Origin of the sequence: Psychrobacter sp. 1Y11 (genome assembly GCF_052259045.1) — a bacterium.
Lineage (GTDB): Bacteria > Pseudomonadota > Gammaproteobacteria > Pseudomonadales > Moraxellaceae > Psychrobacter.
Map to the genome: position 1 here is coordinate 173015 of NZ_JBQQER010000006.1, position 43215 is coordinate 216229.

Genomic DNA, 43215 nt, shown 5'->3' on the forward strand with positions numbered 1-43215 from the left:
TTGCTTAATAGCTTTAACTCTAAATTTGGCGGGTTACGCTGTCGCTAACCCACCCTACACGATTAGCACTAGCTTATTGCAAATATAAGCAAAGGAAGCGTTCCCCTCCCTGCATGATTTCTAACTATCTCTAACCATCCATAACTGAAAACAGACACCGTTGCCGCTACACTTTATAATAAGATCTGGATAGTGTGACACTTCGGAATAGGGGGTAAGTTATGTTTGGCTTCGATATTGATATGGATTTGATGAAATATCACTTCTTTCAATTAGGCATTGCTTTTATTTTATCCTTACCCATCGCGCTCAATCGGGAGATGAAAGACAGCGGCGCAGGCCTGCGCACCTTTCCTTTAGTCACTGTGGCTTCCTGTGCCTTTATGCTCGTCGGCCGCGACATATACTCAGAAGGCGATGCCGAGGCACGTATCATGTATGGCATTATCACCGGTATGGGATTTATCGGTGGTGGCGCTATTTTTAAAAGTAGCGGTAGCGTCAAGGGGACAGCAACGGCAGCAGGACTGTGGAACACAGGCGCTATCGGTATTTCGGTGGCGTATAGTCGTTATGAGATTGCCATTATTTTATCGGTCGTAAGCTTTTTAATCTTGCAGTTCTCTGAGCCGTTTAAGTCCAATAAGCAAAAATAAAGCACGCGCTGAGCAATCGGCGCTGAAATTTACCGTCGTTGCCGTTACAATACTCGTCATAATGCGTGCCTCAAATCGTGAGCCATATGCTCATATCGCACCGCCCTTTTTTATCACTCTAAATTGAGAATACTATGAACCATCAACCCCCTGCAGAGTTATTAGAAAAAGCCAAACACTGGCGCGAAGATATACATTTTACGGATGACGTGCTAGGACAGCCTTTTGATTTTGCCACAACTTGGGGCATATTTTCGCCGCAAAAGCTCGATGATGGCAGCTTGATGCTTCTCGATTATGTGGATTTTCAGGCCGATGATGATTCGATAGATCTAGGCTGCGGCTATGGCGTGCTCGGTATGACAGCAGCGCGAGAATGTCCGAATGGTCAGCATACGCTGATTGATAAGGACTTTATGGCGGTAGAATATGCGCGCCGTAATTGCGAAAAAAATGGCTTGAGCAATGTCGATGTGCATTTGTCTAACGGCTTTAATCAAGTCGCCAAAGATAAAGATTTTAGCCTAGTGATGTCGAACTTGCCTGCCAAAGTTGGCAAAGAGCAGCATTATCTGTACTTCCTCGACGCTTATGCGCGCATGCGTCAGGGCGGACGTTTTTATGTAGTGACGATCAATGGCTTGCGCCAATTTATGAAGCGCTCGTTTACCGAGGTGTTCGGTAATAGCGATAAGGTCAAGCAAGGCAAGACTTATACTATTACTATGGCAGTTAAAGAATAGGGTCTGTTGAGAAAAACAAACAGCGCTCAGCAAAATCCCGCTAAAACGATTCAGTCTTAGCGGGATTTTTGTTTGCATCAATCACCTAGCCGGCTACATTTGTCGTTTTAGTAAATAGCCACCGAGCACTGCACTAGCAATAACCGGCAATAGCACCATTAAAAATGGCGAAAAGCCTGTGGCTAACGACACAAACCCAACTAAGTCTTGAATATAGCTAAACAGTAGCCCGAATAGTAAAGCCACGACGATACGCAGGCCTAAACTGTGCGTGCGTAGCGAGCCAAAAACAAAAGAGCACGCGACTATCACCAGCGATAATATCGACAGCGGTGATAGTAATTTTTGCCAAAACGCCAGCTCGTGAGTCAATGACCGCTTACCTTGCTGCTGCATAAACTGACGATGCTGATATAGCTGGGTCAATGACAAATCTTCGGGATCGCGGGTCAACAGGTACACCGATTCAGGCGCAAACGGTAGGCTTAAAGTATCCGTAGTAGCGAGCTGTTGACTGCTTTGAAAGCCTTGATTGATTGTTAGCCTCGTGATGTTATTGAGCTGCCAGTCATAGCGATACTGCTCGTCTTTATTATCGCTCGTACGCCCAATTAGCTGACGCCCCGTATACTGGCCACCCTCAGCACGGATAGCAGTTTGTAGGTTGCCATTCTCATCCAAATGCCAACGCTTGACCTCACCGATATTGCCTTGTACATCCGCATAATCAATATAGAGGATATCACTGCCATTTTTTTGTAGCGTTGTCTGATCGTCTGTGTCTTTTGCGCTGCTAAAGCTTGGCTGCATGGTCCAGTAGCCGCGCACTGAGGTAATCAGAGCGCTACTGTCGTCATCATTGATCTCATCAGCCAGTTGGTTACTAGTAGGTAATACAAACTGGTTAATAAACAGCGCTAAGATGACGAATAATAAAGCGGGCTGTAGCACCCAACCGACGATACGATAAACGCTGACGCCAGAGGCGCGCATGACTACCAGCTCGCTGTTATTAGCCAGTAGCCCGAGGCCAACCACAGCACCAAGTAGCGCTCCAGTAGGAACGAACTGCTCCAAGAAGTAAGGCGAGCGATAAAAGATATATTTGAGCGCCTCGCCCATCGTATAGCTATCACTGAGCGAATCAAGCTCAGACAAGTAAGAAAATAGTACCTGCAGGCCCCACAGTCCAAGTACCGCAGCGATAATCGCTAGCAAGGCGTTGAGCTTGACGTAACGGCTTAGCACTTTTAGCTGACTGGGCGGCTTTGCCAATGATAAACCTTTACTTTTAGCTGCAAACAGTGAGGAGCGCATTATAATGGTCCTGTATTTGAGTCATTTAAAGGGTCTAAATCGTTGTGCTTTTCTTCGCTCAACCGAAAGCGCAGTCGATGCTGAATGCGGTTACCCCAATTCATATAAAGCGCTAAAACCATAAACCCTACTATTAACCAAGCATAAGACCAGACGCTTACACTACCTTTAGCAACGGCGTTTTTCAGCGAGATGATACCGAGCGCACAACTAACAAATAATAAGATAGCCGGAAATAATCGTAGCCAGCGCCCTTGCCGTGGGCGCACTTGCGCTAGCGGTACGGCAAGCATAGGCGCGATAATCATCAGCCAAGGCAGTGCAAAGCGGTAGCCAAGCTCCCCTTGAGCCGCGAGCCTTGCCTCAGAGTTACGCATCGCCATACTCCCCGTTGCCGCTTGCCATAGCGGTACGATCGCTTGCGTTTCGATATTATCCTCGGTCACCACCTCTTCTTTGGACTCAGTCAAGGTAATGCGGTAGCGATCAAAGCCGATCTGATTATATTTTAGACTACCAGCACCGACTTCATAACGCCGCCCCTGAAATAGATCTAATTGGGTGACCCCGCCTGCACCGTTCTCTACTTGTTCAGCGCGCCGAGCCAAGGTAATAGTGTCTTTACTCGCAACTTGATTGGCACTCGCGATGAGCTCTTTTGGTAAATCTTCAACAGGCAAGCGCTCGACTAGCTCATTCTCGTCAGCTGTCTGATTCGGCATACTTTGAGCGACATTATTAGCGGGCTTGGTCGATCGTTTTTTCGGTTCCGTTTGGATCAGTACCACATCCTGCAGCTGAGTTTTATCATCGCTCAGACTTCCCACATACAGATGATAATTCCCGCTACTAATAAACTCCTTAGGGCGGATCAAATCAAAAGCACTAGTCAAAGCTTGCTGCTGCCAAATCGTCTCTGAAGAGCGTACTCCCCAAGGTTTACCGACTATAGACAGAGCAGCCTCTCCCACAAACAACGCTAAAATCAGCGGCGTTATCAGCCGAGCTAGCTTCCCGCGTGAGACGCCGCTAGCATTAATAACCGCCATTTCTTGATCCACATATAATCTGCCAAAAACGAGCATCAAGCCTATAAAGAACGCCAAAGGTAAAATAAGCTCTAAAAAATAAGGCAAGTTATAGCCAATAATGGTGAATAATAAGCTGATATCTAAGTTGCCTTCAGCGGCAATCCCGAAATAACGTATCAAACGACCACCGAGCATCATCACCACCAAAAACCCCAATACCAAAGCGGTCGTTGAGGCAACTTGACGGGTCATGTAGCGGCGTAATATCACAATAAGGACTCTTAGATAAGGGTTGTCGTTCGCTAGGGTATGTTTTTACATATCCCTATCGTGCAAACTCATAAGCGATTTTTGGTATTTGGATAAATGGGGCAAAGCGAGTATAAGCGTCAAACGTAACTGCTAATGCTAGCATGTTTTTATAAAAAATGACGGTGAAAAGTGTGTAAACCCCTTCTCGGTTTTATTGTTACTACACTTTAATAACCTTTCATAAAAGGTCTAATAGTTAATGCTTAACGAGTTAGCAACTCGTTTATTAAAGCACTATCACTGCACTAACTTATCTGTCTTGTTTTGTGTTTTATTTGCCATCGAGTGTTTGTCATTGGTATCACACCCTAAATAAGGCCGCAATTACTTGTTAGAATCTAAGCACTTGTTAGAATTTAAGCGCGTAAATTGGCTACTATTTACTATTACTTTATATTAAAGCAAAACAGTAGTAAGCAGCTATTTAAAAAACTCAAAATATAATTTCGAAATATAATTTCAAAAATTTCACTGATGGAGAATACGATGTCTACTCATAACTTAAGTCCTGCTACCTTGCTCGAGCTTGGCGGCGGTAAGTTTGGCACCCTTGACTGGTCTAACTGCGCTATCGTCTTTATCGATTTTCAGAATGAATATGTCAACGGTGCTATGCCTTTAGGTGAGCTGGGAGCCGCAGCGACCAACAAGGCGCGATTACTACTCGATAAAGCTCGCCAACAAAATATCCCGCTCTTTCATATCGCCCATCATGGCGAAGATAACGGCCCCATCTTTGATCCACTATCTACTAAGGTCGCTATCGTCGATGAGCTAAAACCGCTCGATAATGAAAAGCTTATTAGTAAAAAACATCCCAATGCTTTTTATGATACCAATTTAGGTGAGCTACTCAAAGCCACTAGCAAAAAACAGCTCGTTTTTGTGGGCTTTATGAGTCACATGTGCGTCAGCTCTAGCGTCAGAGCTGCTTTTGACTTAGGCTTTGAGAACTTCGTCTTTCATGATGCCTGTGCCACTCGCGACTTACCTGACGTCAATGGAGAAACGATCAAGGCAGCAGTGGTGCATAATAATGCTATGGCGGCTTTGCAAGACAGCTTCGCCACTTTACTATCGACCGATGCTATCAATTAGTAATAATGCTATTGATTAGTGCTCTTAAATCGTTAACTGGCAAAGCCAAAGTTAAAGTAGATAGCTATAGACAGCGAACAACATTCCCTAACGCTTAAGGAACAGTTAGCGTCTCCTCTATATGCTAAACTATAATACAAGCTCAAGTAGGTCTTTGGGTTTCCTGATCGACTTGCCCTATTCACTCATAATTCCAATCCCATAACTCTAATAAGGACACGACTCTATGAATATTAAGTTAACCGCACAACTCCCAAAAACTCATACTCAAAAAATACTAAAAAAAGAAGCCAAAGATAAAGACTCGAGCTGCTTAGTCGTCTTAGTCGATAATAACAAAAACATCCTAGCAAGCGACTCATTAACAGCTTATCAAGAGCGTATCGAGCAGTTGATGGCAGTCTCGCATTTCAGTGGTAAGGCCTGTGAAACGGTTGCTGATTATGCCTTAGCTGGTGATAAAAAAACCACCAAAGCCAATCCACTACAGCTACTATTAGTAGGTGTTGGCAGCCTCGACAAACTCAGTCATAGCGTCCTACAAAAAATCGCTAAGACCATTTATCAATCAACGCAAAAACGCGTTTCTTCCTTGACCATTGCACTCGGCGATACCTTACAAGAAAATGAATTTAGCCAATTTACCCTTAATCTGTTAGCGGCGACTTATCGTTTTGATAAATACAAATCAGAGCAAACAACTCCAGTATTAACCGATATCTATTTGCTTGCCGATGATAGCTTGCAGCCTGCTCTCGACTTCGCGCATTCGGTGTTTGTCGGTCAAAGCTTAACTCGCGATGTCGCAAACGAGCCTGGTAATATCTGCTTCCCGGCCTACATGGCAGAGCAAGCGCAGGAGCTTGGCAAAAAATACTCTGATATCCTAAAAGTCACTGTATTAGGTGAAGAAGAGATGGCAGCGCTCGGTATGGAGTGCTTCTTAGCCGTCTCTAGAGGCTCAGCTCGCGAGGGCAAGCTAGTCATTATGGAGTATCAAGGTAAGTCGAAATTTACCGCCAACCATAAAGCCACTTATAGCGATAACGCTAGCACCACTGCAAAGGCTGGTCTAAAAGCGATTGCAGATAAGCTACCTTTAAAAGCCAATACTAAAAAAAGCGCTAACAATGATGCGCCTATTGTCTTAGTCGGTAAAGGCGTCACCTTTGACTCAGGCGGTATCTCTATCAAGCCAGGCGCGGCGATGGATGAGATGAAATTCGATATGGGCGGCTCAGCTTCGGTCCTTGGTACTATCCAAGCGCTGTGCGAAGCGCGTCTACCTATCAACGTCGTCGGCGCTCTCGCTTGTGCAGAAAACATGCCATCAGGAGAAGCTACGCGTCCTGGTGATATCGTAAAAGCAATGAATGGTAAATCGGTTGAGATTCTCAATACTGACGCTGAAGGCCGCTTAGTGTTAGCCGATACTTTATGCTATATCCAGCGCTATAACCCAAAAGCGGTTATCGATGTGGCGACTTTGACCGGAGCTTGTGTCGTCGCTCTTGGTCATGTACGCTCAGCGGTGTTTAGTAATGATGAAGACGTACTGTTCGAGCTTGAGAACGCTAGCGCTCAATCTGGCGATCTTATCTGGCATATGCCGCTAGATGATGAGTATCAGTCATTGCTTGACTCGCCTATTGCCGACATGCAAAATATCGGTGGTAAAGGTGCCGGCGCGGTTACTGCTGCTTGTTTCTTATCGCGCTTCGTGGAAGAAGGCCAAGCGTGGGCGCATTTAGATATTGCTGGTACAGCATGGAACTCTGGTAAAGAAAAAGCCGCTACCGGCCGTCCAGTACCTCTGTTTATGCAGTATCTCAAAAACAGCGTCGATATGGCATAAACAGTGCTGTATCATCGGACATTTAATAAGGCTTAAGTACAAAAAATGTCAAAACTAACCGTTAGTTTTTATGTATTAAGCGAGAGTAAAGCCCAAGATTTCTTGGGCTTTATTTGTCAGCTGACCCAAACCGCTTTAAATAAGAGTACGCAGTCGCTTGTTATCCTTGCTGATAACGAGCTTTTGCTCAGCGAGCTTGATGAAGCGTTATGGGCCAATGATGCGGCTAGTTTTATTCCGCATCAACGACTAAGCGCTGCCGATAGTGAGACAACGGCTAGTACTGCTGTTAATTCTACAGCGCCTGTTCTATTAGCATCACAGCTGCCGCCAGACTTTAGCGGTATCGTTATCAATACGACTCCCCGCCCTCTAACTGATTATATCCCGTCAACGAGCAACGCTCTGCCTAGTCGACTGCTAGAGATTATCTTACCCGATGACGATAGCGTCGCCCAAGGTCGCCATAAGTATAAACATTACCAACAGCTCGATTATGAGTTGACGCATTTTAAAGTTTGATATATCGATTGTTTGTTAATGATTCATTTTAAATAACTCTCTATAACTCGTTACACTAACGCTAATTTTCCTCATATCCTCTTATATAATCTATCTAAACCTCCAAAGTTTATCTTACTTCTCTTTATAATCTTCTAGCAGAGCATTAGGCGAATATTACAAAAAATGCTAATATCACCCGATTATTTTAGCGTTCTGTGGTTTTTTTACTAATGTTTTTATTAGAGGTATAAAGATGCGCTCATTGATAGCGATGTATCAACGAATAGGCTTAGTGCCGCTGATTATTATCGGCTTAGTCATAGGAGTGTTGATTGGCTGGCTGGCGCCTAGCGCTGGTATAGCTTTAGGGATATTAGGAACTTTATTTGTCGGTGCTCTTAAAGCAGTAGCACCCATACTAGTGTTTGTACTGGTGTTAGCCGCTATTAGTAAACAGCGCAGTGGTGATGAGGTCTACGTAAAGCCCGTCCTTATCATGTATATTTTTGGCACTTTTTTGGCAGCATTGACCGCCGTAGGTGCAAGTTTCTTGTTCCCAATCGAGATGGTCTTAGTCAATGCCGATATCGAGCAAGTACCGCCTGCCAATTTAAAAGAAGTGCTAACCAACCTACTAATGAGCCTAGTCGCCAATCCTGTCAATGCCGTGGCCAATGCCAACTATATCGGTATCTTGGCATGGGCGATTATTATCGGTTTTGCGCTGCGTCAAGCTGGTGACACTACGCGCGCTATGGTCAGCGACTTTGCTGATGCGATCTCACAAGTGGTCAAATGGGTCATTGCCCTCGCGCCATTTGGTATCTTAGGTCTTGTCGCCAATACTGTCGCTGAAACAGGCTTTGAGGCCCTAAAAGGCTATGCCAATATCTTGATGGTATTGGTTGGCTGTATGCTGTTTATTGCTCTAGTCGCTAACCCTTTAATCGTGTTAGTCAAAACGGGTAAAAACCCTTATCCGCTTGTCTTTACTTGCTTGCGCGAGTCTGGTATTACTGCCTTTTTTACCCGTTCATCAGCGGCTAATATCCCGGTTAATATGAATCTTGCTCACAAACTTGGTCTGCACGAAGATACTTATTCGGTCACTATTCCGCTTGGTGCTACCATCAATATGGCCGGCGCGGCGATTACCATTAACGTGTTAACCTTAGCTGCTGCGCATACTCTGGGTATTGAGGTCAGCTTTGCATCCGCTTTACTGCTAAGCTTAGTGGCGACAGTCAGTGCTGGCGGGGCGTCGGGTGTGCCTGGGGGCTCATTACTACTCATTCCATTAGCGGCCAGTCTATTTAGTATCCCCAACGACATTGCTATGCAAGTGGTGGCCGTTGGCTTTATTATTGGCGTTATTCAAGACTCTGCGGAGACGGCTCTTAACTCTTCAACCGATATACTATTCACCGCTGCCGCCGATCCAAAATACGCCCGTTAGCGAATTGAGCCTTAACGACGTTTTAATCACAACTCAAAGATAAAAAAAGGGCACTCAGGTGCCCTTTTTATACTTTAAAACTTGTATGCAAGTCAGGTTTAGCCTTTCAATAGCTTACTTTAAGTGATCTACCTCGACCTCGATAACAGGCGTCTGCATCTCCAACTGACGCTTAAACTGGCGTAGTTGCTCCACTTCATCTAACAGCTCAAGTATCAAGCCAATAGCCGGTACGCTCGCTTCAAAATCACGGCTGAGGCGTGAGGCGCGGCGAACGGTCGTTAGCTGATAACCGGTAAACTGCTGGCTTTCCGGCACATCATACTCAATGATATTCTCTTCTATCAAAGCGATAACCCACTGCGGCTCTTGACCACAAGCAGATACTAGCTCATCAAAGCTCATAATTAAATCGGTTAATTCAGGCGAGTGTTTCATCATTATTATCCTCGTTTATACTATATCTCTAATCATCTGTCTAACTTTAGCTCACTTGTAACAATCCTTCTAATTAACGATTGATACTAGTATTAGCAAAAGCTTGTTTTAGCTGCTCATAAGCTTGCTTAGCTTCGTCAGTGGTGACCTCTGGATTGACGATATTTAAGGTTAAGTACAAGTCGCCAGCTTGCTTGGCTGGAATCCCTTTGCCCTTCAGACGCAAATTACTTCCTGATTTGCTGTTACTTGGAATAGTGACGCCTAAAGTACCTGCAGGAGTGGCGACATTGATTTTTTCGCCTAGCGCTGCTTCCCACGGGGTGATATTGACTGTTTGATACACGTTAGCGCCCTCTAAGCGAATATTACCTGCAGCAGTGATGGTTACTTTGAGAAATAAATCTCCATTTTTGCCACCTCCGATACCGGCAGCGCCTTGCCCTGCTAGGCGGATTTGCTTGCCATCCGTGATGCCTTTAGGAATTTTAATCTTCAGGGTTTTATTCTCATAACCCACACTACCATTAGGCTGACGAACAGGCACATTTAACTTAATACTATAGTCGTCGCCGCTATAGACCGAAGCGAGATCGACACTGATCTCCGCATGCTGATCTTGGCCTTTGCTATCTTGGCCAAAACCGCCACCGAATTGATCAAAGCCGCTTGGTCCGCCAGCCGATTGACCCGCTGAGCCGCGAGCACCGCGCCCAAAAGCCGAGAAAATATCATCGAAGCGAAAACCGCCACCACCAAAGGCTTCACCTTCACCGAACTGATCTTTAATGTCTTCCCAGCGAAAGCCGCCTTGCGCGCCACCAGCTGACTGACCTCCAAATCCGCCAAAGCCACCAGCGCCGCCTTGACCGGCAAAAGGATTGTCTAGCATAGCGTCGTACTCAGCGCGTTTGTCTTTATCTCTGATGGTCTCGTAAGCGTTATTGATTTCGGCAATTTTGTTATCCGCGTCTGGATCATCGCTAACATCGGGATGATATTGACGAACTAGTTTGCGATATTTCTTTTTGATATCAGCATCTGAAGCGTCTTTTTTTACCCCTAAAATGTCATAGTAGTTTTTTTCAGCCATTGTTTTTCCTTATATTTTTATTCAAAGAATTTTTATTGAAATCTATATAGTTAGAATCGTCTGTTCCTATAATAAGACTTTTTTCTGTGATTTCAATTTTAGTCTGTGGCTACCACCTCTTTGCTACTGTATTAGCAAAAAATATAGCATGGATTTATACTGCGGATTTAAGTTTAGCAATTACATTGTATAGAAAACTTTAAGATAACAACTTTTCTTATTAATCAATAATTTACAATGTAACTGCAATTTGACTTGGCTTATTTTTTACACATCTGTAAAGATATAGCAAGCTTTATCTTGTAGAATACCTGCAATGTTTACACTCATAGGGAGTGAAAATAATATAGGCAAGAAAACCTGTCTATTTTATAAATTACATATAGGTGTTGAATGTCTTATTTAATCAAGTCTTTAGTTATTATGTTGTCATTGGCATTAAGTACTACCGTTTTTGCTGGTAATACTAGCTATTATGGTAGTAAATTTCACGGTAAACGTACCGCTAGTGGTAGTATTTTCAATATGAATGCTATGACCGCTGCCCATAAAACGTTACCGTTCGGCACTAAAGTTGAAGTGACTAACAAAAAGACAAGACAGAGCGTGATTGTTAAAATCACTGATAGAGGTCCTTTTACACCGGGCCGTATCTTAGATTTGTCTAAAGGCGCTGCTGGTAAGATAAACTGCCAACTTTGTACAACGACTATGAAAGTACTATCTTACGGTGATGGCAAGTATCGTAGACAATAAAACGTCGCGCTAAGGTTTCAGCTTTTAAGAGCCTAATAATGTAAAAAAAGGAGAGCTTTAGCTCTCCTTTTTTATGTTTGCTTATAATCTACTCAGCAAATATCTTAATCAAACTGCGCTTCCATATCCTCAAGACTGGTCATCGCTATCAGCAAACCCTCCTCTTTCTCGCTATGTTGCTGCTGTAGCGAGGCTTGCTCATCGAGTAGCGCTATCAGATCCGCTTTACGATGCGCTTCATAGAGCTCGGAATCGGCAAGCTCAGTCTCTAAACTTGCTAGCTTCTCATCCAGCTTTGCCAAGGCCTTTTCAGTGTTTTCGATCTCTCGGCGTATAGGCGCGGTGAGTTTGCGCTGCTCAGCCGCCAACTTGCGCTGCTCTTCTTTACTCAAAGTACTAGCGGGCTTTTTTGTCGTTTGGATAACTGTCTTAGATGTCGCTGCCGCAGTTTGTGTTGATTCGGCGTGCTTAGCATCTGCTCCTTTTATAGCACTGTCTGTTTCACGTGAAACAAAGGCCTTTTGTGCCTTTTTATTTTTGGCTTGTTTATTACTGTTTTTGTCTTGTGCGTTCTCTTGTTTGCGCTTCTCCGCTAGCCACTTACCGTAATCACTGATATCGCCTGCGAACTCGTCGATCCGTCCGTCATGGACAAGATAAAGCTCATCACAAACGTTAGCAATCAGCTCACGATCATGAGAAACTAGCACGACCGCCCCTTGAAACCCTTGCAGGGCTAGAGTCAAAGCTTGACGCATTTGCAAGTCCAAATGGTTAGTCGGCTCATCGAGTACTAGTACGTTAGGACGCTGCCAGACGATCAATGCAAGGGTCAAACGCGCGCGCTCACCCCCAGAGAAGAGCTCGCTTGGCGTATCGATACGCTCACCGCGAAAGTCAAAACTGCCCAAAAACGAGCGTAAGGTCGCATCAGAGGTCTTGCCCGCGAGGCGTCTTAGCATTTGCATCGGTGTCGCAGCAGCATCTAAGGCATCCATTTGATGCTGATTAAAGTAGCCAAGCTTGAGGGTATCAGAGACCTGGTAAGTGCCTGAGAGTACTTCAAGCTCACCAACCAACGCTTTAATCAAAGTCGACTTGCCCGCGCCATTCATCCCGAGTAGACCCAAACGCGTATCTGGGGTCACTTGCACATTGGCATTATGCAGTAGCGGCGTTTCACTATAGCCGATATCGGCTTTGGTCATCTCAATCAGCGGTGTACTCATGTGTGCCGGCTCATAAAACTTAAATGAGAAGGGGTTATCCGCCATCATCGGTGACAGCTCGGCCATGCGCTCGAGTTGCTTGATACGGCTTTGCGCTTGCTTAGCCTTGCTGGCTTTGGCACGGAAACGACGGATAAAGTCATCCAAGTGTGCACGGGTGGCTTGCTGCTTTTCATAAGCCTGCTGCTGCTGCGCCATGCGCTCATGACGGGTGCGAATAAACTGCTGATAGTTGCCCGTGTACATAGTGATTCTTTGTTGCTCGACATGCAGGATATGATCTACTGTCGCATCCAAGAATGTCTGATCATGCGAGATGACAATGACAAGGCCCATGAACTGATTGATCCAAGTCTCAAGCCACAAAATAGCATCTAAGTCCAAGTGGTTAGTCGGCTCATCGAGTAGCATCAAATCAGCACGGCTCATCAAGGTTTTGGCGAGGTTTAGACGCATGCGCCACCCACCTGAGAAGCCTTCTACTGGCTGCTCATGTTGGCTGGCTTTAAAACCAAGACCTGCCATAATTTGCGCCGCTTTAGTAGGCGTACGATAGCCATCTATCTCGTCGAACTGCTGGTGCAAGACGCCAATCTGCTCATCGCTGACATGACTCAAATCACTCAACGCTTCGTTAAGCTGATACCACTGCTCATCGCCGCTCAGTACATAATCAATGGCCGTTTGACTACTCGCCCCAACTTCCTGCGCCATGTGCGCGACCTGCCAGCTATCAGGAATGCTCACCTCGCCTTTATCAAGCGTCACCTCAGTATCGCCAGTGCCCATTTGCGTCAACAGCAAGGCAAATAGCGTTGATTTGCCGGTGCCATTATTGCCCGTCAAACCAATTTTGTGATTGGGGTGCAATTGGAAACTAGTGTCCGAGAAGAGCACACGACCATCACGGCGAACACTAACGTCTTTAAATTCGATCATAAGGGGTTTTATCTCAAAGGGGTTATAGCGACCACTACACTTATTAAATCTATAACTTATTAAGTCAGTAGCTAGCAGCTCAATAGCAATCAGGAGTAATGATGAAAATTTACAGAAAAACAGGCCAAACTCAGCCATAATTGGCGGCTATTATTTCAAACGACTGGCTGATAGGCAAACGATTAAACAACTATTTATAAATAACTGTTTCATTTTTAAGTGATTTACTGAGGATAATAAGGCTTATTTCAATACCGTTTATCTATTTTACTAAACGCGCTTATCAGTCTTGATAAGTTAAGCCTAGCCCCAATTATGGTATACTGCCAAAACACTACTGACATCAAGCAGTTAAGCATTCGCTAATGAGGTAATTATGACCCAAACCACTACCCAATATGATCCAAGCGCTAGTCAGCCGGTCGATCCTACTGTCCTAAGCCTGACCGATAGCGCGGCCCAAAAAGTACGCCGTCTACGCGAAGAAGAAGGCGATAAGGAGCTTATGCTGCGTGTTTATGTGACTGGCGGCGGTTGCTCTGGTTTCTCTTACGGCTTTAGATTCGACAGCGATATGAATGAAGACGATGCCAATTTTGACAATGGCGATGTCACTTTGGTGATTGACTCACTCAGTTATCAGTACTTACAAGGCTCTACCGTTGACTATACCGAAGGGCTAGAAGGCGCGCGCTTTGTAGTAGATAACCCTAACGCGACCACTTCTTGTGGCTGCGGCTCTTCGTTTTCTATCTAAATAGTGCTTGTTTTATCAGCGCACTCTTATCAAAGCATCTATTTTTTATAGGTGCTTTTTTGGCTTAGCCAAATGATTTGTTTAACCTATGAAGGTTACTGAAATTGTAATTGTGCGTGGTTTTTGCACTATCTTTGGGCTAAACTGACTTTGAGCTAAACTGACCGCTCTATTTATAGCGCCGAAGATGCCAAACTGGCGTAGGTTTGAGCAGGTTTTATGTTAGCAAACTCTATTTGAGCAAATCTTGATGGATGGTTGCTCTACCATAATGAATAACAATAGATGACTATTATGAGTAATTTTGCAAGTAGCTTTGTGGATTTTGAAATACCAAGTTGGTTTGATAGCCAATTATTGATGGGTATGCTGCGCGGTATCGAAAAAGAAGGCCTGCGCGTTAGAGCGGATGGGTTTTTGGCGCAAACACCGCACCCATTGAAGCTAGGTTCAAAATTGACCCATCCCTTCATCACTACGGACTACTCTGAGAGCCTACTTGAGCTTATCACTGACCCAAGAGCGACGCCAAAAGATACATTGGCTATGCTACGTCAGCTGCATGTTTTAGTTTATCAGGCCTTGCCAGAGGGTGAGCTGATGTGGCCGTTGTCTATGCCTTGTATGCTCTCAGCGGATGATGCCGATATTCCGCTGGCTGATTATGGTAGCTCCAATACCGGTAAGCTTAAAACGCTTTATCGTAGCGGGCTTGGTATTCGTTATGGTCGCCGTATGCAAACGATTGCTGGGCTACATTATAACCTATCCTTTGGTGATGGTTTATTTATACAGTGGCAAAAGCAGCTCGCAGACGCACAGACGCAAACGCTTACCGAGTTCAAAAATGAGAAGTATTTAGGTCTGATTCGTAACTTTAAGCGCTTAACGAGCCTAGTTCTATATTTACTAGGCGCTAGTCCTAGCGTTTGTCCTTGCTTTATTTCAGGCCGCGAGCATGACTTGGAGCTGATGAACGAGTCGACTTATTATAGACCGACCGCCACTAGCCTACGTATGGGTAAGCTTGGCTATACGAACAGCGTCCAAGAGCATCTAGATATCCGCTATAATAATCTGCCTGAATATGTCGCAGGCCTACGCCGCGCGATTCAGACGCCACATGATAGCTTTAAGGCGCTTGGCTTAAATGATGAAGACGGCAATCCTATTCAGATCAATGACCATATTCTACAAATAGAAAACGAATACTACAGCCCTATTCGCCCTAAACAAATTGCAGCGCGCGGTGAAACACCGACAGAAGCGCTGGAGCGTCGTGGTATCGCTTATGTGGAGTTCCGTGCCATCGACTTAGATCCTTATAGCGACGTGGGTATTCGTCTGTCAAGTGCTTGCTTCTTAGAAGTTATGGCGCTGTACTGCTTACTCAATGAGTCGCCAGATTTGATGCCGGCAGAAGAAGAGGAGCTGGCCGTTAATCTGGAACGCGTGGTCAATGAAGGCCGCTCGGATAATCTACATATTCTAAATAATGGCGAAGAGCAATCGCTGCAGAGCTGGATGCTGGCGCATTTATCTAGTATGCAGCCGCTAGCCGCGCTACTAGATGCCCATCACGGCGGTAACGACTACCGCGTGGCTGTGGCCTTAATGCAAGGTAAAGCGAGCAATTCAGAATCAACCATCTCCGCGCAAGTCAATGCTGATAGTATGCGCTTAGGCAGTATGTGGAAGTTAGGCTTTACGTTGGCTCAGCAGCATCGCGATGCCATTCTACAGCATACCTTAAGCCCTAATATTCAGGCTAAATATGAAGTATTGGCTGAAAAGTCACTATTGCAACAAAGCGATATCGAAGCTAGTGAGACCGAAGACTTTATGGACTTTATTGAGCAGTATCGCTAAGCTTATACCGCTTTATTGAACGAGTCATTATCCATAACTACCCAAAATTAGCTATTTAGCCCCTATTTTAAGAGTACCTATTTGATGCAAAGCCTACCCTCTTATCGCAGTATGCAAGTGTTTTTGGTAGTGATGAGCGCTATCGGTATGGGCTATGCCTTGTTTTTTTTACAGCAGTATATGGGGCTCTCCCCATGTCCCTTATGTATCTTTCAGCGTATCGGTCTGATGGTGATGGGCGGCTTTGCTCTTATAGCGGCTATTTTTAACCCAAAATCAAAACTTATCAAGCTAGGACTATGGTTAGGTAGCTTAGTCGGTATTGGCTGGGCAACGGGCGTTGCTGCTCGTCATGTTTGGCTGCAGCATCTGCCCGCCGATCAGGTACCCTCTTGTGGCCCTGGCCTAGATTATTGGTTAGATACACTACCGATGCAGCAAGTACTAAACGAAGTGTTTGCTGGTTCTGGTGAATGTGCCACAGTCGATTGGACTTTTTTAGGACTTAGTATCCCTGAGCAGTCCTTACTATTTTTTAGTCTATTGATTGTCATTCATGTATTAATACTGATTAATATCTTGCGCTCTAGAACCCCGCGCGCAAGAACATAGCTGCTATTAGTACCGCTTCAATATCACAATCCAATTTTTTTGTGTTATCGATTCACTCTAAAAACGATATAGCGCTGCTGGGATGCTTGTTTTAAATATAAATTTTACAGCATCGAGCGATAACAGCACGCAAGTAAAATTTATACCAGTAGCGCGTTTAAATTTATAACCATTTAACTTTGAACTGACTATATATTGATAACCTCTATATCAATATCCTCTATCCGAGACGCAAATATTAGAACACAAATCTCCTCCTTTTATAACAAAAACCACACATTTACGTTATGCCAGTTTGTTATCTTATGATAATATTTTTCCGTTGATTGTGAATAAGTGACCGCCTGTCTCTAAAGAAAGGGTATTGCAATAAGATCCTGCGAATACGCCTGCGATTATGTTAGAAGGCTGCAATGATATTTGGTCACTTTCATCGTCTTAGACGACATTAATACTAGCTTTTGTGAGTAGAGCTGATCTCAGTTATCAGCTTTCACTTAACCCTTATCTGTTTGCTGTTGGTATGCTCATGATTTATTCTCCCTCTAGAATTTTCACAACGACTGCTCATTGTGGTCCTCGCTCGACTTTGAAAATATTACTCCCTTTGTCTTTTTGTGCTTTACTTATGGGCTGTGACAGCCACTCTTCTACTCCTAGCACCGATAAAAAAATGATGATCGCCAGTGCGCAGAGTGATTCTATTGCTGTAGAGCAGAAAACCACAGACCATACTTCAGATAGCGATACAGATTATAGTGAAGCCGGTGCGTCACTCATTAACGCGGCTAAGCCGGATAGAAAACCATCTGAAAACCGCTCGTCTTTGGATACTCAGTCAGCGAGCAGCAGTCAGATGCAGGCTATTCTTATCGGTGATTATAAAGGCGTTTTCCCTTGTTCTTTTTGTAACAGTACAGAGGTTTTGCTGAACTTATTTGCAGATAGCTCCGTAGTGAAAACTAGCATTTATGATAGTCCAGAAGAGCCGACCGCCTCTTTAATCGAAAATGGTATTTATCGTCAAGATGGTGACAAGATTACGATCGTTTACGATGATCAGCGAATTGAGAGCTACCTTATTCAAAACAATCATTTGTTATTATTAGATGACAATCAAATCGCTGACGATGACTACACATTATCGCGCCAATAAAATAAGTTTATTTTTTGATTCATAATGATAATCGGTAAACTTTAGATAATATTCACGCCTACAGACTAGGCGTTTTTTTGGGCGTTTTATTGGTTATCCCTTAGGCTTTACTTTACAATAATGCCCTTCTTTCCTTTTCATATCATTCGGTGCGAAACGTCTATGCATATTCATATTCTTGGTATTTGTGGCACTTTTATGGGTTCATTAGCCTTATTGGCCCGCGAGCTTGGGCATGAAGTGACTGGCTCAGATGCCAATGTTTATCCGCCGATGTCCACCCAGCTACAAGAGGCTGGCGTGACGATTATGGAAGGTTATCATATCGAGCACCTGCAGCCTGCGCCTGACTTAGTAGTGGTTGGTAATGCGATGAAGCGCGGTATGGAAGTCGTTGAATATATGCTCAATCAAAGGCTACGATATACCTCAGGGCCGCAGTTTTTGTCAGAGCAAGTACTACAATCGCGTCATGTGATAGCGGTGGCGGGCACTCATGGTAAGACGACCACGACGACTATGCTCGCTTGGATATTGCAATATGTGGGGATTGACAGCGGGTTTTTGATTGGCGGCGTGCCGTTAGTCGATACCACCGATAAGCGTCTACAACAAGTATTCGCTCATAGTAGCTATTTGGGAGCTGACTCTACAAGTACTGAAGCCGCTACTGATATTAAGACAACAAGCGCATCGAATTTAGGTTACTTTGTCATTGAAGCGGACGAATATGATTCCGCCTTTTTTGATAAGCGCTCAAAGTTTGTACATTATCGCCCGCGTACCGCTATTTTGAATAATTTGGAGTTCGATCATGCAGATATTTTTGCTAATTTAAGCGCGATTCAGACGCAGTTTCATCATATGCTGCGGATGATTCCGAGCAGCGGGCAAATTATCATGCCTGCTAATACGCTAAGCTTAGAAGACACTTTAGCCAAAGGCGTTTGGACACCCGTTTGGCGCACCTCTATTGTCGATAATACGGGTAAAGATAAGACGCAAGCTCAAAACAAAGCGGCTGATAGCGAGTGGCAAGCCCGACTTATTAGCGCCGATGGCAGCCAGTTTGAGGTGAGCTTCAATGGTGATAAGAATGTTAAAAATATAACCGATAATGCTGAGACTGCCACAGTCGATTGGGCGATGAATGGCATGCATAATGTAAATAATGCGCTAGTAGCTATCGCAGCGGCTTATGATGTCGGCGTCGATATCGCTAGCGCTTGCGCCGCGTTATCTGAGTTTGCCGGTATCAAACGGCGCATGGAGCTGATCGGTAAAGTAGGCGATATCTTAGTCTTTGATGATTTCGCTCATCATCCGACCGCTATTACCACCACTTTGGATGGTGCCAAAAAGAAAATGGCAGGTCAAAAGGTTTGGGCGGTTATTGAGCCGCGTAGCAACACCATGAAGATGGGAGTTCATCAAGACAGTTTAGCGTCTTCAGCTGAGCTTGCAGATCAGACGCTTTGGTATGAGCCTACAGGCCTTGAATGGGGTCTGCAAGACGTTATAGAGCAGGCTCAGCGGCATAATGATAACTTGAGCAATCAGCAAGTGCTCGGCAGTACCGACGCTATCATTGAGCATCTCAGTACTCATGCCAAAGCTGGTGACGCCATAATTATTATGTCCAACGGCGGTTTTGAAGGTATTCATCAACGTTTATTGGTAGCGTTAGCAGCGACTAAGCGCTAACAAGTTTGGTCCTAGCTCATGTAATTAAAATAGCGCCCTCAATTTTTGAGTGGCGCTTTTTTTATGATTTTAACACGCCCTTTACTCATTCAATTCAAATGATAGCAAATCCCTGTTTTTTATCACATAGCCCCTACACTACTAACATTTAGTCCTTACTCTTCTGGCTAAGGAGTGATTACAATGTAACCATTCAATCAATTAGGAGAATAATAATGGGTTTTATATGGATGATCATCGTCGGTTTGGTAGCCGGTCTGTTAGCGCGAGCTATTAAGCCAGGTAACGATGCAATGGGCTGGATTATGACTATTGTACTCGGTATTGTTGGAGCGATGCTTGGTGGTTTTATTGCTGGTCTAATCGGTATCGATGCTGATGGTGGCTTTATTGGTCTGATATTCTCAGTTATTGGCGCTATTATCTTACTCTTCTTATATGAGATGATCGTCAATAAGCGCCGCGTATAATATGAGCACTCTTACATGCTAAGAGTTTAGCTATTATTTTGATTCAAAAAGACCTTATTCGTATAAGGTCTTTTTTTTATTGAAAGCTTTAGCTATTGTATTGGTCGCTCTAGCTATCATGCAGAAATCCATCTGTATGAAATCGAGCTCAAGTTGTTGATAATCGTTACTTTTGCCCCCATTTACCTTATAATAACGCCAATTCTATTTGCATGACTGAGGTAAGCCACTATGGCAGTACTCCCTATTTTAAGCTACCCTGATCCGCGCCTGCGCACTATCGCCGCCCCTGTAAAAGAGGTCGATACCGAAATAAAAACGCTGATTAGTGACATGATTGAGACTATGTATGCCGCTGATGGTATCGGTCTGGCCGCTTCACAAGTGGATCGTCATATCCAACTGATTGTGATGGATTTATCTGAAAATAGAGATAAGCCAATGGTCTTTATCAATCCTAAAGTCACGCCACTAGTTGAAGAAAAGCAGCCCTATGAAGAAGGTTGTCTGTCGGTCCCTGATGTCTATGATAAAGTCGAGCGTCCCAATAAAGTACGCATCGAAGCTTTAGACGCTGAAGGAGAGGCTATTGATGAGGTAGCAGAAGGCTTACTCGCCGTCTGTATTCAGCACGAGATGGATCATCTCAATGGGGTAATCTTTGTCGATTACCTATCACGTCTAAAACAAACGCGTGCACGTGACAAAGTCAAAAAAGTGCTCAAGATACGCGAAAAGCAAAGCGAGAAAGCAGCAAAACAGCCTGAAGCTACGAATGTCTAAATAGTGAACCTTTAGGCGTAAACAAGATGTTATCTTGATTTACGCTTTTTTTAAACTCTCCACCTCTGATTTTTTCTTTTCTAATTCTTCTTCGTATTAATAAAGGTTTACTGTTATGACTATGATCAAAATTGACCAATATTTTGACCCTGCTGCTTGGGGCAAATTTACCAAAGCCGCTGAGGGTCGTGACACGCCTTTTTTGATCGTTGATCTGAATCGTATTAAGCTAAAATTCAATGAGATGATTGGCTTGTTCCCCGATGCAAAAATTCATTATGCAATGAAAGCCAGCCCTGCGGTGGAAGTGATTGAACTATTAGCAGACCTAGGTTCAAATTTCGACTGCGCTTCCATCTATGAGCTGGATCGAGTGCTCGACTGCGGCGTTGCGCCATCGCGTATCTCTTATGGCAATACCATCAAAAAAGCGCAGCATGTAAAATATGCTTTTGATAAAGGGATCGATCTGTATGCAACCGACTCAGAAGCAGATCTCAAAAATATCGCTGAGCAGGCTCCTGGCTCAAAGGTGTTTGTGCGTATTTTGGTAGAGGGTTCAGACACTGCCGAATGGCCCCTATCGCGCAAGTTCGGTTGCCATCCTGATATGGCAGTTGATTTACTCATTCAAGCCAAAAAGCTCGGCTTAGTGCCCTATGGGGTTTCGTTCCATGTGGGCAGTCAGCAAAAATCAGTGACTGTTTGGAATGATGCGCTGGTGATGGTCAAAAATATCTTTGAGCAGTTATCAACGCAACAAGATATCAAGCTACAAATGATCAACTTAGGTGGCGGCTTCCCTGCTAGGTATCTCAATCAAATCAATACCATACAAGACTACGCCGGATCGGTGAAACAGTACTTAATCGATAATTACGGGGTGGACGATATGCCAGAGATTATTTTGGAGCCCGGTCGGTCACTGGTAGCAAGCTCTGGGGTTTTGGTTAGTGATGTGGTGCTGATTTCCCGTAAGTCGCATGAGGAGACAACGCGCTGGGTTTATACCGATGTGGGACTATTTCAAGGGTTAATTGAGACCTTAGGGGAAGCGATTAAATATCCTGTTTATACCCCAAAAATGGCCACATCAACAACGTCAGGTAAGGTAGTATTGGCAGGACCGACTTGTGATTCTGCTGATATCATGTATGAAGAGACGGATTATCAGCTACCAGAAGAGCTAGAGATTGGTGATAAAATCTATTGGCTAGCGACGGGGGCTTATACTAACTCTTATTCGTCTGTCGAGTTCAATGGCTTTCCGCCATTAGAAGTCGTATATCTTGATTAAGAGCTCGTAGTATTTTGATCTCATAGTATTTTGATCTCATAGTATCTTAATTTTATAGTATTTTTGATTAAAAGCGCGGTGCTATATCAATAGCGCCGCGCTTTTTTGTGTCGTAGAATTTTAAATTGACTGAAACTACTGAACCAATAGCTGAATAGGCGCACTGGTGCTAGTCATGCTACGACGATTACCAGCAAAGCCTGAGCTTTGATCTTGATTCTCTTGTGTGACTTGTCCAATAGTCACCCATTGCCCGCGCGGTACGATAACGGTGCTATTTAACCTTTGCGAGGCAATAGCATTATTCTGATTATAGCGAGAATGGCTAGTGACTAATTTTTCTTCTACTTGTGATAATTGCACTTCCACTTTTCCCTTAGACAGTAGTCTTGGGGTAACGGCAATGCCTTGCGTCGTCGGTAGCAAAATTTGCTGCCCAATAACAATCTGCGCTGAAGACCTATTATAAGAGGGATAGCGATTGTTTTGATAAACCCTCGCTTGATAGTTTTGCGTTAAGGAATACAGCGTATTGGTGCTAATACTAGCAGGGCTACCCGATAAAGTTTGCACCTGATACAAGCTATTGTTCTGCTGCTGATTATCGCTTCGGTTAATTATGCCTGCACCTTGAATACCGCGATTGCTAATAATCATTTGGCCTTGGCGAATATTACTTTGCGAATGACTAGTATTGCCTACTCTTACTGCAACTAGCACCGGCTGCGGCTGAGTGTCTATTTGTGCAAGTAGCTGTTGCACGGCTTGATAATTAGCAGCGCTCGTTTGCAGCACAAGCTTGCCCTGATAAGTACTTACCGTGCCGCCATCACGGCTATTGTTCAGCTGTTGGCGTATGCTTGGTAATAAGGCATCGCCACCATAAGTATCGATGACATAGGTCTGATAACTTTTTTGAGAAAAAGCAGCTTGGGCTAGAGAGCATAAGGTAAGAGTCGTGGCTAGCACTATTGATGAGACGGCAAAAAACCTTCTATTGGTAGTCATCTTTTTCTCCTTATTAGCTGCCTTAACGATTTAGCCCTACTCATTTAACCCAAGCACATCCTGCATATTATACTGGCCAGCTTTTTGCTTAATTACCCAAGTGGTAGCGCGTACCGCACCTGCGGCAAAAGTCATGCGTGCTCTCGCTCTGTGGGTAATCTCTACTACCTCACCATCAGCGATAAACATCACCGTATGATCGCCAATAATCTCGCCGCCGCGTATCGCATGGATACCGATGGTCCCAGCTTCACGCACGCCTGTTTGCCCTTCACGGCCATATACCGCAACCTCTTTTAGATCTTGCCCGCGAGCTTCAGCAACGGCTTCTGCCATCATATAAGCAGTACCTGATGGAGCGTCTATTTTATGCTTATGATGGGCCTCAATCACTTCCACATCAGCCTCATTACCAAAGGCTTTGGCTGCCATACTCAGTAGCTTGAGCGATAGGTTTACCCCAGTAGAATAGTTACCCGCATAAACGATAGGAATGTGCTTACTGGCCTCGGTCAGTACTTGCTCTTGCTGCTCATTGAATCCAGTAGTGCCGATAACCATGGCAACTTTATGCTCCGCGCAAGTCTGCATGTTTTGTTCAGTGGCATCGGGCAAGCTAAAGTCAATGAGTACGTCGATATCGTCAATCACCGCGACTAAATCATCGACGATTTTGATATTTAAGCGCTCGATAGCCGCGACTTCACCGGCATCAGCGCCAACGAGGCTTGAGCCCTCACGTTCGATAGCGGCACTGAGAGTCGTTTGTGGGTTATCTTGCACCGCTTCAATAAGCATGCGGCCCATACGTCCACCGGCTCCGATAACACCGACATTTATAGGGTCATTAGCTGTTTTCTTATTAGATTTTTTATTCATTTTTTATCCTAAATATTTATTTTTAAGGGTGTAAAATTTGTTTAGATGATGAATATCATAGCATGAATTGATTTTGCTACGGCTAACAAGTAAACATAAAAAAGGCCTAATAGTTTCACGTGAAACTATTAGGCCTACTAGTAGCTAGCTGTTCAAAAACTTATCATTTAATCGAACAACTCGCCAATCTTTTTAAAGAAAGATTTTTTGTGCGGTGACTGTTGATGTTTGCTATCGCCATCTAGCGTATCCTGGAACTCACGTAACAGATCTTTTTGTTCGCGGGTGAGATTGACTGGCGTCTCGATAATGACGCGGCAAATCAGATCGCCTTTCATGGTGGTACGTACTGGGGTGACGCCTTTACCGCGAACTCGTAATAGCTTACCGCTTTGCGTACCTTCCGCGACCTTGATTTTGACTTTGCCATCTAAAGTGGGGATTTCGACTTCTTTACCCAAAGCCGCATCAGTGATACTGACCGGCACATCCATATACAGATCCGCGCCTTGACGAGTAAAGACTTCATGAGGCTTCACGCGTACTTCAACGTAGAGATCACCGTTTTGCACGCCAGCTCCGCCCGCTTCGCCTTCACCTGCTAGACGTACGCGATCGCCATCATCGACGCCTGCCGGTATAGAGACCTCAAGAGTACGAGACTTTTCTTGCACGCCATTACCGTGACAGTCAGGGCATGGGTTTTTGATTTGTTTACCGCTACCGCCGCACTGTGGACAAGCTTGCTGCACGGCAAAGAAGCCTTGCTGCATACGCACTTGGCCTTGACCATGACAAGTCTGGCAAGTAACGATATCGGAGGCGTCTTTGGCCCCTTTACCATCACAAGTATCACAGGGCGCAGGCGCGGTGAAGCTGATCTCTTTTTGGCAGCCGCGTACCGCTTCCTCAAGGGTCAGCTCGATGACATAACGAAGATCAGAGCCGCGACGTGTACGACTACCGCCGCCACGTGCTTGCCCGAAGATATCTCCGAAGTTACCAAAGATATCGCCAAAGATGTCTTGGAAGTTACCGCCGCCGCCGAAGCCGCCACCGCCGCCCATACCGTTTTCAAAGGCAGCATGGCCCATACGGTCGTAGGCTGAGCGCTTATCTTCATCGCTAAGCACCTCATAAGCCATCGACGCTTCTTTGAACTTTTCTTCCGCATCAGGGTCATCAGAGTTACGATCAGGATGGTATTTCATCGCCAGCTTACGGTAGGCTCTTTTTACCTCTTTGCTATCAGCCGTTTTACTGACCCCTAATACTTCATAAAAATCGCGCTTACTCATGAGCTCTCCTATTGTCATCACAGTCATGTCTGCTAATAATCATACGCTGACTACTCATTAGTGCCAAAAAGTGTTTCATGTGAAACACTAAATCAACATCGTATCGTATCAGCAAAATCAGCAACGCACTGTCATAACCAAATCAATTAATAAATAAAGGTATAAAGATATAAAAGTTTGGCCTGTTAATGGAGATGACTCGCTGATTTATCAAGCTTAACGATTATGAAATTATTACCTATGCAGTTTTATGGTTCAGATAATCACACCTATATCCTCTTAGCCTAATTATTCTCTAGTTTTTCATAACATGAGGCGCTAAAGTCATGCTAGTATTTAGCGCCTTATAAGCGGGCGTTACTACTTGAAATTCGGTATAAGAGAGCATTATTTATGAAAAAACTAACGGCTTTTATTTTATTAATCGTAGTTATGGCAGTCGTGGTCTATGCCGGCTCGCCCTATTACAGCGCTTATCAATTAAAAAACGCTTATGAGGACAAAGATGGCGCGACTATCGCCGCCGCTATCGATTACGAGCAAGTACGCCCTAGTGTCTATACGCAGCTGGCTGATAAATTTGCTTTGACGATGACCAAGTATCCGCTGGTCGCTGAGCTTGGCGGTGCGCCCTTAGAGCAAGCAGCTGATAATTTTATCAGTCAAGCGGTGAAAGGGGCAATCACCCCTGACAATGTCGAAACCCTCATTAATACTCAAGGTCAAGCCAATAACGCCACCAAAGAGCTAGCTGCCGCTTGGGCTATTGCCAATAACCAGGTCGATCTCAAAAACCTTATTCAAGACTTAATCATTCAACGCGGTGATATCAATGCGGTGGTCAAAAACCAAATACAGTTGGTCATGCAAAAACAAGCCAGCGAGCTTGAGCAACAAGCGGCGCAAGGTACTGACAGCGACAAGCCCAGCTTAAGTTACTGCGGTATAAACTGCTTTACTATTAGCGGTCAAGTCAAAGGCTATCCACTGACTATCGAGATGCAGCGTCAAGGCTTAATTGACTGGCAAATCGTCGATGTGGTGTTGCCTTAAATTAAGACTCTCTATGAACTTTAAAGGCATACGAGCTATTTAAGTTTTAAAACCACTTCGCATAAAAAGCGCGCTATATATTGATAGTTTATAGCGCGCTTTTTATGGGGTCTTAAATTTTGGAAATAGCTGTAAACGAGCTAACTACTGCACTCCCAAAAACTCTAAGAATTCAGGACTCTCAAAGCTCGCCTGATACAGGACGCCATCGTCACGATAAATCGCTGGCGTGGCTATTACCGCAAGACCCGCCGCCTTGTCACGATTGGGGGTAACATAATCACTCGTACAGCTGGCAGGGGCTGGGGTCATTTGACCTTCTAACATAGCTTTGTCTAAAGCGTTACGGCGACTGCTGTCATCAGCTTGACACCAAATCCCGCGCATCTGCGCAGGTGACTGCTCATAGATAGGATAACCGATAGTCTTAACGGTGACGCCTTTGGCATTGAGACCTTCCATCTGCTTATGCAGCTGACGACAATAAGGGCAATTAACATCGGTAGCCACATAGATCACCGCGCGCTCAGTAGTCGTTGCCGGATAAGTAATCAGCTGTGACTCATCTAAAGTGGCAAAGACAGACTTGTTTTTATTCGCCTCAAAAGTCTCATCAAGCCCCGTGAACTGACCATTCTCGATAACGGATATCTCGCCATCAGTAATGTACTGAGCATCATCTGATAATAAGAACGGTACACCCTCTAAAGTCGCGCCCCAAATCACGCCCGGTACTGCGGTATAAAAGAATGGCGTTTTGGCACTCATGTTTTTCAGCGCTGACATATTGTCTAGTAGTGATGATTTAACGGCTGCACTGACATACTCGCCTGCTTGCGCGCTAGTGGCTCGCGCCGGTGTTTGCTTACTAGCTTGCGGACTTGGGTTTTTTTGTAGCTCGCCTTGGATGACATATTTGCCATCAGCGGTGATATGTAGAGGCGGCTGTCCAACTAGATTAACCTGATACATATTAGGTAAATTGGAGGTCTCGATAGACAATATTTGCGCTTTGATCCCGACCTCTGTCAATACTTGCCGTAGTTGACTATCAATGGCAACACTAACTTTATCCACCGCTGCACTCTGAGTAATGTTGATTTTTTTATCGGTTGAAGTCGTAGGTTGCGCACAAGCCGTCGCCGTTAATAGTAAAGCACTAATAAAACTGATAGGTTTCAATAAAAGTAGTTTCACAGCATTATCCTAGCAAATAGGGTTTATCAACCAATGATAAGGTAATCATCATTTAGTTCAAAAACATTATTTAAAAAAGTAGAGTAAAAAGATATCAGGACTTTAGCATATCAGCTAAATTTGGGGAGGGTTTGCTAGTTACTTTTGCAAAAGCGCTACTTGAGCTTAAGAGAGGTGCAATAGAGGCCAAAAAGGCCGATGAAACGCGTTAAATAACTCAACCTAAATTTCAGGTGCGCTGGGCGCACCCTACGGCAGCTTTAATCCTACATTTATGAATATTTTAGACTAAAATTTCTCGACTTCCTCAGCCGTTAAAAAGCGACTATCGCCCTTCTCTAACCCGTCTAAGGTAATATGACCGATGCTAGCGCGATGCAGCTCGACCACTTTATTACCGAAGTAACCCATCATACGTTTGACCTGATGATATTTGCCTTGCTCTAGCGTTAGCCGCGCATGGGTCTCATCGATAAACTCGAGGGTTGCAGGTTTAGTCGGCTCATAATCACCGTCTAACAAGATACCTTCGCCCACCTTTTTGATCGCTTTGGTCTGTTCTTCTTCATCCATAGCATCAGCCAAAGTCAGCTCATAAACTTTGGCATGCTCGTGTTTTGGACTAGTGACGCGGTGCAGCCAGCCGCCGTCATCGCTAATGAGTAACGCCCCTGTGGTATCGACATCCAAGCGTCCCGCGATGCGCAAACTACCCAGCTCTGGTACTGCAATCAGCTCAGTCACGATAGGATATTCTTTGGCCTTTAGCGTGCATTCAAAGCCCTCAGGCTTATGCAATAAGATATAGCGGCTACCGGTAGCGACCGATAGAGGCTCACCTGCCCACAGCACTTCGTCATTAATAATATCGACGTGTAGCCCCGGGTCTTTAACGACTTCGTCATTGACGGTAACTTCGCTCGCGTGAAGAATTTTTTTGGACTCTTTACGCGACAGCTCAGTGGCTTTACTGATAAATTTATCGAGACGCATACTTTTTACTACCTTTGCTGATATAGGGTTTTGTTATAGTGGTGTCAGTTTAACATATCCCATCCAAACCTAAATGTACCATCAACATAATATGAGCTATCTAACCCTAAAAAAACCCGTCACCGCTCGACTTGAGATTAAGAAGTCTGAGTTTATTGCTTATGCTTATCCGGTAAACTCGCGCGAGCAAGCGATGTTTCATGTGGAACATCTGCGCGATAAATACCCTGATGCGCGGCACTGGTGCTGGGCTTATATCATAGGTGATCCTGAGAATACCACTAGCGCCGGTTTTGATGATGATGGCGAGCCTAGTGGCACCGCAGGACGACCGATACTAGGCGTCCTGCAGCATAAATCTATTGGCAACATTATCATTATCGTGGTGCGCTACTTTGGCGGTATCAAGCTTGGCGCAGGCGGTCTCACTCGTGCCTACGCAGGCTCTGCGCAAGCAGCTGTCGATCAGATGATATTGCTGCCATTTGTGCCGATGACGCAAGTGCAAATACTGGCTGACTTTGCTACCGAAGCTCAGTGTCGCTATGTGGTTGAAAGTATGGCTGGGACTATCAAGGATGTCGCTTATAGTAAGCAAGTAACTTTGACCGTTACTATCGCTGAGGCAGATATTGATACCCTAAAAACTGAGCTAGCAATGGCAGGTAGAGTTGTAGAACCTTCAGATTAGTAAATTTTCGAGCAGCAAACTTAGCTCAGTTGTACAATTAATAGTAATCATCTGTTCACTCAGCCGTTCACTAAAAACTATTGGAACCTTGATGCGAGCTTAGTATGATGACAAATTAGATGAATTGATAGTTTATGACTTAAGCTCTGTAAGCTTGCTAGGTTTCACGTGAAACTAGCTATTTAAATCATACTTATACTCCCTATATTTAATACCAAATAAAAAGAGTACAGTCATTACAGCGTGCTACTGGTATAAATTTTCCTTGCGTGCTGCGTTCCTTCGATGCTGCGCAAAATTCATCCCAGTAGCACTGTATTTACTTTATAGTGGATCGACTGTATTTATACTTCTCTTTTATTTTACAACTGTAGAAACCCTCCTATGACAACTTTTACTTATAACGAATTTAAGCCACCATTTTGGCTGAATAATCCGCACTTACAAAGTATCTTACCGAAGTTTTTTGCACCCAAAGCGCCTGAGTATAGACGAGTGGTACGCAAAGACTCGTTGGGCGAGAGCGATATTGCCTACGATTTTTATGATGCTCATCCTATAGTAGAAAACACTGATGGCTTATTGGAAGAAACGCCATTAATCGTCTTGTTTCATGGTATGGAAGGCAGCAGTGATAGCCATTATGCGCGCGCTTTGGCTTATCAGATGCACGCGCAAGGCTGGCACTTCGTGGTTGCGCACTTTCGTAGTTGCGGCGGTATTCCCGCTAGTGGACGGGTGTTCTATAACGCGGGCGATACTGGCGAGGTGCATTACATGCTACAAAACTTAAGTGAAAAATACGCCAATATGTATGCGGTTGGCGTCTCACTGGGTGGTAATGCCTTGGCCAAATACATGGGCGAATACGGCGATAAAGCGCTCTGTAAAGCTGCCGCTGTCATCTCCGCACCTGTCGATATGTCGTCAGCCGCGCTTAGTATGCATGGCTTTTTGAGTCATCGCATCTATACGCCCTATCTGCTCAATCCGATTATCAAAAAAGCGCTTGCCAATGACATCAGCAAAGAGGAGATCGACTCTATCAAAGCGGTCAATCGTATCAGCGACTTTGACGATATCTTTACCGCGCCGCGTCATGGCTATCGCTCCAATAATGACTACTATCATAGCGCCTCAGCACTGCCCTACTTGCGTGATGTTACAAGGCCCTTATTACTGATTAGCGCCAAAGACGATCCTTTTTTGGGCTTTACCGCCACTGCTAACGATGTCTCCGACTGCGTCACTATCATCGATACCAAGCACGGCGGGCATGTCGGCTACATTCGCTATCGCTCGGATAGTAAACAAGCTCAGGGCCGTGATCAAAAATCCAGATTTGATATTAATTGGCTTCCCGAAACCGTCAGCGCGTACTTTCACTCCATCGGTGTGGACGCTACCGTCAAGTCTAAATAACTGCACAACTGACCTGTCCTTAAACTTTTGAGACTCTATTATGTATCCTTACTTGCGTTACACTAAGTCGATCGTTGATGCGTTTATCACTAATAAAAAAGCTCAACCTCTAGCGTTTGATCAAGTCAGCGAAGTCACGGTGCGCTGTAGCATCACCGATATCGATCCAATGTTTGAGATGAATAATGGCCGCGTATTGACGGTCTATGATATTGGCCGTACAGATTTTATCATTCGCACAGGGCTTGCCAAGCAGCTGCTCAAGCGGCGTTGGGGCATGGTAGTGGCAGGCAGCACGATTCAGTATCGTAAGCGTATTCGCCTGTTTGATAAAGTGACGATAAAGACGCAGCTGGTCGGTATGGATAAGCGCTGGCTCTATCTTGAGCATTCGATGTGGGTGAAAGGTAATCCTTGCTCCTCGGTGCTATTACGTACAGGTGTCACCAAAGGCGGCAAAGTGATTGAAACCGCCAAAGTATTAGAAGCACTAGGTGAAAAAGCTTGGGATACCCCCACTGAGCCGTGGATTCAAGATTGGATAGACAGTGATAAGACTCATCGTTGGCCGCCGATGGGTTGATTTTATTCTGCTTAATAGAAATCAAGCTTACTTATCACTCTTATATTTGAACAAGCTAGTTTGCTGTAGGCTTCGGCTTTAGCCCAGCATTGCTATATTATAAAACCATTGAATAACCTTGTAGCTACTCTTCTATAACAATACATTATATAAATTAGTATAATAAATGTTAGGATAAGTATGAGTGTCATACTCAACTCAATACAGTCTATAAGGAGAATAATATGGCTAATAATACAGATTACCGCACTGATTATGTTGGTACGCTATTCGATAATGCTGAATCAAACCCAATCAAGATCACTTTAGCGTTCACTATGGCAGGCAAAGCGCTTGAACAAGGCCACTCTGCCTCGGTCATTCTGATGGTCGATGCGGTACATTTAGGCGTACCCAAGGCTTTGGATAATGTCGATATCGGCGCACCGTTTAAACCTGCTAAAGAGTTGCTAGAAGCCTTTGTAGATAAAGGCGGCAACGTTCTCGTCTGCGGCGCGTGTATGGAACACAACGGTATCGAAGACTCTGCTATCGATAAACGCTTCACGAAGATTAGTGGCGATGATGTGGTTGAGCTATTGATGAATGCTAAGGGATCTTTGCAGTTGAATTAAAACTGAACAAATAAAGTTATAAAAATGGGTTCGTTTTCTTAGCTGTCTTTTTGATAGTTTTGGGAACTGGCTCATTTTTAATTATTGGCTACTAATCTTAGAAAGATTGCTGCTATAGTCAAAACCTACTTCTTATATCGAATAACGAAATAAACATTATCTAACACGCACAGCGTTCAGCTTTGATACAGTAAGTCATGAAAACCTTCTCATCGAATAAAAAGGACGCTCTCATGACCTTATTGAATACCTTTGATTTGACCCACCCTATTGTGCAAGCACCTATGGCGGGAGCGACCACGCCTGAACTGGCGGCGACGGTGAGTAACTTTGGTGGCTTGGGGTCATTAGGAGGAGGGACAACAGCGCCAGATATTTTAAATGACCACATTAATACTCTTAAATCGCTCACCGACCGTCCTTTTATGATCAATCTGATGGTGTTATCTGAGCATGACTCTACTACTTTGGATAGCGAAACCCCTGCTTGGTTAAGCGAGTATTATCAACAGCATAATATTGAAATAGCGTTACCGAAACGTCCAGCGCACAACTTTCGCGAGCAGCTACAAGTCCTCTATGACAATCCCGTTCCTGTCGCTAGTTTTACCTTTGGCATTATCAGTGCTGAGCACGTACAGCGTTTGCAGAGTTTAGGCACGCATGTCATCGGTACGGCCAATCATCCACTGGAAGCAAAAGCATGGGCAGAGATTGGCGTTGATGCAGTATGCGTGCAAGGGGTAGAAGCTGGCGGGCATCGTGGTGGTTGGTTGCCACAAAGTACCAACGATCCATTGGGATTATTGACGCTGATTAGCCAAACACGCGCTTGTACCGATATTCCGTTAATCGCGGCTGGCGGTATTATGACGGGGCAAGCTATTAAGACGATTCAAACAGCAGGTGCTGAGCTGGCGCAAATCGGGACGGCATTTTTGACCACAGACACATGCGCTATCAATGATAGTTATAAGCAAGCCTTGCTAGATGCTAGTCAAGATAAGCGTAGCAGTGAGACGCGTCTAACTCGGCTGTTTTCAGGTAAGCAGGCACGCGGTTTGTTAAATGATTATTTGCGTAATTTTGCACAATTTGAAAATGCTCAGCAGCTACCACCTTATCCTCAATTAAATGCTATGACTAAGTCTTTACGTAGTCAAGCCAAAAAGAGCCTTGACGTAGAGCATCAATCTTTGTGGGCAGGACAAGGAGTCGCTTTGGTTAGAAAAGAGAAAACGATTGAGTTGTTAGAGCGAATAGTGAAAGAGTTGTAGTTTGATCGAGGTAAATACAATCCTGTAGTAAAAAAAGAAACACCAGACAACTGATGTTTCTTTTTTATGCAAAATAAATCTTAAAAACTACTTTGTAAGCCCTTCACGAAAGCGTTTATAATCCTCCGCCGTTTCATCGAGCGCCTCAATCATCGGTACATGACCGACGTCTTTCATCATAATTACTTCTGATTGCGGGATGATCTTTTTTATCACATTCACTGTTTCAGGCTTGATCACTTGATCTTTATCGCCCCATACTACTAGCGTTGGAATTTTATACTCGGCGATGATTTTTGCACGCTCCTCCACATTATCGGTGACGATTTGCGCTAGGATTTTGGCATCTAACGCTTTATTGTTGATGCGCTCTTGCGCAAATACCGCTTTGACCGACTTGGGCAGATAAGGCGGCTTATACATGACGAAATCATACATCTTATAGAAGTCTTCCTTGCTCTTAATCAGTAGTGGATTGTTCTCCAAAGTTGCGCCTTCTAACGACTTCGGAATACCTGCTGACCAAAATCCTGCTGTATCGACGAGCCAGAGACTCTTAACGTCTTTGGGGTACTTTGCGGCATAAGCCACACTGATCGCGCCGCCCATCGAATTACCACCGACATGGATATTGTTTGCCAGTCCCTTAGCTTGCAACAGCTCATGCAAACGTGTGGCTTGCGCCTCCGAGCGATAGTCTGCGTCCATCGGCTTGCTCGACTCGCCAAACCCCAGCAGATCTGGAATAACCACATGATAGGCTTCTAGCTCATCGGCGATACGAGTAAAGTTATCTTTATTACCCCCAAAGCCATGAATGAGTAATAACGGCTCGCCTGTCAGATTGGCGTTTTCGGCATAAACTATCTTATCGCCAGAAGCTAGCGTTAGCGATTTGACCGCTAAATCAGACTTATTACGCTCATATTGAATGATTTTTTGGGTGGTATTGACCGCGAGAGTGTTGGGCGCGGTGGTACAGCCCACCACTGAGAAACTGAATAGCGCGGCGAGGCCTAAGCGTTTTAAGAGCATTGAGTCATCCTTGTGAAGAGGTAAGGTAAAAGTAAATTTTGACTATGAGTTTAACGGTAAACTTGTGCTGATGTTTTTTAATTCATAACTTTGTAGTCAGAGGTCTCCTTATACGTTTGATAAAAAAGATAAATGCCGAGCGATTACCTTTCTATTCGAGATATCATGAGCGATGTCATTTATACTAAGCGTTTTTATCGTAAACCGAAGCCAACCGAAGTGGCACAAAAGGATGCACCTTGAGCGACACTAATACTCTCACCAGTAAATCGCGTGACCTCACCAAAGGCTCTATCGCCAAAACTATGCTGCTGTTTGCCTTGCCAACGCTTGGCTCCTCAGCGCTACAGTCGCTCAATGGCTCGATCAATGCCGTTTGGGTCGGCAGGTTTTTGGGCGAAGAAGCGCTCGCAGCGACAGCGAACGGCAATATCTTGATGTTTATCATGATCTCCTTCGTGTTCGGTTTCGGTATGGCGGCGACTATTTTTATCGGTCAGGCGATGGGCGAACGCGACAGCATAAAGGTCAAGCAAACTATGGGAACGGCGCTAGGCAGTATTGTGCCGATCAGCATCTTACTGTCAGCGATAGGCTGGATATTTGCGCCGACTTTGCTTGATCTGCTCGGGACGCCGCCCACTGCTTTTGAGCTTGCTTTGACTTATCTGCGCATGATTTTTGTAGCGATGCCGGTCACCCTAACCTTTACGTTGATGATGATGGCGCTGCGCGGAACCGGCGATTCCACCACGCCGCTTTGGTTTATCGCCATGTCGGTGGTGATTGATCTTATTTTGACCCCAACGCTTATTTTGGGTCTCGGGCCATTCCCTGAATGGGGTATCTTTGGCTCAGCTTTCGCCACTGCCGTTGCCAACACTTTAGCGCTCATCGGTATGGTGACGACTATGTACTGGCGCGGCTCAGTGCTAACCCTTAGTATGCCAGAGCTGAGATTTTTGAAGGCTAAACTAAGCATTTTGAAGTCTATGTTTTCCAAGGGCTTACCGATGGGACTGCAGATGATCGTCATCTCGACCGCCGCGCTGACTATGCTATCTTTGATTAACCGCGAGGGTGTACAGACCACCGCGGCTTATAGCGCTACCCAGCAGCTTTGGACTTACGTGCAGATGCCAGCGATGGCACTAAGTGCTGCGGCTAGCGCGATGGTGGCGCAGAATATCGGCGCCAATCAATGGAGCCGGGTGGCAGGAATTACCCGTTGGGGGCTTATCTTCAACGTGGTATTGACCGGCACGATGATCGGGGTGCTGACTGTATTTGATAAAACGATTTTGAGCTTTTTCTTAGGCAGTGACAGCCCCGCAGTACCGATCGGGCGCCATATTCAAATCATGGCGACTTGGGGCTTTATGTTCTTCGGTATAGCGCAAGTTTTCTTTGGTACTATGCGCGCCAACGGCTATGTGATTTGGCCGCTAGTCGTCATGGCGATTTCGATGTATCCGGTGCGCCTTGGCTTTGCCTTTGGGATGTATCCGATACTTGGCTCTGATGCGCTTTGGCTATCGTTTCCAGCAGGCATGGTCGCTACCGCTGTCATGGGAGGAGGGTTATATCTATCCGGCGGCTGGCGCAAAGGTAAAAACTTGTCCGGAGAGGAAGCCGCGCAAACAGCTGAGGGCTATCGCGCGCATGTCGGCACCTGTGCGACGTGTCGTGATGCCTTGCCAACGACGTCATGGAAGCGCTTACCGCTGCGCCGTATTATCAGAGTGCATGAAAAAGTTCATGGTAGCCATTAAACAAATTAGGATAAGGGCTAATAGTTCATCTTAGCCTTATTCAAGTAAGAGCGTTATTCATGTAAAACATGGTCCAATAAAAAATGGACCGCCGCTGCCGCATGAATAGCGGTGGTATCAAAGACAGGAATGGGGCTGTCGGCTTGTGTAATCAGCAAGCCAATCTCAGTACAGCCCAAAATCACCCCCTCACAGCCTATATCGACTAACTGCTCAATGACCCTTTTATAATACTCTCTTGAGCTATCCAATAACTGCCCTTGGCACAGCTCCTCATAGATGATGCGGTGCACTTCTGCTCTTGCGTCCTCTTCGGGTATCATCACTTGCAAGCCGCTATCTGTCAGGCGCTGCTTATAAAAATCCTGCGTCATTGTAAACTGCGTACCGAGCAAGCCTATCTTAGTCAGTCTTTGCGCATTAATCGCTGTAGCGGTTGCATCGGCAATATGGATAATCGGTAAGCCCGTTGCCGCTTGCACTTCATCGGCGACTTTATGCATGGTATTGGTGGCGATTAGTAGCCCTTGCGCGCCAGCCGCTTGCAGACGTTTGCCGCTATTAGCTAATATCGCGCCCATTTGTGCCCACTCGCCTTTTGCTTGCAGCTCACCAATCGGGGCAAAGTCTAAGCTATTAATGAGCAAATCCGCTGAATGTAGATTGCCAAGCTCAGCTTTGACACCTTCATTAATCAGCCGATAATAGCTTTCGGTGCTCTCCCAGCTCATACCGCCGATGATGCCTAAAGTTTTTTGATGAAGTGTTTTTTGCAATAGCATTCTTTGCTGAGGAGGTTTCTTATTCATGTTCATTATATAACCCTGTTATTATTTTTTGCCTTTTATGCTTGTTAAGGGTTTTCATGGTTGCGATTGTCAAAACATAATGATTAATAATAACCAATTTACCTTGATATATATAGGTTATATGATAGCCAGCATAACTCTATCTTCTTCTATTTTTTAATAACTGTCTCTCAAAAGAGTATCTAAGTAGCAAATTATGGCAAACTTCCCTACTATCAGAATCCGTACTCGTCGCAAGTATTATCGACTGATCTTCACTTGCTTAATGGCCTTGATGATGTCACTCATTATCTCAGCGGCACTGATACTAGTCAAAGCCGGCTATAGCGATCATTTTTTCGCTGATTTATTGAGTTCGTGGAGTCTAGCATTTGTGTTCGCTTGGCCGAGTGCTTATGTCTGCGCTTATTTAGTGCAAGAGCATATCCTTAGCCGTATTGAGTTTTATTGAGCGCTGATGCTGGTACGGGTTTGTGACAACACGAGGTAACGAAAGTTGCCTTGTTAGTAATCAAAATCTCTTGTTAAGGTTATTCCTAATTATTTTATAAAATAATTAAGGAGAGCACTATGCAAGCCTATTTATTGCACGAAGCGGGCGGTATCGAAAACCTTATCGTAAGCGAGATCGATAAACCAACGCCCAAAGCAAATGAAGTACTGATCGACATTAAAGCCATTAGCATCAACCCTGTCGATGTCAAAATACGCGAGATGCCCAAACTGCTTGATCAAGTCTACGGCACCGATAGACCACTAATTCTTGGTTGGGATATCGCAGGCGTAGTCACTGCTATAGGTGACGATGTTACCGATTTTGAAGCGGGCGATAGGGTGTTTGGCCTAGTGAACTTTCCCGGTCATGGTAATGCGTATGCCGAGTATGCCTCTGCCCCCGCCAAGCAGTTAGCTAAGATACCGAGTGACACTTCTTTTACAGAAGCGGCGGCTACCACGCTTGCTGCTTTGACCGCGCTACAAGTGCTAAGCCCAAGAATAAAGGCGGGTGATAAAGTACTGATTCATGCCGGCTCTGGCGGCGTCGGTCATTTCGCGGTACAGATTGCCAAAGATATCGGCGCTTATGTCATCTCCACTTCCTCCGCTGATAACCGGGACTTTGTGTTATCACTAGGCGCGGATGAGCATATCGATTATAAAACCCAAGACTTTGAAAAAATCGTCTCAGATTTAGATTTTGTTTTGGATGCAATCGGTGGTGAGGTGTTAGAAAAGTCATTGCGAGTCACTAAAGATGGCAAATCTATCATTTCTCTGCCTACCCCGGAGTTCTCTGATAAGACCAAAGCGTATGCCAAGCAGCACGATATTGACGTCTCTTATTTCAATGTGACCTCAAACGGCGATGATATGCAAACCTTAAAGACCATGATCGAGAAGGGCACGCTAAAACCGCATGTGTTTAAGACTTTTGCCTTTACAGCGTTACACGACGCACATCGTCAAGTGGAGACCAATCACACGGTCGGTAAAGTAGTGGTTGAAGCTTAAAACTTCTAATATGAAAGGTTAAGCCCAAAAACCTAGACTGATCAAAATCGCTCAGTTAACTAAACTTGCACTGAGTTAATTAAGCTTAATTGGTTACTGTAAACCTTGTTAACTCTCCCTGTTTTAAAAGCACTGAAAATACTTACTAAAAAGGATTTATTATGCGTAGCGCAACTTATGATCATTTTGGCAAACCTACCGAAGTCCTCAGCTTAGGCGACAGCCCTGTCCCAAAGCCTAAAGCCAATGAGGTACGTGTCAAAACCGTACTCGCTTCTATCCACAACCATGACCTATTGACCATTCGCGGCAAATACGGCTTTAAGCCTGAGATGCCCGCTATTGCCGGTTCTGAAGCGGTAGGCGTCGTCGATGCCGTTGGTAGTGACGTGAAGGATTTAAAAGTCGGGCAACGAGTAGCCGCTGCTAGCGTGCAAGCCACTTGGGCGGAGTACTTCGTCGCCTCGGAAGATATGGTATTTGCGATACCTGAGAGCTTGGACGATGAGATGGCAGCGCAATTGATCGCCATGCCGCTTAGTGCCTTGATGCTATTAGAGTTCTTAGAAGTCGAGAGTGGTCAATGGATTATCCACAACGCTGCTAATGGCGCGGTCGGTAAATCACTTGCCATGCTAGCGGCAGCGCGCGGCGTCAAAACCGTCAATGTGGTGCGTAGTACGGATGCCATAAAGGAGCTAGAAGAGATCGGCGCAGAAAACAACGTCAACACTGATGATGAGGACTGGAAAGAGCAAGTCAAATCGATACTAGGTGAAGACAAAATCAGTGCGGCGGTAGATTCAGTCGGTGGTGAAAATAGCGGCGATCTATTATCGCTACTCGGTCATGGTGGCACCTTTGCAGTATTTGGTGCGATGTCAGGCAAACCGATGGTGCTCAATCCGACGCATGTGATCTTTAAACAAGCCATTCTAAAAGGATTTTGGGGTAGTAAGCTCAGTCAAGAGATGAGCGTGGAGAATAAACAACGCCTAGTTGATGAATTAGTCGAGCGCGCCGTAGATGGTAAATTACAGCTTCCTGTCGAAGCTATTTTTGATTTAGCGGATATTACTAAAGCGGTCGATGGCAAATTGCAGTCGGGCAAAAATGGTAAGGTACTATTGAAGCCATAATAATAGCTTATTAGTTTCAAAACTTATTATTTGCCCTATTAGCTAAAGCAGCGCTTCTATTATATGAAGCGCTGCTTTTTTTATGCACAATCCTGAACCAATAGCGCAAAAGTAGTACTCGTTAATAAAGCATTAGGCTAAGCCCCACTTATTTTACAATTCTAAGGAACGCACAACCTAAGGTAACTAAAGTCAGCTTGCGAGAGCAAAGCTTGAATTGTTAAGGTGAATGTCTAGTCGTTAATAAATTTTAATAAAACACTTAAATTTATAAATTGTTTTAAATAATAAAAAAGGATAATCCTATGCGTACTGCAACTTATAACGAATTTGGCAAGCCCTCAGAAGTTCTAAGTATCAACGATAGCCCTACTCCTGAGCCTAAGGACAACGAAGTCCGTATCAAAACTATCCTCTCCTCAATTCATAATCATGACATCGTGACTATCAAAGGCGAATACGGCAATAAGCCTGAATTGCCTGCTACGGGCGGCTCTGAAGCGGTAGGTACGATTGACGCCTTAGGTAGTAAGGTGGAAGGTTTTGAAAAAGGTCAACGCGTCGTGGTCTCAGGCGTACAAGGCACGTGGGCGGAGTATTTTATTGCGCCTGCAAAAAGTCTAATCCCGATACCAGAGGCTATCGATGATGAAATGGCGGCGCAATTAATCGCCATGCCGATGAGTGCTTTATTGCTTATTGAGTTTTTAAACATAGAGCCAGGTCAATGGCTTATCCAAAACGCGGCTAATGGCGCGGTTGGTGAATCAATGGCTATGCTCGCGCCCCAGCGTAATATCCATACTATTAATTTAGTCCGTAGCAAAGAGTCAGAGCAAGAGCTTATCGATTTAGGTATCACTGAAAACAATATCGTCACTGATAATGAGGACTGGAAGCAGCACGTTAAAAGTATCGTTGGTGACGCAAAGATTAGCGGCGCGGTCGACGCCGTCGGTGGCAAATCTGGCGGTGAGCTAATATCACTACTCGGTAAGCATGGCGCGATGGCGTCTTTAGGTTCGGTATCTGGTGAACCGTTGATGCTCAATCCTAGCAATTTAATTTTTAATTTAACCAAGGTCAAAGGCTTTTGGGCCAGCGATCTTATGCAAGAGATCAGTAATGACAATAAACGGCGCTTGATCAAAGAGCTGATTGACAATGCCGCTAGCGGTAATTTTAAACTGCCAACGGGCGGTATTTACAGCTTAGATGACATCCAAACGGCAGTGTCTGAAAAAGTGCAGTCAGAGAAAAAAGGTAAGATATTACTAAAGCCTTAAGACATTGATGCAAAATTCACTTAATAATATTTAATAAGGAATAAGACAATGTCTAATCAAACCTTTAAAGCGCTAGTGGTCGAAGAAACTAGCGACGGCGAGTTTAAGAAAAGTATTCAGGAGCGCAGCGTTAGCGATTTACCTGATAATGATTTATTAATCGAAGTACACTACTCATCGCTGAACTACAAAGACGCAATGTCGGCATCAGGTAATAAAAGAATTACCAAAAATTACCCACATACTCCAGGTATTGATGCTGCAGGCGTCGTAGTCAGCGACAAATCTGGTACCTTTGAAAAAGGCCAAGAAGTGGTAATCTTTGGCTATGATTTGGGCATGGATACCGACGGCGGTCTGGGTCAGATGATCTCTATCCCTGCCGATTGGGCGGTAGCTCGTCCAGAAGCTTTGAGTCTAAAAGAGGCGATGATCTACGGCACCGGTGGTCTAACGGCAGCGTTAAGCGTGCAAAAGCTACAAAAAATGGGCGCAAAACCTGAAGATGGCCCAGTTGCCGTGACAGGTGCATCGGGCGGTGTGGGTAGTATAAGCATCGCAATTTTAAGTCATTTGGGTTTTGAGGTTATCGCCTTCTCAAGCAAAAGCGAGCAAGCCGATCATCTAAAGGAGCTTGGCGCAAATGAAGTACGTAACCCTGATACCATCAATGAAGTCGGCGAGAGACCCGTCGGTCGCGAGCTGTGGGCTAACGCAATCGATACGATCGGCGGCGACTATTTGGCTAACTTGCTCAAACAAACCAAAGCGGGCGGCGCGGTCACCTCTTGTGGTTTGGCGGCGTCCCCTGAGCTTTCTATGACCGTGATACCATTTATCACCCGCGCGGTATCGCTACTAGGTATCGATTCAGTCTATATTCCGCTAGAAGATAAAAAAGTCATTTGGCAGCGGGTCTCTACGGATATGAAACTGCCTAATCTTGAGCAGTACTGCGAAGAGATTACCCTTGAGCAAACGCCTGAGTACCTAGCTCGTTTTATGGCAAAAAAGGCTACAGGGCGTTATGTGGTGAATGTGCAAGGTTAAGTTTTGGTTTAGCAGTTAGGTAATAATTAATTAGCTAAATTTAATCCTCATTTGGAATAAAGCAAATTAACGATCATTTTACGGTATAAATTAAGCTTAATGTTACGTTCTATAGTAAACAATGGAGCACTGTATGAAACCGACAGTTGATAGTTGGCCTGATATTCCTTATCAAGAGTGGAAAGAGACCTGTACGCTATTACATCTATGCTGCCAGATCGTTGGCAAATACCGATTATCGCATACCCCGTGGATTAATCATTCATGGCATACGACCTTGTATGTCACGCCACAAGGTTTATCGACAGGATCTGTTCCAGATAGTGATCGCTATGTCACTTTGACACTTGATTTTTGTGATCATACATTACGTGCGATATCTGACGATGGACGCTCAGAGGAATTTGCTCTCAAAGACATGAGCGTTGCCGACTTTTATGCTCAAACTAAAGTGATTGTTGAAGGGGTAGGCGGGACTTTTGATATTCATGAACAGCCGAACGAGTTAGAAGATGCAACGCCTTTTGTGAAAGATACTGAGACTCGACCTTATAACTCTAATGCTGTTGCCAACTTTCACACGGCTTTACTCCAGATTGACCGAGTGTTTACTCATTTTCGCTCTGGATTTATCGGAAAGGTGTCACCCTCGCATCTGTTCTGGGGATCGTTCGATCTGGCGGTCACACGGTTTTCGGGTCGTCTTGCACCTCTGCACCCGGCAGGTATTCCGAACTTACCAGATAAAGTGGCGCAAGAGGCTTATAGCCATGAGGTATCGTCTACAGGATTTTGGCCAGGTGGTAGCGGTGTGGATGAGCCGATGTTCTATTCTTACACCTATCCGGGGCTAGACGGTTTTGCTGAGCAAAAAGTAGAACCAGTAGAGGCAAGGTTTGATAAAGACCTTGGAGAGTTTTTGCTCCCTTATGATGCTGTGCGAACGAGCGACGATCCAGATGCCACGCTTATGGCGTTTTTGCAATCCACTTATGAGGCTGCTGCCAATCTCGGTAATTGGGATCGGGAGGCGCTGGAATGTGCTCTAGGCAAACCTAACGTTCCTCGCAACGTTCATTAAGTTTGCGATTTGTCCAATAGAATGCATTTAATTGGGGGATTACCTTACCTCTACTGGGTATCAATTCGCTCTATATTCCATTAGAGGATAAAAAGGCGATCTGGCAACGTATCGCTACGGATATGAAATTGCCTAATCTTGAGAGTTATGGCGAAGAGATTACCCTTGAGCAAACCCCTGAGTACTTAGATCGTTTTTTATCCAATAAGACGACGGGGCGTTATGTGGTGAATGTGAAGCGTTAAGGTTTTTCGTTTAGAAATTAATTTTAATAGAGAATGGCAGTGCTCTTTTGGGGTGCTGCTTTTTTTGGTTTTAGAAAATTAAATTTGCATTCATTTGCATTCATTTGCATTCATTTGCGTTCATTTGCGTTCATTTGCGTTCATTTGCGTTCATTTGCGTTCATTTGCGTTCATTTGCGTTCATTTGCGTTCATTT

41 protein-coding genes are annotated in these 43215 nt (G+C 44.8%); 29 read left to right on the forward strand and 12 right to left on the reverse strand.

Annotated elements, in window-relative coordinates; genetic code table 11:
* Positions 1 to 221 precede the first annotated feature (221 nt).
* Together ACTXGJ_RS07400 and ACTXGJ_RS07405 are read left to right on the forward strand one after the other, a co-directional pair.
* Positions 222 to 656, forward strand: a complete 435-nt coding sequence (locus ACTXGJ_RS07400) for an MgtC/SapB family protein (protein WP_439242166.1) — start codon at positions 222 to 224, stop codon at positions 654 to 656.
* A 134-nt stretch (positions 657 to 790) separates the two neighbouring features.
* Complete coding sequence (locus ACTXGJ_RS07405; RefSeq protein ID WP_443565530.1) at positions 791 to 1399, forward strand: class I SAM-dependent methyltransferase; 609 nt, start codon at positions 791 to 793, stop codon at positions 1397 to 1399.
* A gap of 93 nt (positions 1400 to 1492) precedes the next feature.
* Here the strand turns inward: ACTXGJ_RS07405 and lptG are convergent, their stop codons facing one another.
* Entirely contained in the window at positions 1493 to 2716 is a 1224-nt protein-coding gene (gene lptG, locus ACTXGJ_RS07410; RefSeq protein WP_439242162.1) for an LPS export ABC transporter permease LptG, read from the reverse strand.
* Positions 2716 to 3999, reverse strand: coding sequence for an LPS export ABC transporter permease LptF (locus ACTXGJ_RS07415; protein ID WP_439242160.1), 1284 nt, complete (start codon positions 3997 to 3999; stop codon positions 2716 to 2718). The genes lptG and ACTXGJ_RS07415 overlap by 1 nt, the downstream gene beginning before the upstream one ends.
* Before the next feature lie 546 nt (positions 4000 to 4545).
* On the opposite strand from ACTXGJ_RS07415, the gene ACTXGJ_RS07420 reads away from it, so the two are divergent.
* From ACTXGJ_RS07420 to sstT, 4 genes are all read left to right on the forward strand, one after another.
* A complete protein-coding gene (locus tag ACTXGJ_RS07420) occupies positions 4546 to 5157 on the forward strand; it encodes a cysteine hydrolase family protein (protein WP_443565531.1) in 612 nt (203 codons plus the stop codon).
* 226 nt (positions 5158 to 5383) lie between these two features.
* The gene (locus ACTXGJ_RS07425) at positions 5384 to 7012 is read left to right on the forward strand and encodes a leucyl aminopeptidase (RefSeq protein WP_443565532.1); all 1629 of its coding nucleotides are present in this window, start codon (positions 5384 to 5386) and stop codon (positions 7010 to 7012) included.
* Positions 7013 to 7057: 45 nt separating this feature from the next.
* Positions 7058 to 7534: a DNA polymerase III subunit chi gene (locus tag ACTXGJ_RS07430; RefSeq protein ID WP_443565533.1), complete on the forward strand. Its 477-nt coding sequence runs from the start codon at positions 7058 to 7060 to the stop codon at positions 7532 to 7534.
* A 235-nt stretch (positions 7535 to 7769) separates the two neighbouring features.
* Positions 7770 to 8972: a serine/threonine transporter SstT gene (gene sstT, locus ACTXGJ_RS07435; protein WP_439242152.1), complete on the forward strand. Its 1203-nt coding sequence runs from the start codon at positions 7770 to 7772 to the stop codon at positions 8970 to 8972.
* Positions 8973 to 9086: 114 nt separating this feature from the next.
* Here sstT and ACTXGJ_RS07440 read toward each other — a convergent pair whose 3' ends face one another.
* Positions 9087 to 9410 carry a chaperone modulator CbpM gene (locus ACTXGJ_RS07440; protein WP_443565570.1) on the reverse strand — a complete coding sequence of 108 codons (324 nt, stop codon included), beginning with the start codon at positions 9408 to 9410 and terminating at the stop codon, positions 9087 to 9089.
* A 73-nt stretch (positions 9411 to 9483) separates the two neighbouring features.
* Positions 9484 to 10503 carry a DnaJ C-terminal domain-containing protein gene (locus ACTXGJ_RS07445; RefSeq protein ID WP_443565535.1) on the reverse strand — a complete coding sequence of 340 codons (1020 nt, stop codon included), beginning with the start codon at positions 10501 to 10503 and terminating at the stop codon, positions 9484 to 9486.
* 393 nt (positions 10504 to 10896) lie between these two features.
* Between ACTXGJ_RS07445 and ACTXGJ_RS07450 the strand changes: the two genes are divergently transcribed.
* Complete coding sequence (locus ACTXGJ_RS07450) at positions 10897 to 11259, forward strand: septal ring lytic transglycosylase RlpA family protein (RefSeq protein WP_439242146.1); 363 nt, start codon at positions 10897 to 10899, stop codon at positions 11257 to 11259.
* 104 nt (positions 11260 to 11363) lie between these two features.
* On the opposite strand, the gene ACTXGJ_RS07455 is transcribed toward ACTXGJ_RS07450, so the two are convergent.
* The gene (locus ACTXGJ_RS07455) at positions 11364 to 13427 is read right to left on the reverse strand and encodes an ATP-binding cassette domain-containing protein (RefSeq protein WP_443565536.1); all 2064 of its coding nucleotides are present in this window, start codon (positions 13425 to 13427) and stop codon (positions 11364 to 11366) included.
* Positions 13428 to 13803: 376 nt separating this feature from the next.
* Here ACTXGJ_RS07455 and erpA point away from each other — a divergent pair, with 376 nt between their 5' ends.
* The 8 genes from erpA (at position 13804) to ACTXGJ_RS07495 (ending at position 22075) form a co-directional block, all read left to right on the forward strand.
* Positions 13804 to 14184, forward strand: coding sequence for an iron-sulfur cluster insertion protein ErpA (erpA, locus tag ACTXGJ_RS07460; protein ID WP_439242142.1), 381 nt, complete (start codon positions 13804 to 13806; stop codon positions 14182 to 14184).
* A 294-nt stretch (positions 14185 to 14478) separates the two neighbouring features.
* The gene (gene gshA / locus ACTXGJ_RS07465) at positions 14479 to 16053 is read left to right on the forward strand and encodes a glutamate--cysteine ligase (RefSeq protein ID WP_439242140.1); all 1575 of its coding nucleotides are present in this window, start codon (positions 14479 to 14481) and stop codon (positions 16051 to 16053) included.
* 84 nt (positions 16054 to 16137) lie between these two features.
* Positions 16138 to 16665: a disulfide bond formation protein B gene (locus tag ACTXGJ_RS07470; RefSeq protein WP_443565537.1), complete on the forward strand. Its 528-nt coding sequence runs from the start codon at positions 16138 to 16140 to the stop codon at positions 16663 to 16665.
* Between the two features lie 589 nt (positions 16666 to 17254).
* Entirely contained in the window at positions 17255 to 17821 is a 567-nt protein-coding gene (locus tag ACTXGJ_RS07475; protein WP_443565538.1) for a copper resistance protein NlpE N-terminal domain-containing protein, read from the forward strand.
* A 162-nt stretch (positions 17822 to 17983) separates the two neighbouring features.
* Positions 17984 to 19525: a UDP-N-acetylmuramate:L-alanyl-gamma-D-glutamyl-meso-diaminopimelate ligase gene (gene mpl / locus ACTXGJ_RS07480; RefSeq protein ID WP_443565540.1), complete on the forward strand. Its 1542-nt coding sequence runs from the start codon at positions 17984 to 17986 to the stop codon at positions 19523 to 19525.
* A gap of 215 nt (positions 19526 to 19740) precedes the next feature.
* Positions 19741 to 19995: a GlsB/YeaQ/YmgE family stress response membrane protein gene (locus ACTXGJ_RS07485; protein ID WP_025645387.1), complete on the forward strand. Its 255-nt coding sequence runs from the start codon at positions 19741 to 19743 to the stop codon at positions 19993 to 19995.
* Positions 19996 to 20226: 231 nt separating this feature from the next.
* Positions 20227 to 20778: a peptide deformylase gene (gene def, locus ACTXGJ_RS07490; protein ID WP_439242132.1), complete on the forward strand. Its 552-nt coding sequence runs from the start codon at positions 20227 to 20229 to the stop codon at positions 20776 to 20778.
* A 121-nt stretch (positions 20779 to 20899) separates the two neighbouring features.
* Positions 20900 to 22075, forward strand: coding sequence for a type III PLP-dependent enzyme (locus tag ACTXGJ_RS07495; RefSeq protein WP_443565571.1), 1176 nt, complete (start codon positions 20900 to 20902; stop codon positions 22073 to 22075).
* Between the two features lie 135 nt (positions 22076 to 22210).
* Here ACTXGJ_RS07495 and ACTXGJ_RS07500 read toward each other — a convergent pair whose 3' ends face one another.
* The 3 genes from ACTXGJ_RS07500 to dnaJ all read right to left on the reverse strand — a co-directional run bounded on the left by ACTXGJ_RS07500 (position 22211) and on the right by dnaJ (position 25260).
* Positions 22211 to 23083, reverse strand: a complete 873-nt coding sequence (locus tag ACTXGJ_RS07500; RefSeq protein WP_443565542.1) for a hypothetical protein — start codon at positions 23081 to 23083, stop codon at positions 22211 to 22213.
* 36 nt (positions 23084 to 23119) lie between these two features.
* A complete protein-coding gene (gene dapB, locus ACTXGJ_RS07505; RefSeq protein WP_439242128.1) occupies positions 23120 to 23962 on the reverse strand; it encodes a 4-hydroxy-tetrahydrodipicolinate reductase in 843 nt (280 codons plus the stop codon).
* Positions 23963 to 24129: 167 nt separating this feature from the next.
* Positions 24130 to 25260 (reverse strand): molecular chaperone DnaJ, encoded by a 1131-nt coding sequence (gene dnaJ, locus ACTXGJ_RS07510; RefSeq protein WP_439275780.1) that lies wholly within the window; start codon positions 25258 to 25260, stop codon positions 24130 to 24132.
* 393 nt (positions 25261 to 25653) lie between these two features.
* Between dnaJ and ACTXGJ_RS07515 the strand changes: the two genes are divergently transcribed.
* Positions 25654 to 26313: a DUF2939 domain-containing protein gene (locus ACTXGJ_RS07515; protein WP_443565543.1), complete on the forward strand. Its 660-nt coding sequence runs from the start codon at positions 25654 to 25656 to the stop codon at positions 26311 to 26313.
* 144 nt (positions 26314 to 26457) lie between these two features.
* Here the strand turns inward: ACTXGJ_RS07515 and ACTXGJ_RS07520 are convergent, their stop codons facing one another.
* Together ACTXGJ_RS07520 and ACTXGJ_RS07525 are read right to left on the reverse strand one after the other, a co-directional pair.
* Positions 26458 to 27510 (reverse strand): thioredoxin fold domain-containing protein, encoded by a 1053-nt coding sequence (locus ACTXGJ_RS07520; RefSeq protein WP_443565544.1) that lies wholly within the window; start codon positions 27508 to 27510, stop codon positions 26458 to 26460.
* Between the two features lie 288 nt (positions 27511 to 27798).
* Positions 27799 to 28503: a pseudouridine synthase gene (locus tag ACTXGJ_RS07525; protein ID WP_439242120.1), complete on the reverse strand. Its 705-nt coding sequence runs from the start codon at positions 28501 to 28503 to the stop codon at positions 27799 to 27801.
* A 91-nt stretch (positions 28504 to 28594) separates the two neighbouring features.
* Here ACTXGJ_RS07525 and ACTXGJ_RS07530 point away from each other — a divergent pair, with 91 nt between their 5' ends.
* The 5 genes from ACTXGJ_RS07530 (at position 28595) to ACTXGJ_RS07550 (ending at position 33090) form a co-directional block, all read left to right on the forward strand.
* Positions 28595 to 29194, forward strand: coding sequence for a YigZ family protein (locus ACTXGJ_RS07530; protein WP_439242400.1), 600 nt, complete (start codon positions 28595 to 28597; stop codon positions 29192 to 29194).
* Between the two features lie 384 nt (positions 29195 to 29578).
* Positions 29579 to 30616: a YheT family hydrolase gene (locus ACTXGJ_RS07535; protein ID WP_443565545.1), complete on the forward strand. Its 1038-nt coding sequence runs from the start codon at positions 29579 to 29581 to the stop codon at positions 30614 to 30616.
* Between the two features lie 40 nt (positions 30617 to 30656).
* Positions 30657 to 31199, forward strand: a complete 543-nt coding sequence (locus tag ACTXGJ_RS07540; RefSeq protein ID WP_443565547.1) for an acyl-CoA thioesterase — start codon at positions 30657 to 30659, stop codon at positions 31197 to 31199.
* A 224-nt stretch (positions 31200 to 31423) separates the two neighbouring features.
* Positions 31424 to 31813, forward strand: a complete 390-nt coding sequence (locus ACTXGJ_RS07545) for a DsrE family protein (RefSeq protein WP_443565549.1) — start codon at positions 31424 to 31426, stop codon at positions 31811 to 31813.
* Positions 31814 to 32046: 233 nt separating this feature from the next.
* Positions 32047 to 33090: an NAD(P)H-dependent flavin oxidoreductase gene (locus ACTXGJ_RS07550; RefSeq protein WP_443565550.1), complete on the forward strand. Its 1044-nt coding sequence runs from the start codon at positions 32047 to 32049 to the stop codon at positions 33088 to 33090.
* Between the two features lie 87 nt (positions 33091 to 33177).
* Here the strand turns inward: ACTXGJ_RS07550 and ACTXGJ_RS07555 are convergent, their stop codons facing one another.
* The gene (locus ACTXGJ_RS07555) at positions 33178 to 34125 is read right to left on the reverse strand and encodes an alpha/beta hydrolase (protein ID WP_443565551.1); all 948 of its coding nucleotides are present in this window, start codon (positions 34123 to 34125) and stop codon (positions 33178 to 33180) included.
* Positions 34126 to 34364: 239 nt separating this feature from the next.
* Between ACTXGJ_RS07555 and ACTXGJ_RS07560 the strand changes: the two genes are divergently transcribed.
* Entirely contained in the window at positions 34365 to 35897 is a 1533-nt protein-coding gene (locus ACTXGJ_RS07560; RefSeq protein ID WP_443565552.1) for an MATE family efflux transporter, read from the forward strand.
* A 53-nt stretch (positions 35898 to 35950) separates the two neighbouring features.
* On the opposite strand, the gene ACTXGJ_RS07565 is transcribed toward ACTXGJ_RS07560, so the two are convergent.
* Entirely contained in the window at positions 35951 to 36706 is a 756-nt protein-coding gene (locus tag ACTXGJ_RS07565) for an aspartate/glutamate racemase family protein (protein WP_443565553.1), read from the reverse strand.
* A 196-nt stretch (positions 36707 to 36902) separates the two neighbouring features.
* On the opposite strand from ACTXGJ_RS07565, the gene ACTXGJ_RS07570 reads away from it, so the two are divergent.
* The 7 genes from ACTXGJ_RS07570 (at position 36903) to ACTXGJ_RS07600 (ending at position 43019) form a co-directional block, all read left to right on the forward strand.
* A complete protein-coding gene (locus ACTXGJ_RS07570; RefSeq protein ID WP_439242103.1) occupies positions 36903 to 37157 on the forward strand; it encodes a DUF2798 domain-containing protein in 255 nt (84 codons plus the stop codon).
* Positions 37158 to 37276: 119 nt separating this feature from the next.
* Positions 37277 to 38218, forward strand: a complete 942-nt coding sequence (locus tag ACTXGJ_RS07575; protein WP_443565554.1) for an NADP-dependent oxidoreductase — start codon at positions 37277 to 37279, stop codon at positions 38216 to 38218.
* Positions 38219 to 38379: 161 nt separating this feature from the next.
* Positions 38380 to 39357: a zinc-binding dehydrogenase gene (locus ACTXGJ_RS07580; protein WP_443565555.1), complete on the forward strand. Its 978-nt coding sequence runs from the start codon at positions 38380 to 38382 to the stop codon at positions 39355 to 39357.
* Positions 39358 to 39662: 305 nt separating this feature from the next.
* Positions 39663 to 40643, forward strand: a complete 981-nt coding sequence (locus tag ACTXGJ_RS07585; protein WP_443565556.1) for a zinc-binding dehydrogenase — start codon at positions 39663 to 39665, stop codon at positions 40641 to 40643.
* A 48-nt stretch (positions 40644 to 40691) separates the two neighbouring features.
* The gene (locus ACTXGJ_RS07590; protein WP_443565557.1) at positions 40692 to 41693 is read left to right on the forward strand and encodes a YhdH/YhfP family quinone oxidoreductase; all 1002 of its coding nucleotides are present in this window, start codon (positions 40692 to 40694) and stop codon (positions 41691 to 41693) included.
* Positions 41694 to 41826: 133 nt separating this feature from the next.
* The gene (locus ACTXGJ_RS07595; protein WP_443565559.1) at positions 41827 to 42774 is read left to right on the forward strand and encodes a DUF5996 family protein; all 948 of its coding nucleotides are present in this window, start codon (positions 41827 to 41829) and stop codon (positions 42772 to 42774) included.
* A 122-nt stretch (positions 42775 to 42896) separates the two neighbouring features.
* Positions 42897 to 43019: a hypothetical protein gene (locus ACTXGJ_RS07600; protein ID WP_443565560.1), complete on the forward strand. Its 123-nt coding sequence runs from the start codon at positions 42897 to 42899 to the stop codon at positions 43017 to 43019.
* The last annotated feature ends 196 nt before the right edge of the window (positions 43020 to 43215 follow it).

What these genes read in the sequence shown, in the direction of transcription:
- ACTXGJ_RS07400 (WP_439242166.1), top strand. Translation starts at nt 222, where the DNA reads ATGTTTGGCTTCGATATTGATATGGATTTGATGAAATATCACTTCTTT.
- ACTXGJ_RS07430 (WP_443565533.1), top strand. Translation starts at nt 7,058, where the DNA reads ATGTCAAAACTAACCGTTAGTTTTTATGTATTAAGCGAGAGTAAAGCC.
- sstT (WP_439242152.1), top strand. Translation starts at nt 7,770, where the DNA reads ATGCGCTCATTGATAGCGATGTATCAACGAATAGGCTTAGTGCCGCTG.
- ACTXGJ_RS07530 (WP_439242400.1), top strand. Translation starts at nt 28,595, where the DNA reads ATGAGCTATCTAACCCTAAAAAAACCCGTCACCGCTCGACTTGAGATT.
- ACTXGJ_RS07415 (WP_439242160.1), bottom strand. Translation starts at nt 3,999, where the DNA reads ATGACCCGTCAAGTTGCCTCAACGACCGCTTTGGTATTGGGGTTTTTG.
- ACTXGJ_RS07500 (WP_443565542.1), bottom strand. Translation starts at nt 23,083, where the DNA reads ATGACTACCAATAGAAGGTTTTTTGCCGTCTCATCAATAGTGCTAGCC.
- ACTXGJ_RS07580 (WP_443565555.1), top strand. Translation starts at nt 38,380, where the DNA reads ATGCGTAGCGCAACTTATGATCATTTTGGCAAACCTACCGAAGTCCTC.
- ACTXGJ_RS07595 (WP_443565559.1), top strand. Translation starts at nt 41,827, where the DNA reads ATGAAACCGACAGTTGATAGTTGGCCTGATATTCCTTATCAAGAGTGG.
- ACTXGJ_RS07600 (WP_443565560.1), top strand. Translation starts at nt 42,897, where the DNA reads ATGAAATTGCCTAATCTTGAGAGTTATGGCGAAGAGATTACCCTTGAG.
- ACTXGJ_RS07585 (WP_443565556.1), top strand. Translation starts at nt 39,663, where the DNA reads ATGCGTACTGCAACTTATAACGAATTTGGCAAGCCCTCAGAAGTTCTA.
- ACTXGJ_RS07405 (WP_443565530.1), top strand. Translation starts at nt 791, where the DNA reads ATGAACCATCAACCCCCTGCAGAGTTATTAGAAAAAGCCAAACACTGG.
- ACTXGJ_RS07540 (WP_443565547.1), top strand. Translation starts at nt 30,657, where the DNA reads ATGTATCCTTACTTGCGTTACACTAAGTCGATCGTTGATGCGTTTATC.
- dapB (WP_439242128.1), bottom strand. Translation starts at nt 23,962, where the DNA reads ATGAATAAAAAATCTAATAAGAAAACAGCTAATGACCCTATAAATGTC.
- ACTXGJ_RS07570 (WP_439242103.1), top strand. Translation starts at nt 36,903, where the DNA reads ATGGCAAACTTCCCTACTATCAGAATCCGTACTCGTCGCAAGTATTAT.
- ACTXGJ_RS07545 (WP_443565549.1), top strand. Translation starts at nt 31,424, where the DNA reads ATGGCTAATAATACAGATTACCGCACTGATTATGTTGGTACGCTATTC.
- ACTXGJ_RS07555 (WP_443565551.1), bottom strand. Translation starts at nt 34,125, where the DNA reads ATGCTCTTAAAACGCTTAGGCCTCGCCGCGCTATTCAGTTTCTCAGTG.
- ACTXGJ_RS07445 (WP_443565535.1), bottom strand. Translation starts at nt 10,503, where the DNA reads ATGGCTGAAAAAAACTACTATGACATTTTAGGGGTAAAAAAAGACGCT.
- ACTXGJ_RS07590 (WP_443565557.1), top strand. Translation starts at nt 40,692, where the DNA reads ATGTCTAATCAAACCTTTAAAGCGCTAGTGGTCGAAGAAACTAGCGAC.
- dnaJ (WP_439275780.1), bottom strand. Translation starts at nt 25,260, where the DNA reads ATGAGTAAGCGCGATTTTTATGAAGTATTAGGGGTCAGTAAAACGGCT.
- ACTXGJ_RS07525 (WP_439242120.1), bottom strand. Translation starts at nt 28,503, where the DNA reads ATGCGTCTCGATAAATTTATCAGTAAAGCCACTGAGCTGTCGCGTAAA.
- ACTXGJ_RS07450 (WP_439242146.1), top strand. Translation starts at nt 10,897, where the DNA reads ATGTCTTATTTAATCAAGTCTTTAGTTATTATGTTGTCATTGGCATTA.
- ACTXGJ_RS07440 (WP_443565570.1), bottom strand. Translation starts at nt 9,410, where the DNA reads ATGAAACACTCGCCTGAATTAACCGATTTAATTATGAGCTTTGATGAG.
- ACTXGJ_RS07535 (WP_443565545.1), top strand. Translation starts at nt 29,579, where the DNA reads ATGACAACTTTTACTTATAACGAATTTAAGCCACCATTTTGGCTGAAT.
- erpA (WP_439242142.1), top strand. Translation starts at nt 13,804, where the DNA reads ATGACCCAAACCACTACCCAATATGATCCAAGCGCTAGTCAGCCGGTC.
- mpl (WP_443565540.1), top strand. Translation starts at nt 17,984, where the DNA reads ATGCATATTCATATTCTTGGTATTTGTGGCACTTTTATGGGTTCATTA.
- ACTXGJ_RS07425 (WP_443565532.1), top strand. Translation starts at nt 5,384, where the DNA reads ATGAATATTAAGTTAACCGCACAACTCCCAAAAACTCATACTCAAAAA.
- gshA (WP_439242140.1), top strand. Translation starts at nt 14,479, where the DNA reads ATGAGTAATTTTGCAAGTAGCTTTGTGGATTTTGAAATACCAAGTTGG.
- ACTXGJ_RS07420 (WP_443565531.1), top strand. Translation starts at nt 4,546, where the DNA reads ATGTCTACTCATAACTTAAGTCCTGCTACCTTGCTCGAGCTTGGCGGC.
- ACTXGJ_RS07575 (WP_443565554.1), top strand. Translation starts at nt 37,277, where the DNA reads ATGCAAGCCTATTTATTGCACGAAGCGGGCGGTATCGAAAACCTTATC.
- lptG (WP_439242162.1), bottom strand. Translation starts at nt 2,716, where the DNA reads ATGCGCTCCTCACTGTTTGCAGCTAAAAGTAAAGGTTTATCATTGGCA.
- ACTXGJ_RS07485 (WP_025645387.1), top strand. Translation starts at nt 19,741, where the DNA reads ATGGGTTTTATATGGATGATCATCGTCGGTTTGGTAGCCGGTCTGTTA.
- ACTXGJ_RS07455 (WP_443565536.1), bottom strand. Translation starts at nt 13,427, where the DNA reads ATGATCGAATTTAAAGACGTTAGTGTTCGCCGTGATGGTCGTGTGCTC.
- ACTXGJ_RS07565 (WP_443565553.1), bottom strand. Translation starts at nt 36,706, where the DNA reads ATGAATAAGAAACCTCCTCAGCAAAGAATGCTATTGCAAAAAACACTT.
- ACTXGJ_RS07550 (WP_443565550.1), top strand. Translation starts at nt 32,047, where the DNA reads ATGACCTTATTGAATACCTTTGATTTGACCCACCCTATTGTGCAAGCA.
- ACTXGJ_RS07470 (WP_443565537.1), top strand. Translation starts at nt 16,138, where the DNA reads ATGCAAAGCCTACCCTCTTATCGCAGTATGCAAGTGTTTTTGGTAGTG.
- ACTXGJ_RS07495 (WP_443565571.1), top strand. Translation starts at nt 20,900, where the DNA reads ATGATCAAAATTGACCAATATTTTGACCCTGCTGCTTGGGGCAAATTT.
- ACTXGJ_RS07515 (WP_443565543.1), top strand. Translation starts at nt 25,654, where the DNA reads ATGAAAAAACTAACGGCTTTTATTTTATTAATCGTAGTTATGGCAGTC.
- def (WP_439242132.1), top strand. Translation starts at nt 20,227, where the DNA reads ATGGCAGTACTCCCTATTTTAAGCTACCCTGATCCGCGCCTGCGCACT.